This window comes from Herbiconiux sp. FW305-C-125 (genome assembly GCF_058783455.1).
Map to the genome: position 1 here is coordinate 567252 of NZ_JBYSYO010000002.1, position 44275 is coordinate 611526.

The 44275-nt window shown below is 70.0% G+C and carries 43 protein-coding genes (1 of these 43 running past the window's edge); 16 read left to right on the plus strand and 27 right to left on the minus strand.

Going from position 1 to position 44275, the window contains the following annotated elements:
* A protein-coding gene (locus AC3WLB_RS10110) for a dipeptide ABC transporter ATP-binding protein (protein ID WP_492505569.1) crosses the window boundary here: on the plus strand, window positions 1-779 show its end. It extends 895 nt beyond the left edge of the window; only the last 779 of its 1674 coding nucleotides appear in the window; the start codon falls outside the window, past its left edge; the stop codon is at window positions 777-779.
* Window positions 776-2068 carry an FAD-dependent oxidoreductase gene (locus AC3WLB_RS10115; protein WP_492505571.1) on the plus strand — a complete coding sequence of 431 codons (1293 nt, stop codon included), beginning with the start codon at window positions 776-778 and terminating at the stop codon, window positions 2066-2068. The genes AC3WLB_RS10110 and AC3WLB_RS10115 overlap by 4 nt, the downstream gene beginning before the upstream one ends.
* A 56-nt stretch (window positions 2069-2124) precedes the next feature.
* On the opposite strand, the gene AC3WLB_RS10120 is transcribed toward AC3WLB_RS10115, so the two are convergent.
* Genes AC3WLB_RS10120 through AC3WLB_RS10130 form a run of 3 tightly spaced genes read right to left on the minus strand, consistent with a single transcriptional unit; the run spans window position 2125 to window position 4074 of the window.
* Entirely contained in the window at window positions 2125-2892 is a 768-nt protein-coding gene (locus AC3WLB_RS10120) for a DNA adenine methylase (RefSeq protein WP_492505573.1), read from the minus strand.
* A 7-nt stretch (window positions 2893-2899) separates the two neighbouring features.
* A complete protein-coding gene (locus AC3WLB_RS10125; RefSeq protein WP_492505575.1) occupies window positions 2900-3301 on the minus strand; it encodes an iron chaperone in 402 nt (133 codons plus the stop codon).
* Entirely contained in the window at window positions 3301-4074 is a 774-nt protein-coding gene (locus tag AC3WLB_RS10130) for an SDR family oxidoreductase (protein WP_022897711.1), read from the minus strand. The genes AC3WLB_RS10125 and AC3WLB_RS10130 overlap by 1 nt, the downstream gene beginning before the upstream one ends.
* A gap of 137 nt (window positions 4075-4211) precedes the next feature.
* Between AC3WLB_RS10130 and AC3WLB_RS10135 the strand changes: the two genes are divergently transcribed.
* A complete protein-coding gene (locus AC3WLB_RS10135; RefSeq protein WP_492505577.1) occupies window positions 4212-4559 on the plus strand; it encodes a UBP-type zinc finger domain-containing protein in 348 nt (115 codons plus the stop codon).
* Between the two features lie 18 nt (window positions 4560-4577).
* On the opposite strand, the gene AC3WLB_RS10140 is transcribed toward AC3WLB_RS10135, so the two are convergent.
* The gene (locus AC3WLB_RS10140; protein ID WP_492505579.1) at window positions 4578-4901 is read right to left on the minus strand and encodes a hypothetical protein; all 324 of its coding nucleotides are present in this window, start codon (window positions 4899-4901) and stop codon (window positions 4578-4580) included.
* A gap of 163 nt (window positions 4902-5064) precedes the next feature.
* On the opposite strand from AC3WLB_RS10140, the gene AC3WLB_RS10145 reads away from it, so the two are divergent.
* Entirely contained in the window at window positions 5065-5508 is a 444-nt protein-coding gene (locus AC3WLB_RS10145) for a nitroreductase family deazaflavin-dependent oxidoreductase (protein ID WP_031283835.1), read from the plus strand.
* A 29-nt stretch (window positions 5509-5537) separates the two neighbouring features.
* On the opposite strand, the gene dhaM is transcribed toward AC3WLB_RS10145, so the two are convergent.
* Genes dhaM through dhaK form a run of 3 tightly spaced genes read right to left on the minus strand, consistent with a single transcriptional unit; the run spans window position 5538 to window position 7904 of the window.
* Window positions 5538-6272: a dihydroxyacetone kinase phosphoryl donor subunit DhaM gene (gene dhaM, locus AC3WLB_RS10150; protein WP_492505581.1), complete on the minus strand. Its 735-nt coding sequence runs from the start codon at window positions 6270-6272 to the stop codon at window positions 5538-5540.
* Window positions 6238-6891 carry a dihydroxyacetone kinase subunit DhaL gene (gene dhaL / locus AC3WLB_RS10155; RefSeq protein ID WP_492505583.1) on the minus strand — a complete coding sequence of 218 codons (654 nt, stop codon included), beginning with the start codon at window positions 6889-6891 and terminating at the stop codon, window positions 6238-6240. The genes dhaM and dhaL overlap by 35 nt, the downstream gene beginning before the upstream one ends.
* An 11-nt stretch (window positions 6892-6902) precedes the next feature.
* Window positions 6903-7904, minus strand: coding sequence for a dihydroxyacetone kinase subunit DhaK (dhaK, locus tag AC3WLB_RS10160; protein WP_492505585.1), 1002 nt, complete (start codon window positions 7902-7904; stop codon window positions 6903-6905).
* 222 nt (window positions 7905-8126) lie between these two features.
* On the opposite strand from dhaK, the gene AC3WLB_RS10165 reads away from it, so the two are divergent.
* Entirely contained in the window at window positions 8127-8894 is a 768-nt protein-coding gene (locus tag AC3WLB_RS10165; protein ID WP_022897718.1) for an aquaporin, read from the plus strand.
* A gap of 116 nt (window positions 8895-9010) precedes the next feature.
* Here AC3WLB_RS10165 and trpD read toward each other — a convergent pair whose 3' ends face one another.
* On the minus strand, window positions 9011-10066 hold the full coding sequence (gene trpD / locus AC3WLB_RS10170; RefSeq protein WP_492505588.1) for an anthranilate phosphoribosyltransferase: 1056 nt from the start codon (window positions 10064-10066) through the stop codon (window positions 9011-9013).
* A gap of 196 nt (window positions 10067-10262) precedes the next feature.
* Here trpD and ctaE point away from each other — a divergent pair, with 196 nt between their 5' ends.
* From ctaE to AC3WLB_RS10195, 5 genes are all read left to right on the plus strand, one after another.
* Window positions 10263-10853 (plus strand): aa3-type cytochrome oxidase subunit III, encoded by a 591-nt coding sequence (ctaE, locus tag AC3WLB_RS10175; RefSeq protein ID WP_492505590.1) that lies wholly within the window; start codon window positions 10263-10265, stop codon window positions 10851-10853.
* Between the two features lie 61 nt (window positions 10854-10914).
* Window positions 10915-11709, plus strand: a complete 795-nt coding sequence (gene qcrC, locus AC3WLB_RS10180; protein ID WP_022897721.1) for a cytochrome bc1 complex diheme cytochrome c subunit — start codon at window positions 10915-10917, stop codon at window positions 11707-11709.
* 63 nt (window positions 11710-11772) lie between these two features.
* On the plus strand, window positions 11773-12840 hold the full coding sequence (gene qcrA / locus AC3WLB_RS10185; RefSeq protein WP_022897722.1) for a cytochrome bc1 complex Rieske iron-sulfur subunit: 1068 nt from the start codon (window positions 11773-11775) through the stop codon (window positions 12838-12840).
* Complete coding sequence (qcrB, locus tag AC3WLB_RS10190; RefSeq protein ID WP_492505592.1) at window positions 12837-14504, plus strand: cytochrome bc1 complex cytochrome b subunit; 1668 nt, start codon at window positions 12837-12839, stop codon at window positions 14502-14504. The genes qcrA and qcrB overlap by 4 nt, the downstream gene beginning before the upstream one ends.
* Window positions 14505-14663: 159 nt before the next feature.
* Window positions 14664-15974, plus strand: coding sequence for a cell wall-binding repeat-containing protein (locus AC3WLB_RS10195; RefSeq protein WP_492505594.1), 1311 nt, complete (start codon window positions 14664-14666; stop codon window positions 15972-15974).
* Window positions 15975-16230: 256 nt separating this feature from the next.
* On the opposite strand, the gene AC3WLB_RS10200 is transcribed toward AC3WLB_RS10195, so the two are convergent.
* The 5 genes from AC3WLB_RS10200 to AC3WLB_RS10220 form a co-directional block, all read right to left on the minus strand.
* A complete protein-coding gene (locus AC3WLB_RS10200) occupies window positions 16231-16650 on the minus strand; it encodes a cytochrome c oxidase subunit 4 (RefSeq protein WP_022897727.1) in 420 nt (139 codons plus the stop codon).
* 4 nt (window positions 16651-16654) lie between these two features.
* On the minus strand, window positions 16655-18397 hold the full coding sequence (gene ctaD / locus AC3WLB_RS10205; protein WP_031283854.1) for an aa3-type cytochrome oxidase subunit I: 1743 nt from the start codon (window positions 18395-18397) through the stop codon (window positions 16655-16657).
* Between the two features lie 9 nt (window positions 18398-18406).
* Window positions 18407-19279: an aa3-type cytochrome oxidase subunit II gene (ctaC, locus tag AC3WLB_RS10210; protein ID WP_031283856.1), complete on the minus strand. Its 873-nt coding sequence runs from the start codon at window positions 19277-19279 to the stop codon at window positions 18407-18409.
* A gap of 160 nt (window positions 19280-19439) precedes the next feature.
* On the minus strand, window positions 19440-19805 hold the full coding sequence (locus tag AC3WLB_RS10215) for a HesB/IscA family protein (RefSeq protein ID WP_492505597.1): 366 nt from the start codon (window positions 19803-19805) through the stop codon (window positions 19440-19442).
* Window positions 19806-19889: 84 nt separating this feature from the next.
* Window positions 19890-21305, minus strand: a complete 1416-nt coding sequence (locus AC3WLB_RS10220) for a dipeptidase (RefSeq protein ID WP_492505599.1) — start codon at window positions 21303-21305, stop codon at window positions 19890-19892.
* Window positions 21306-21341: 36 nt separating this feature from the next.
* Between AC3WLB_RS10220 and AC3WLB_RS10225 the strand changes: the two genes are divergently transcribed.
* Entirely contained in the window at window positions 21342-21914 is a 573-nt protein-coding gene (locus AC3WLB_RS10225; protein ID WP_031283860.1) for a DUF3043 domain-containing protein, read from the plus strand.
* A 26-nt stretch (window positions 21915-21940) separates the two neighbouring features.
* Here AC3WLB_RS10225 and AC3WLB_RS10230 read toward each other — a convergent pair whose 3' ends face one another.
* Window positions 21941-22990, minus strand: a complete 1050-nt coding sequence (locus AC3WLB_RS10230; protein WP_492505601.1) for a quinone-dependent dihydroorotate dehydrogenase — start codon at window positions 22988-22990, stop codon at window positions 21941-21943.
* A gap of 6 nt (window positions 22991-22996) precedes the next feature.
* The gene (gene nrdR / locus AC3WLB_RS10235) at window positions 22997-23503 is read right to left on the minus strand and encodes a transcriptional regulator NrdR (protein ID WP_022896169.1); all 507 of its coding nucleotides are present in this window, start codon (window positions 23501-23503) and stop codon (window positions 22997-22999) included.
* 40 nt (window positions 23504-23543) lie between these two features.
* Between nrdR and AC3WLB_RS10240 the strand changes: the two genes are divergently transcribed.
* Window positions 23544-25175 carry an FAD-dependent oxidoreductase gene (locus tag AC3WLB_RS10240; RefSeq protein WP_492505603.1) on the plus strand — a complete coding sequence of 544 codons (1632 nt, stop codon included), beginning with the start codon at window positions 23544-23546 and terminating at the stop codon, window positions 25173-25175.
* On the opposite strand, the gene hisD is transcribed toward AC3WLB_RS10240, so the two are convergent.
* Both hisD and AC3WLB_RS10250 read right to left on the minus strand, forming a co-directional pair.
* Complete coding sequence (gene hisD / locus AC3WLB_RS10245) at window positions 25172-26479, minus strand: histidinol dehydrogenase (protein WP_492505605.1); 1308 nt, start codon at window positions 26477-26479, stop codon at window positions 25172-25174. The two genes, AC3WLB_RS10240 and hisD, sit on opposite strands and share 4 nt — an antisense overlap.
* Window positions 26480-26545: 66 nt before the next feature.
* A complete protein-coding gene (locus tag AC3WLB_RS10250) occupies window positions 26546-27625 on the minus strand; it encodes an NAD-dependent epimerase/dehydratase family protein (RefSeq protein ID WP_492505607.1) in 1080 nt (359 codons plus the stop codon).
* Between the two features lie 136 nt (window positions 27626-27761).
* Here AC3WLB_RS10250 and AC3WLB_RS10255 point away from each other — a divergent pair, with 136 nt between their 5' ends.
* Window positions 27762-28607, plus strand: a complete 846-nt coding sequence (locus AC3WLB_RS10255; protein WP_492505609.1) for a helix-turn-helix transcriptional regulator — start codon at window positions 27762-27764, stop codon at window positions 28605-28607.
* Window positions 28608-28646: 39 nt separating this feature from the next.
* Complete coding sequence (locus AC3WLB_RS10260) at window positions 28647-29513, plus strand: CPBP family intramembrane glutamic endopeptidase (protein WP_492505611.1); 867 nt, start codon at window positions 28647-28649, stop codon at window positions 29511-29513.
* Here AC3WLB_RS10260 and AC3WLB_RS10265 read toward each other — a convergent pair.
* From AC3WLB_RS10265 to AC3WLB_RS10285, 5 genes are all read right to left on the minus strand, one after another.
* Entirely contained in the window at window positions 29497-30084 is a 588-nt protein-coding gene (locus AC3WLB_RS10265) for a DUF998 domain-containing protein (protein WP_492505613.1), read from the minus strand. The two genes, AC3WLB_RS10260 and AC3WLB_RS10265, sit on opposite strands and share 17 nt — an antisense overlap.
* Window position 30085: 1 nt before the next feature.
* Window positions 30086-33547, minus strand: a complete 3462-nt coding sequence (gene dnaE, locus AC3WLB_RS10270; RefSeq protein WP_492505653.1) for a DNA polymerase III subunit alpha — start codon at window positions 33545-33547, stop codon at window positions 30086-30088.
* Between the two features lie 154 nt (window positions 33548-33701).
* Window positions 33702-35618: a hypothetical protein gene (locus AC3WLB_RS10275; RefSeq protein ID WP_492505615.1), complete on the minus strand. Its 1917-nt coding sequence runs from the start codon at window positions 35616-35618 to the stop codon at window positions 33702-33704.
* Between the two features lie 90 nt (window positions 35619-35708).
* Window positions 35709-36947 (minus strand): hypothetical protein, encoded by a 1239-nt coding sequence (locus AC3WLB_RS10280; protein ID WP_492505617.1) that lies wholly within the window; start codon window positions 36945-36947, stop codon window positions 35709-35711.
* Complete coding sequence (locus AC3WLB_RS10285; RefSeq protein ID WP_492505619.1) at window positions 36944-38245, minus strand: sensor histidine kinase; 1302 nt, start codon at window positions 38243-38245, stop codon at window positions 36944-36946. Before AC3WLB_RS10285 ends, AC3WLB_RS10280 begins: the two co-directional genes overlap by 4 nt.
* 103 nt (window positions 38246-38348) lie before the next feature.
* On the opposite strand from AC3WLB_RS10285, the gene AC3WLB_RS10290 reads away from it, so the two are divergent.
* The gene (locus AC3WLB_RS10290) at window positions 38349-39023 is read left to right on the plus strand and encodes a LuxR C-terminal-related transcriptional regulator (protein WP_492505621.1); all 675 of its coding nucleotides are present in this window, start codon (window positions 38349-38351) and stop codon (window positions 39021-39023) included.
* A 28-nt stretch (window positions 39024-39051) separates the two neighbouring features.
* On the opposite strand, the gene AC3WLB_RS10295 is transcribed toward AC3WLB_RS10290, so the two are convergent.
* Both AC3WLB_RS10295 and AC3WLB_RS10300 read right to left on the minus strand, forming a co-directional pair.
* On the minus strand, window positions 39052-39306 hold the full coding sequence (locus AC3WLB_RS10295; RefSeq protein ID WP_492505623.1) for a hypothetical protein: 255 nt from the start codon (window positions 39304-39306) through the stop codon (window positions 39052-39054).
* Window positions 39307-39368: 62 nt separating this feature from the next.
* Window positions 39369-40853: a cryptochrome/photolyase family protein gene (locus AC3WLB_RS10300; protein WP_492505625.1), complete on the minus strand. Its 1485-nt coding sequence runs from the start codon at window positions 40851-40853 to the stop codon at window positions 39369-39371.
* 58 nt (window positions 40854-40911) lie between these two features.
* On the opposite strand from AC3WLB_RS10300, the gene AC3WLB_RS10305 reads away from it, so the two are divergent.
* A complete protein-coding gene (locus tag AC3WLB_RS10305) occupies window positions 40912-41322 on the plus strand; it encodes a DUF2255 family protein (RefSeq protein ID WP_492505627.1) in 411 nt (136 codons plus the stop codon).
* A 14-nt stretch (window positions 41323-41336) separates the two neighbouring features.
* Here AC3WLB_RS10305 and AC3WLB_RS10310 read toward each other — a convergent pair whose 3' ends face one another.
* The 3 genes from AC3WLB_RS10310 to aroQ form a co-directional block, all read right to left on the minus strand.
* On the minus strand, window positions 41337-42374 hold the full coding sequence (locus AC3WLB_RS10310) for an LLM class flavin-dependent oxidoreductase (RefSeq protein WP_022896262.1): 1038 nt from the start codon (window positions 42372-42374) through the stop codon (window positions 41337-41339).
* A 21-nt stretch (window positions 42375-42395) separates the two neighbouring features.
* Entirely contained in the window at window positions 42396-43385 is a 990-nt protein-coding gene (locus tag AC3WLB_RS10315; protein WP_492505630.1) for a hypothetical protein, read from the minus strand.
* A gap of 94 nt (window positions 43386-43479) precedes the next feature.
* On the minus strand, window positions 43480-44275 hold a 796-nt coding region (gene aroQ / locus AC3WLB_RS10320; protein WP_492505632.1), incomplete at its 5' end, for a gamma subclass chorismate mutase AroQ.

Genomic DNA, 44275 nt, shown 5'->3' on the forward strand with positions numbered 1-44275 from the left:
TGAAGCGCTTCCGAAGGCCCGGCGGGTTGCTGAGCACCGCCGTGGACGGGGTGTCGTTCACGCTCGACCGGGGCACGACGCTCGGCATCGTGGGCGAGTCCGGCTCGGGCAAGAGCACCACGGCGCGGATCGCGCTCGCCCTCACCGGCGCCGACGAGGGCACGGTCACCCTGCTGGGGCAGCCGTGGTCGAGCGTGCGGGAGAGCAGGCGGCGCGCCCTGCGCAACCGCATCGCGGTGGTGTATCAAGACCCGCTGAGCTCGTTCGATCCGCGCTGGAGCGTGGAGCGCATCCTCGTCGATGCGGTCGGGCAGGCGGATCGGCCCGTGCCCGACACGGATGCCCGCGTGCGGCAGCTGCTCGACCAGGTCGGGCTCGCGCACGACGTGCTGCCGCGGCTGCCGCTGCGGCTCTCGGGTGGACAGCGGCAGCGCGTCGCGATCGCGCGCGCCCTCGCGACGGAGCCCTCGATCATCGTGCTCGACGAGGCGGTATCGGCGCTCGACGTCTCGGTGCAGGCGCAGATCCTCGACCTGCTGGTGGAGCTCCAGGACCGCATCGGTCTGAGCTACCTCTTCATCTCGCACGACCTGGGGGTGATCCACCACATGAGCGACACCGTGCTGGTGATGAAGGACGGGCGGGTGCTCGAGCGCGGAACGGCGGACGACGTGTTCCTGCGGCCGCAGCACCCGTACACCCGCGAGCTGGTGCGGTCGCTGCCCACGCTGGAGGCGGGAACGGGCGCGGAGACGGGCGCCGGGGCGGCCGCACGGTGATCCCCTTCGTCGACACGATCGTCGCCGGGGCGGGCAGCGCTGGCTCGGCAGCGGCCTGGCAGCTGGCCCGGCTCGGCTCTGAGGTGCTGCTGGTCGATGAAGGCGCGGGTGGCGCAGCGGCGCCGGGCGCCGAGGAGTCATCGGGAGCCGAGTATGCGGTGGGGGTCGAGGATGCGCCGGGTCGAGCGCTCAGCGTGCTCTGGCCCGACCCGGTGCGCCACCGGATGGCCATCGAGTCGGCCGACGGCTGGCGCGAGTTGGAGGCGGTGTCGGGTGTGCGGCTTCTCGACGGCACCGGGTCGGTGGTGCACGGCCACGCCGGTCTGCCGGGCGCCGAATCGTCGCTGCCCTGGTCGTGGGGCGGAACCGAGCTGCTGGGTGCCACCGAGGCGCAGACCCGTTGGCCTGCGCTGCGCTTCGGCGGCCCGGCGGTGTACGCGCCCGAGGGTGGCCGGCTTTCGGACGCAGCCGCCCTCGCCGCCCTGCGGGCGGCGGCCGTCGCGCATGGCGCACGTCTGCGGTCGGGCACGACGATCACGCGCATCCGCATCCTCGGCGACGACCGGGCACGCATCGAGGCTCGCACCGGCCCAGCAGGCCCGGACGCGGTCGTCGAGGAGATCGAGTGCCGACGACTGGTCGTGACCCTGGGGGCGAGCACGGTACGGCTCCTCCGGGGACTCGTGACGATGCCCCGGTTCAGCACGAGCCGGGACGAGACGGTCACGCTCGGCGGCGCCGGCCATCCGGTTCCGGCGGTGCTGCACCTGCCCGATCGCACCGCTCCCGGGCATCGGTACTGGCGGGGTGCAGCCACAGTATTGGGCGGGCCGGGCGCCGTCACGCTCGGCTGGCGCACACACGATCTCCCGGCGGAGGTGGGGGTACCGGTGTTTCCGGCGTCGGCACCGGCACCGGCATCCGCCCGTCAGCCCGCCGCTCCCGGCGTCAGCAGTGCGGTGTCGTCCCGCGAACTCGCCGCCCTCCTCCGCTACGCGCGGGAATGGCTGCCCGGCGCCGACCCGACCGCTCCCGCTCCGCGTTCGCTCCTCGTCACGACGGTGCACGATGGCGGGGCCGTGATCGACCGCATCGGCCCGGTCGTGGTCGGCACCGGCTTCGGCTCGACCGGCGCAGGCCTCGCTCCGGCGATCGGACACCTGCTCGCGGGCCTCGCCGAGGGCATCCCCGCCCCCGCGCGCTTCGCTCTGCGCAACGACCGACGTCGCGCAGCACCCATTGCGGCTGCCGCGGCCGGCGCGGCCGGCGCGGCCCATCGTGGCGCCTGACCCCGAGCACTACGTTCCCGACGCACACGGCGAGGTCGACCGGCGACGTCGGGACGTCACGCCGTGCGCTGGCTGAGCACGATGCGCTGGAGCACGGTATTGACCCAGACCGGCTCGTCGTCCGGAGCACTCGTCGGATCGGCTCGCAGCAGTCCGGGCCAACCGGCGTAGAAGCCGTCGCCGAGGTCGCTCGCCACGATCCCGGCGCCGCGGGCCGTCACCGCGCCGACGAAGCTGCGGAGCTCCCGCGCCACCACCGCGCCGGCCGGCGGGTCGAGCACGACGACATCGTCCTCACCCACCTCGGGAAGCACCTCGAACAACCCGCGCACCGAGAGCGCCACATCCCGCTCGCGGAGGAGGCGCCCGAGCGCCCGCACTGCGCCGGCATCGTAGGCGACCGTGTCTCTGCCGTACTCGGCGTCGCCGAACAGTGCGAGCGGCTCCCCCGTCGCTCCCGGCCGGGCGGTACCGCGCAGGTAGACGAAGCGGGCGGCCCGTTCGGCGGCGGGCATCCGCTGCAGCTCGTCGGCACGGATGTCGCGCACGGCGGCGAACGTCTGCGGATCATGCGCCGCCGCGAGCTCGCGTACCCCCGCCACCACCGCCTCGGCGTCGTCTCGCACGGCATCCCACACCGCGATGACGTCGGCGTTGGGGCTACTCAGCGCGAACCAGGCTTCGGGATGCCGTTGCAGCAGCGCGATGGCCGCCGCGCCGCCGTCGAGCAGCGGCACGAAGCAGCCCCGCAGTTCGTCGGGCACCGCATCGGCCAGGAAGCCTGCGGCGCGGCGGCGGCGCGGATCGTCGAGGTAGGGCGACACCTCTCCATCATGCCTCCTGGTGCACGCCCTCTCGCGCCGCCGGCAGTTCGTCGGCGCCGGCACGCAGCCGAGCGAGCTCGCGCACCACGCGGTCGACGAGTGAGTAGGGAACGGGCCGGCGCAGGGAGAACTTCACGGTGTCTTTCGCGGCCCGGAACGGCGCGAGTTCGGCTTCGAGCGGCCCCTCGAACCCGGGGACCGCATAGAGCGCCACGTGCGTCTGCCAGCCCGCGAAGAAGACGAGCGCGCGCTCGCTCGTGCTGTAGGTGGGCATGTGATAGCTGATGCTCTCGACCGCGGTCGGTGCCGCCGCCCGGATGGTGTTGCGCAGCTCAGCGAGCACCGGCTGCACGTCGTGGGGGAAGGAGTCGATGTAGTCGTCGACCGACGCGAACCGCTGCTCGGCCATCAGAGCCCCTGAACCAGTCCGCCGTCGATGGTGATGTTCGCGCCCGTGAGGTTCGCGGCCCGGTCGCTGGCGAGGAACACCACGAGATCGGCCACCTCCTCCGGATGGGTGAACCGCCGCGTCGCCGCACCCGCAACCGCGGCACTGGCCACGTCTTCCGGGGCGAGTCCGCTGGCTCGTGACACGGTCTCGGCCACGCCCCCGCCGCCCAACCACAGATCGGTCTCCACCGGCCCGGGACTCACGCAGTTCACCCGGATGCCCTGCGGGCCGTACTCCTTCGACAGCGACTTCATGACGTTGAGGAGGCCTGCCTTGCCGGCGCTGTAGTCGATGACCGCAGGATCCGGTAGCAGCGCGTTGACCGACGCCACCGTGACGACGTTGCCCCGGCCGGCGGACAGCATGCCGGGAAGCACCGCCCTCGTGGTCCGCACCGCGGCCAGAAGGTTGAGGGTCAGCGAGCGCAGCCAGTCGTCGTCGCTCACCGACAGGAATCCGTCGACCCTGGTGGTCGCTGCGCCGACATTGTTGACCAGCACATCGACACCGCCCGCGGCCGCCACGAGCGCTGCCGGCCCATCGGGGGCGGCGAGATCGGCGCTGACGAAGCGCACCGATCCGCTCCCGATGAGCGCGTCGAGCTCGGCCGACGACGATCGCGCACCCGCCACCACGAACGCACCCGCGTCGACCAGACCGCGGGTGATCGCCAAGCCGATGCCTTTGCTGGCTCCGGTGACCAGAGCCGTCTTGCCTTCGAGATCGCGCATCCCATCTCCCCTTTCGGCCCGCGACTTGCAGGTTGGCTCCGACGGTAGTGGAGCCGCCGCTGCCGGGCCAGACCCCCGAACAGAATGGGGACGGATCAGGAATTGCCGCCGGCTGTGCAGTAGTGGATGCTTGGGGCATGGCAAACGACACCGCGATCCGCCCCGAGGTCCCGCCGTCCGGCACCGGTTGCGTCGAGTGCACCGACACGGGCGGCTGGTGGTTCCACCTCCGCCGGTGCGCCGAGTGCGGGCACATCGGCTGCTGCGACTCCTCGGTGAGCCAGCACGCGCGGCGCCATGCCGAACAGACCGGCCACCCGATCATCCAGTCCTTCGAACCCGGCGAGGACTGGTACTGGGACTACGAATCCGCCGACTACGCGACGGGTCCCACGCTGGCGGCCCCGGATGCGCATCCGATCGACCAGCCGGCTCCCGGCCCCGCGGGTGCCGTGCCGGCCGATTGGCGCGAACGACTCAACTGAGCGCCGCGCCGCACCGGCTCAGGCGCCGGGCTCGTCGAAGTAGGACACGTGCACCTCGTTGCGTTCCCGAGCCGCGGCGGCCCGTTCCTGCCGCAGCCGCTCGGCGCGCTCCTGCCGTTCGCGCAGCGCCTCCGGGTCGACCTCCACGCGGCGCACGCTGAGCGCCCCCTTGGTGGCCGGGCTCGCCTTGGCCGCCGCCGGGCGGGACGGCCGGGACGACGCGCCGGCCGAGCGAGTGCGCGGACCTGCGGCCGCGCGCGGCGCCGGCACCACCGGCGCCTGCCCGCTGCCGGGGCAGCGCATACCCGTCTTGTCTTCGTGCTGGATCAGGGTCTGGGACACCAGCCCCACAGCGACCGATCTTCCGCAGACCGGGCATTTCGTTCCTGCACTGCTGGCCATGGTGGTGTTCGACCCTTCCGATCGGCTGATTGCGGCGTCCCCCGGGATTCGATTTTCGCACGGAAGCGCGGTGCTCAGAACCGCCCACGGTAAGGTCGGCAGCATGCCATTGCAGGGAGAGTACGAACCAGGGACGTCCGACTGGGCGCGAAAGCAGCTCGAGACCTACGAGAGCTCGGGTGGAACGGCAGGCACGACGCTCCGCGGAATGCCGGTCATCATCCTCACCTCGGTGGGGGCGAAGACGGGGAAGCTCCGCAAGACCCCGCTGATGCGCGTGGAGCACGACGGGCGATACGCCGTCGTCGCCTCCCTCGGCGGGGCCCCGAAGCATCCGGTCTGGTACTTCAACCTGGTCGCGAACCCCCACGTCGAGCTGCAGGACGGCCCGGTCAAGCGCGACTACGTCGCCCGCGAGGTGACGGGCGACGAGAAGGCCCTCTGGTGGGAGCGCGCCGTGGCCGCCTACCCCGATTACGCCGACTACCAGGCCAAGACCGACCGGGAGATCCCGGTCTTCGTGCTGGACCCCGTCGACGTGCTCTGAGGCCACCCGCCACCCGACCGCGAGTGGGCTCAGGCCTCGCCGAAACCGCTCTCGATGAGATCGGCCAGCGCGTTCACGGCCTCCTCGCCCGCCGGGTCGTCGCTCGCCACCTCCACGGTCGAGCCGCGCGTGAGGCCCATCGACATGATGCCGAGCAGACTCTTGGCGTCTTTGCCGTTCACGGTGACCTTCACCGGGAAGGTGCCCGCGAGCTTCACGAACTCCGCCGCGGGCCGCGCGTGCAGGCCGTCCTTGTTGACGATGGTCACCGTTCGCGTCAGGCCTCCGGATGCGCGGGGCTCCGCTTCGGGCCCGGCGCCGGCCGGGGCGGGCGCACCCGCCGCCGACTCCGCCGCGGCCACCACTCCCGCCAGGTCTCCCCCGGTCTCCGCTGCCACAGCCGCGGCGACGCCGCCTTCCACGAGGGGTGCATCGACGATCCGCACCCGCTCCCGGACCTCGTCGTCGAGGAAGTCGAGCGCGGTCTCGGCGGTCAGGATGGCCGAGCCCAGGTCGCACAACACCACGACTCCGGAGCCCGAGTCGGCCTCGGCGATCGCCGCGCTCACCTTCTCGAAGCTCGTGCCGATGCCGTCCTCGTCGGTTCCGCCGGCGGCGACGAGCGTGGCTCCGCTCGCCATCTGCCCGGCCAGCTCGACCAGGCCTTCGGCGATCTTGGCGCTGTGCGAGACGAAGACCAGCCCGACCTTGCCCGGCGTGCCCGCCACGCTAGGCGACCGTTCCGGCGCTGCCGCTCGCCGCATCCGCTGCTGCGCGCAGGATGAGCGCCGACGACTGCGCGCCGGGGTCGCGATGCCCGATGGCTCGCTCGCCCAGGTAGCTCGCCCGCCCCTTTCGTGCGACCAGCGGCTCGGTGGCGACCGCACCGGCCTCGGCCGCGGTGGCGGCGGCGTCGAGGATCTCGGCCTCGGACTTGCCCTCGGCCAGCGCCGCCCCGGCGGCGTCGACCGCCGGGGTCCAGGCGTCGATCATCGTCTTGTCACCGGGCTCCGCCTTGCCGCGCAGCACGATGCCGTCGCGCGCCGCCGTCAGCAGCGCCACGAGCGCGGCACCATCGAGCTCCTGCTCGGCCCCGACCGCACCGGCGGCCTTGAGGTAGGCGGTGCCGTAGAGCGGCCCGGAGGCTCCGCCGACCGTGGAGATCAACGTGGTCGCCACGAGCTTGAGGGCATCACCGGGAGCGGCGTCGGCCGGCAGGTCGTCGAGCTTGGCCAGCACGGCCGTGAACCCACGATCGAGGTTCTCGCCGTGGTCGCCGTCGCCGATCGCCCGGTCGAGAGTCACCAGCTCGACCCTGTGCTCCGACACGACCCGCGCACTCTCGCGAATCCAATCCGTCGCCCACGTGATGCCCACACTCATGCGTCTACCTTCTACCTTCCCCAGCGCAGCGCTGCGGTCTGAACGGGCGCGTCGTACAGTTCGGTGAGCTCGTCGTCGAGCCGCAGCACACTGATCGAGGTGCCCTGCATCTCGAGCGACGTCACGAAGTTGCCCACCAGCGAGCGGGTCACCTCGATGCCCTTGTCGGCGAGCACCTGCGCCGCGTGCCGGAAGACGATGTAGAGCTCCACCTGCGGTGTGCCGCCCATGCCGTTCACGAGCAACGCCACCTTGTCGCCGGATGCGAAGGGCAGGTCCTCCAGGATCGGGCCGAGCAGGCGGTCGACGATCGCATCGGCCGGCTCGAGCTTGATCCGCTCGCGGCCGGGCTCGCCGTGGATGCCGATGCCGATCTCGATCTCGTCGTCGGCCAGCTCGAAGCTCGGTTCGCCGGCGTGCGGCACGACACAGGGCGTGAGGGCCACACCCATCGTGCGCACGTTCGCGTTGACCTTCTCGGCCACCGCCGCGACGGCGGCGAGGTCGTCGCCCCGTTCGGCGGCGGCACCCGCGATCTTCTCGACGAAGACCGTGCCCGCCACCCCACGACGGCCGGCGGTGTAGAGGGAGTCCTTCACCGCGACGTCGTCGTCGATGATCACCGTGCGCACCTCGATGCCCTCGGCACCGGCCAGGTCGGCGGCGGTCTCGAAATTCAGCACGTCGCCGGTGTAGTTCTTCACGATGTGCAGCACGCCGGCGCCCCCGTCGACTGCTTTGGTGGCGGCGAGGATGGGGTCGGGGGTGGGCGAGGTGAAGACCGCTCCGGGAACGGCGGCATCGAGCATCCCGTACCCGACGAAACCGCCGTGCAGGGGTTCGTGGCCGCTGCCGCCGCCGCTGACGATGCCCACTTTGCCCGAGACGGGAGCGTCTTTGCGGGCGATGAAGATCGGATCGTGCGACACCCTCACCAGGTCGCCGTGCGCGGCCTCGAAGCCGGCGACAGCCTCCTCGACGACATTCTTCGGATCGTTGATGAGCTTCTTCATTGAAATATCCCTCCGATCGAGCGGTCGTCGCTCGCGACGGGAGCCCGAAGCGGGCCATCCGGTGCAAATCTACGCCGAACCTCCGACGCTCCGGTAGACCCCGCCGCGCCACGCCCGGAGCCCTAGGGGATGTACCTGGCAACTTCCTGGAGATATCGTTGGGCAAACCCGTTCACCCCGGGGGTCACAGCGGGTGGCCGAACAGTGCGAAGGAAGGTCATCGTGGACAATCTTGGTATCGATTTCGTTTCGGAGCTGGTGGGTACCGCCCTGCTGGTGCTCCTCGGCACCGGCGTGGTCGCCAACGTCGCCCTGATCAGGACGAAGGGCTTCAACGGCGGCTTCTTGATGGTCACCATCGGCTGGGGCCTCGCGGTCTTCTCCGGTGTCATCGTCGCCTACGCGTCGGGCGCGCACCTGAATCCCGCGGTGACCCTGGGTCTCGTCGCCAACGGCGCCACGACGTTCGGTGGCCCCAACACGCAGGTCGACGTGAATTTCCTCTCCGTCATCACCTACATCGGGGCCCAGATGCTCGGCGCCATCATCGGTGCCGTGCTGGTCTGGCTGGCCTACAAGCAGCACTTCGACGAGGAGCCGGAGCCCGCGGCCAAGCTCGGCGTGTTCTCGACCGGGCCGGCCATCCGCTCCTACGCGTGGAACCTCGTCACCGAGATCATCGGCACCTTCGTGCTGGTGTTCGTGGTGATCGCGTTCGGCCGGAACGGTGACGGTGGCGGTCTCGCCGCACTCGGCGCCCTGCCGGTGGCGCTGCTCGTGATCGCGATCGGTGCCTCGCTCGGTGGCCCCACGGGCTACGCGATCAACCCGGCCCGTGACCTCGGCCCGCGTATCGCCCATGCCTTGCTCCCCATCAAGGGCAAGGGCACCTCGGACTGGTCCTACTCCTGGGTCCCGGTCGTCGGTCCCATCATCGGCGGCCTCCTGGCCGGCTGGGCCGCCCTGGTCCTCCTGCCCATCCTCACCTGACAGGTCTCACCCCACCCGAAGGGCCGGCCCACGACGACGTGGCCGGCCCTTCGGCGTTCCCCGCGGGGGGCAGCCGCAGGCCGCCCTCGACTACCCATGGAGAGCGCCAAGCACCCTCACGCGCGGGTCGTCGCCGCCACCCACGCGTCGAGCTTCGCCGACGCCGCTCCCGAGTCGATCGCCGCCGCCGCGATGGCCATCTTCTCGGCGAGCCGCTCCACGATCCCCCGGTCGACCTCGGTGGGGTCGGAGACGAGTTCGAACGCGACGAGACCGGCCGCGGCGTTCAGCACGACCATGTCGCGCACGGGGCCCTGCTCGCCGTCCATGACCCGGCGCACGATCTCGGCGTTGTGCGCCGCATCCCCGCCCTTGAGGTCGTCGATGGACGCCCGCGCGATGCCGAGGTCGCGCGGATTGAGGTCGTGCTCCTTCACCGCACCCCGGGAGACCTCCCAGATGTGGCTGTGACCGGTCGTGGTGAGTTCGTCGAGCCCGTCATCGCCGCGGAACACCAGGGCGGTCGCACCGCGGGTCTGGAACACGCCCACGATGAGCGGCACCCGGTCGAGGTGGGCCACACCGACCGCGGAGGCCTCGGCGCGAGCCGGGTTGCACAGCGGGCCGAGGAAGTTGAACACGGTGGGCACCCCGAGCTGGGCGCGCACCGCACCGGCGTTCTTGAACCCCGGGTGGAACTTCGAGGCGAAGGCGAACGAGATGCCGGTCTCCAGGAACACCTCCGCCACGCGTTCGGGTTCGAGGTCGAGGTCGATGCCGAGCGCGCGCAGCACGTCGGAGGAGCCCGAGAGCGAACTCGCTGCCTTGTTGCCGTGCTTGATCACCGGCACGCCGCTCGCCGAGGCCACGATCGAGGCCATGGTCGAGACGTTCACCGTGCCGAAGCTGTCGCCGCCGGTGCCGACGATGTCGAGCGCGAACGGATCGATCGCGAGTGGCAGGGCGTGCTCGAGGATCGCGTCGCGGAAGCCGACGATCTCATCGACCGTCTCGCCCTTCGCCCGCAGTGCCACGAGGAATCCGGCCAGCTGGGCCTCGGACACCTCACCATCCATGACCTTGTTCATGGCCCACGTGGCATCCGAGATGGACAGGTCCTCTCCGGCCAGGAGCTGAGCGATCGTCGCGGGCCAGGATTGCGTGTGCGCCATGTCAGCGATCCTATTGGGCGCGGGCGAGCCGATCCCTGCACGGTGGCTCGGGCATCCGCCGCACACGGCCTTGTATCCCACCCGGGACACGCCGACGACCTCGCCGCCTAGCCCCCCAAATGCAAAATCGGCTGGGGATTTCGGACATAATGGATCTGTGACGAGCAGCTCATTGACCCAGACTCAGAGTGCCCCCATGGTCCAGCGCCCCAACATCGTGGCGGTGGGCACCATCGTGTGGCTCGGCAGCGAGGTCATGTTCTTCGCCGGACTCTTCGCCATCTACTTCACGCTGCGCTCGACGAACCCCGCCGCGTGGGCCGAGCAGGCCAACACGCTGAACGTCCCGTTCGCGCTCGTCAACACGATCATCCTCGTCATCTCGTCGTTCTGGTGCCAGTTCGCGGTGTTCGCCGCCGAGCGCGGGCAGACCAAGCGCACGAGCTGGAAGCCGGTCGACTGGGGCATCACGGAGTGGATGTTCCTGGCCTACGCCTTCGGTGCGATCTTCGTCTCGGGCCAGGTGCTCGAGTACGCCACGCTCGTCTCCGAGGGCATCACGATCGACGGCAGCGCCTACGGCTCGGCCTTCTACCTCACCACCGGCTTCCACGCCCTGCACGTGACGGGCGGCCTCATCGCCATGCTCCTCATGCTCGGCCGCGTGTTCGCGGTGAAGAACTTCGGCCACAAAGAGGCGACCTCGATCATCGTCGTCTCGTACTACTGGCACTTCGTCGACGTGGTCTGGATCGGCCTGTTCCTCGTGATCTACGTGCTGAAGTAGCGCATCCGTCATGGTCAAGAATCGTCGTCCCGAACAGCGTCCCAAGCAGAGAGTAGAGAGAATGCCCCGCACGAGCAGGAAAGCAGGCAGACGCCACCCGCTGGCGACCGTCGTGCTCATTGCTATCGGCCTGGTGGTCACGGGCGGCGGCTATGCCCTGCTGAGCAGCACCACCACCGCGACCGCCGACACGTCCGCCACCAGCCAGGAGACGATCGACGAGGGTCAGAAGCTCTTCGCGGCCAACTGCGCGACCTGCCACGGCATGAGCCTCGAGGGCACGCCCGACGGGCCGAGCCTCATCGGTGTGGGCGCCGCGGCCGTCAACTTCCAGGTCGGAACGGGCCGGATGCCCATGGCCATGCAGGGGCCGCAGGCCATGCAGAAGCCGCCGCAGTTCACCGACGAGCAGACCGCAGCCCTCGCGGCCTACGTCGCCTCCATCTCCCCCGGCCCCGCCATCCCCGACCCGAGCCTCCTGCAGGGCGACGGCGACGCCACGAACGGCGGCGAGCTGTTCCGCATCAACTGCGCCATGTGCCACAACGTGCACGGGGCCGGCGGTGCCCTCACCGAGGGCAAGTTCGCGCCCGAGCTCACCGGCGTGCTGCCGACGCACATCTACGAGGCCATGCTCACCGGCCCGCAGAACATGCCCGTCTTCAACGACGACAACCTGACGCCCGAAGACAAGCGCGACATCATCACCTACCTGAAGTACCTGGAGAACAACCCCTCGCCCGGTGGAGTGGAGCTCGGCTCGCTCGGCCCGGTGGCCGAGGGTCTGTTCGCCTGGATCTTCGGACTCGGCGCGATCATCGGCCTCATGGTCTGGCTCACCGCCAAGTCGAACTAGCCATCCGGTTCCCGTGGACACCGGCACACAGCAGCACACCAGCACAGCTCGAAAGGGACAACAATGGCACATGACGAGGTGAGCGGACCCGAGAGTCCCGCTTCCGATTCGTCGGCCGTCGAGACGAGTCGAGGCACGTCGACCACCACGGTCGTCGCCTCCGACGTCGAGAACCCGGGCGAGCCCGCCCACCGCCAGCGCGTCACCGACACCGACCCCAAGGCCGCGAAGACGGCGCAGCGCTCGGTGTACACGTTGTTCTACCTCTCGATCGCGGGCAGCGTCTTCGCGATCGCCGCGTACATGGCCTTCCCGATCGAGAACGACGACGTCGGCTCGGTGCGCCTGAACACGCTGTTCATCGGCATCGGCGTCGCCCTGGCCCTGTTCGGCATCGGCCTGGGCGCCGTGCACTGGGCCAAGGCCCTGATGTACGACAAGGAAGGCATCGACATCCGCCACCCCGTCGCCGGCACGCCGGAGACTCGGGCCCGCGCCGTCGAGATCTTCCACGAGGCCGACCAGGAGTCGGGCTTCGGCCGTCGTACGCTCATCCGCAACAGCCTCATCGGCGCGCTGATCGCCTTCCCGCTGCCCGGCATCGTGCTCTTCCGCGGTCTGGCACCGCAGAGCGAAGACCCGGCAGAGCTCCTCAGCCACACCATGTGGAAGAAGGGTGCGCGCCTCACGCTCGACCCCTCGGGCATCCCGGTCAAGGCCTCCGACGTCACCATCGGGTCGGTGTTCCACATCATCCCCGAGGGCCTCAACGAGATGCCCGACCGGCTCGAGCAGAAGGCCAAGGCGGCCGTGCTGCTCATGCGCCTGAACCCCGAAGACCTCAACATCAGCCCCGGCCGCGAGAGCTGGTCGTACGACGGCATCGTCGCGTACTCCAAGATCTGCACCCACGTCGGCTGCCCGGTGGCGCTCTACGAGCAGCAGACCCACCACCTCCTGTGCCCCTGCCACCAGTCGACCTTCGACGTGGTGAACGAGTGCCAGGTGATCTTCGGTCCGGCGAAGCGGCCCCTGCCGCAGCTGCCGATCGAGGTCGACTCCGAGGGCTACCTGGTGGCTCAGAGTGACTTCAACGAGCCCGTCGGCCCGAGTTTCTGGGAGCGTTCATGACCAGCACAATCGAAAGAGCGGATGCTCCGGCCGCGGTTGCGACCCCGGCACCCCCCAAGGGCGGCGGCTTCACGGCGGCAGCGGCGAACTACCTCGACGAGCGCACCAGCATCTCGGGTGTCGTCAAGGAGTTCGGCCGCAAGATCTTCCCCGACCACTGGTCGTTCATGCTCGGCGAGGTGGCGCTCTACAGCTTCGTCGTCATCATCCTCTCCGGCACCTTCCTGACCTTCTTCTTCCAGGCCTCGATGGCCGAGGTGACCTACAACGGCTCCTGGGCACCGCTGAAGGGCATGGAGATGTCGGCGGCCATGGATTCGGCGCTGAAGATCTCGTTCGACATCCGCGGCGGCCTGCTGGTGCGCCAGATCCACCACTGGGCGGCGCTGCTGTTCATCGCAGCCATCGGTCTGCACATGCTGCGCATCTACTTCACGGGTGCGTTCCGCAAGCCGCGTGAGCTCAACTGGGTGATCGGCTTCACGCTGTTCGTGCTGGCGATGGCCGAGGGCTTCACCGGCTACTCGCTCCCCGACGACCTGCTCTCGGGCAACGGTCTCCGCATCATCGACGGCCTGATCAAGGGCATCCCGTTCGTCGGCACCTGGATCTCGTTCTTGCTCTTCGGCGGCGAGTTCCCGGGCACCGCGATCGTGGGCCGCTTGTACACCCTGCACATCTTGCTGCTTCCGGCGCTCGTGGTGGCGTTCATCGCGTTGCACCTCGTGTTCGTGGTGGTGCACAAGCACACGCAGTTCGCCGGTGGCGGGCGCACGCAGCAGAACGTGATCGGTTACCCGATCCTCCCGGTGTACGCGGCGAAGGCCGGCGGGTTCTTCTTCCTGGTGTTCGGCGTCATCGCCCTGATGGCCTCGTTCTTCACGATCAACCCGATCTGGAACTACGGCCCGTACGACCCCTCGCCGGTGTCGGCGGGTACGCAGCCCGACTGGTACATCGGGTTCGCGGATGGTGCACTACGCCTGATCCCGCCGGGCTGGGAGTTCGTGTGGCTCGACCACACGTGGTCGTTCAACATCATCGTGCCCGTGCTGGCGCTGCTGGTGCTGCTCGGTCTGGTGGCGATCTACCCGTTCGTCGAGGGCTGGGTCACGGGCGACAAGCGCGAGCACCACATCCTCGACCGTCCGCGCAACGCGCCGACCCGCACGGCCATCGGTGCCGCCGGGGTCACGTTCTACGCCGGCCTGTGGGCGGCGGCGAGTTCGGACATCATCGCGACGCACTTCCAGACCTCGCTCGAGTCGGTGACGCATGTCATCCAGGCCTGGGTCATCCTCGGTCCGTTCCTGGCCTACTTCGTGGCGAAGCGGGTCTGCATCGGTCTGATGAAGAAGGACCGCGAGATCGTGCTGCACGGCTACGAGTCGGGCCGCATCGTGCGCCTGCCCGGTGGCGAGTACATCGAGGTTCACGAGCAGGTCGACGACTACGAGCGCTGGAAGCTCGTCGACTACGAGGTCTACCAGCCGCTCATGCTCCGGCCGAACAGCAAGGGCAAGATCACCGGCTCCATGCGCCTGCGCGCGCGGATGTCGAAGTGGTTCTTCGAGGACCGCATCGCTCCTGCTTCGCGCACCGAGCTCGAGGCCGGCCACGGCCACGGCGGGCACGACGAACTCGAGGCCGGCGGCCACCACTAACCGCCTCCCCTCCCCCACTCAGGGCCCGGCCCGCACCCCGTGCGGCCGGGCCTTCGTCGTCCCGCCCGGCGCGCCCTGAGTAGCAACTGCTCATAACGCTATCTCCCCGCCTGGGCCAAAGCTTTCGTAGGACTATTCCCTCTACAGAAAGCCAGGCCCATGACCCACGCCCGAACCACCTCACGCCGTCGCGCAACGACACTCGCGTCGACGACGCTCGCACTTGCAGCGCTTGGCGCGACCTTCGCAACACCGCTCGCTGCCTCCGCTGCCAGCGGGCCGGGGCTCATGATCTGTCCGCCCGCGATCTCGAAGGTCGGCATGCCGATCTCCTTCGACGTTCTCGATGGTGAGAGCGGAAGCGGTTTCGACGGCAGCATCGCATCGGGTGCACTTCCCGACGGCCTCACCCTGAGCCGCATGGCGCCCGCCACTCCGAAGATCTCGGGTACACCCACCAAGACCGGCAGTTTCACCTTCCAGATGCATCTCGCGAACAACGTGGGCGGTACCGGTGACAAGACCTGCGTGATGGACATCGTGCCGGCCACGTCGATCGTCGAGCGCATCGGCGGCGAAGACCGTTACGAGGTCGCTGCTCACGTCGCCGAACGGATCGCCCCGACGACCACGCCGCTGGTCTATGTCGCGAGTGGGGAGAACTACTCCGACGCGTTGAGTGCATCGGCCATCGCTGCGCAGCACAACGCGCCCTTGGTTCTCGCCAGCTCCACGGGCTTCACGAACTATGTGCACACCGTCGTCAACCTCTTCGGCGCACAAGACGTAGTGCTTGTCGGCGGTGAGAACTCACTGGGCCAGAAACTCGTGGACGAGCTGAAGGCGATGTCGAGCCATCCCAAGATCACGCGCATCGGCGGCGCGGACCGGTTCGAGGTGTCGCGGAACCTCATCAGCGATCCGAAGTTCGGTGCCGCCGCGTCGACTACGCTGTACGTCGCCAGCGGGCTGAAGTTCCCCGACGCCCTGAGCGCGAGCCCGGCCGCCGCGAAGGCCAAGACCGCCGTGCTGCTCGTGAACGGCGAGGCCACCAGCCTCACGACCGAGGAGAAGGCGTTGCTCGCAGCCCGTGGCGTCAAGACCGCCACCGTCTTCGGCGGCGAAGACACCCTCTCAGCAGGGATCGCAGCCGACCTCAAGGCAGCTGCCGGCGCGGTCAACCGCATCGAGGGCGACGACCGGTTCATCGTTTCGGCCAACGTCGTCGCGGCGAACTACACCGCCCCGGCCGACACCGTGTACTTCGCCACCGGCGCCACTTTCGCCGACGCTCTCGCCGGCGGCACACTCGCCGGCGTAGGCAATGCGCCGATCCTCCTCGTGCGCAAGTCGTGCGTCGCCGCCGAAGTCGCCGCGCAGGTGCGACGGCTGGCGCCGAAGCACATCGTGCTCCTCGGCGGCCCGAACAGCCTCGACGCCGCACTCGAGAACCTCCCGCTCTGCAGCTGACCAACCGCACCACGACCGCGAGGGCCGCTCACCGACGAGGTGGGCGGCCATCCGTCTGTCCGGGGCATCCGTCTCGACGCCGCGGGTGCGCACATCAGGACCAACCGGTCGCCGTGCGCATACGCAGGATGCGGGGGCCTGAATACGGGAGATTCTCCTGAATACGACAAGCGGCAGAGGACTGAGGCCGAGGGAGGGCGACGAAAAGGCCCGCACTCACGAGGAGTGCGGGCCTGATCGACGTCGGGCGGAGAACCTAGCGGGCGAAGTAGCCTCGGTAGTACTCGAAGACCCAGCCGATGATCGCCACGAGGAAGATGGCGGCTGCGATGAAGCAGATCCAGTAGCCCACCGCGAGGCCGAGCACCATCAGCGCGCCACCACCGGCGAGGATGATCGGCCACCAGCTCCACGGGCTGTAGAAGCCCATCTCGGGGTCGCCGTCGTCGATGTTGGAGTCGAGCAGATCCTCGGGCAGCTCGGCGCCCTGCGCCTTGTGCACCCGGCCGAGGTAGAAGGCGAGGAACGCCGCCAGGATGGCCGACAGACCGATCGCCACGGTGCCGACCCACTCCACCTGACCCTCGTACCAGATCAGCGACCAGATCGTGTAGGCCGCATCGGCCAGCAGCATGAACCCGAAGAGGATCCAGAAGAGATTGGTGTTGACTCTCATCGGGTCACTTCACCTTGCCTTGCGAGAGATCGTAGGTGGGAGCATCCGGTGCGTCCTTCGCCGGCCCGACACCGACCGGGATGCCGGCCTCGGGGTGGTTGAGGTCGAACGCCGGGGACTCCGAGCGGATGCGCGGGATCGACGTGAAGTTGTGCCGCGGCGGCGGGCACGAGGTGGCCCACTCGAGCGAACGGCCGTAACCCCACGGGTCGTTGACCGTGACCTTCGGCGCCTTGCGGGCTGTGATGTACACGTTCAAGAAGAACGGGATGAGCGAGGCAGCGAGGATGAAGGCACCGATGGTGGACAACTGGTTCATCCAGGTGAAGCCGTCCTCCGGCTGGTAGGTCGCGTAACGACGCGGCATGCCGATGACGCCCAGCCAGTGCTGGATGAGGAACGTGGTGTGGAAGCCGATGAACAGCAACCAGAAGTGCCAGTGACCGAGCCGCTCGTTGAGCATCTTGCCCGTCCACTTCGGCCACCAGAAGTAGAAGCCCGAGAACATCGCGAACACGACGGTGCCGAACACCACGTAGTGGAAGTGCGCCACCACGAAGTAGGTGTCGGAGACGTGGAAGTCGAGCGGCGGCGACGCCAGGATGACGCCCGTGAGGCCACCGAAGGTGAAGGTGATCAAGAAGCCGATCGCCCAGACCATCGGTGTCTCGAAGGTCACCGACCCGCGCCACATCGTGCCGATCCAGTTGAAGATCTTCACACCCGTCGGCACCGCGATGAGCATGGTCATGAGCGCGAAGAACGGCAGCAGCACCGAGCCGGTGACGTACATGTGGTGCGCCCACACCGTGACCGAGAGGGCCGCGATCGAGATCGTCGCGTAGATGAGGGTCTTGTAGCCGAAGATCGGCTTGCGGCTGAACACCGGGAACACCTCGGAGACGATGCCGAAGAACGGCAACGCGATGATGTAGACCTCCGGATGCCCGAAGAACCAGAACAGGTGCTGCCAGAGCAGCACACCGCCGTTCGCGGCGTCGTAGACGTGGGCTCCGAAGACGCGGTCGGCACCGAGCGCGAAGAGCGCGGCGGCCAGCACCGGGAACGCCATCAGCACGAGGATCGACGTGACCAGGATGTTCCAGGTGAAGATCGGCATGCGGAACATGGTCATGCCCGGCGCGCGCAGCGTGATGATCGTGGTGATGAAGTTCACCGCACCGAGGATGGTGCCGAAGCCCGAGAGGCCGAGGCCGAACACCCACATGTTCCCACCGTCGCCGGGTGTGAACGTCGTCGATGACAGGGGCGCGTAGGCGAACCAGCCGAACGAGGCGGCACCCTGCGGGGTGAGGAAGCCCGACACCGCGATGAGCGAGCCGAAGAGGAAGAGCCAGAAGGCGAACGCGTTCAGACGCGGGAACGCGACATCCGGAGCCCCGATCTGCAGCGGCATGATGACGTTGGCGAAGCCCGCGAACAGCGGCGTCGCGAACATGAGCAGCATGATCGTGCCGTGCATCGTGAACAGCTGGTTGTACTGGTCTTTGGTCTGCAGGAGCTCAAGGCCCGGCTCGAACAGCTGGGCGCGGATGACCAGCGCCATCACACCACCGAGGCAGAAGAACAGGAACGACGCGATCAGGTACATGTACCCGATGGTCTTGTGGTCGGTGGAGGTGATCCACTTGATGAAGATGTTGCCCTTGCGGCCAACGGTCTTCGACGGCGTGCCGATGGTCGCCGGGGCCGTGCTGCCGGGCGAAACCGCCACTGTCGCTGTCATGGCTCGCTCCTACTTCTCTTCGTGCGCGGGCGTGCCGATGCCCGGGAGGTTCTGGTTGCGGTTGTACTCCGGGCCCAGCTGGCCTTCCTGGCCGGCGTCTTTCAGAGACTGGATGTAGTCGTCGTACTCCTGCTGCGAGACGACCTTCACGTTGAAGAGCATCATCGAGTGGTACTCGCCGCAGAGCTCGGCGCACTTTCCGCTGAACGTGCCCTCACGCTCCGGCGTGACGTACATGTAGTTCGTCTTGCCCGGCAGCATGTCCTTCTTGTAGAGGAAGTCGATGACCCAGAACGAGTGGATGACGTCGCGCGACTGGAGCTCGATCTCGACCTTCTTGCCGACGGGCAGGTAGAGCACCGGGATCTCGGACTCGACGAGTGAGCCGTTCGCGTCGGCCGGGTTCTCCTGGCCCTGGACGCCGGCCGAGTAGACGTTGTCGTCGACGTAGTTGAAGTCCCACGCCCACTGCTTGCCGAAGACCTGGATCTTCACGTCGGGGTCGTCGTACTTGGCCTCGATGGCGCTCTGATCCCGAGCGGTGAAGGCGAAGAAGCCGAGCACCAGGATGAGCGGGACGATCGTGTAGAAGATCTCGATCGGCATGTTGTAGCGCAGCTGCGCCGGGAGACCGGTCTGCCCGCGGCGGCGCCGGTAGACCACGATCGCCCAGATGGTGAGGCCCCAGGTGAGCACACCGACCACGAGCAGCACGATCCACGACGTGACCCAGAGGCCGATGACGCGGTCGACGTTGTTCGTGGTGCCGGGCTCCGTGGGGAGCCAGCCTTGCAGCTGCTCCTGGGTGCACCCGGCCAAGACAACGGACAGTAGCGCCGCGACTGGAATCGCGACCCATCGGAGACGTCGGTTAGAGCGCACCACAGACCTTTCGGGAAGCTACACCACAGTGTATTTGACCTTTTCCTAGCCTACTGTGTCGATCTCCCCGTCGTTGCCACAGGCACACCGGATGCGCGTGTGCTACGGCACGAAAAAGGGCCGCTCCCGACGGAACGGCCCTGATCCGACGTGCCGACGATCAGTGGAACGAGTCTCCGCAGGCGCAGCTGCCGGAGGCGTTCGGGTTGTCGATCGTGAAGCCCTGCTTCTGGATGGTGTCTTCGAAGTCGATGGTCGCGCCGTCGAGGTAGGGCACGCTCATCTTGTCGACGATCACCTCGACGCCGTCGAAGTCGACCACGCCGTCGCCGTCGAGCATGCGCTCATCGAAGTAGAGCTGGTAGATCAGGCCGGAGCAGCCGCCGGGCTGCACGGCGACGCGCAGGCGCAGGTCGTCGCGGCCTTCCTGCTCGAGCAGGCTCCGCACCTTGTCGCCGGCAGCCGCCGTCAGGCCCACCTTGTGCGCGGGCGCGTCGACCTCGGTGGTCAGGGTTGTGTCGCTCATCTGCACTCCATTCGTTAGGAAGTAGGGAAAAAGTCTAACTCCGCCAACCCCGCCCGCGTCGTCAGCATTCCCAGCCTTTCGCTCTCACCCGTTCAATCGCGCCAGCAGCAGCGCCTCAGCCCCGATGGCGCGCTTGAACACGCCGAGGTGCAGCGACTCGTTCGGGCTGTGCGCCCGGGTGTGCGGGTCTTCCACCCCGGTGACGAGGATCTGCGCCGCCGGGAACACCCGCGCCAGGTCGGCGATGAACGGGATCGAGCCGCCGACGCCCGCCTCCACCGGCTCCGCGCCCCAGGCGTCACGCATGGCGTCCTTCGCCGCTGTCACCGCCCAACCCGACGTGTCGACGAGGAACGGCTCACCCGTGTCGACGTCGCTGATCTCGACGTGGGCGCCGAACGGCGTGTTCGCCCGCACGTGCGCCTCGAGCGCGGCCAGCGCCTCGCTCGCCTGCTGCCCCGGCGCCACCCGCGCGCTGACCCGCACCGAGACGCTCGGGATGAGGGTGTTGGACGCGTTGGCGACCGTGGGTGCGTCGATCCCGGTGACCGTGATCGACGGCCCCGCCCACAACCGCGACAGGATCGGCCCGTGGCCGATCGGCTGCACCCCGTCGAGCAGCCCGGCCTCGGCCCGGAGCGTCTCCTCCGGATAGTCGGGCGCCTCGATCGGCAGCGCCGTGAGCCCGTCGACCGCGACCGCGCCGTCAGCGTCGTGGAAGGTGCTGAGGAGCCGGATGGCGGCCAGCATCGCATCCGGCACCGCGCCGCCGAACATGCCCGAGTGGGAGGCGTGTGCGAGCGTGCTGACGGTGAGCTTGAAGGTGACGTTGCCGCGCAGACTGATGGTGAGCGACGGTGTCTCGGTGTCCCAGTTGTCGGAGTCGGCGACCACGATCACGTCGGCGGCGAGCTTGTCCCGATGGTTGTCGAGGAAGTTCGCGAACGAGCGCGAGCCGAACTCCTCCTCACCCTCGATGAAGACGACGAGGCCCAGCTCGAGGTCGTCGCCGGCCACGGCGGCCAGCGCCCGCACGGCCGCCACGTGCGACACCACGCCGGCCTTGTCGTCAGCAGCACCCCGGCCGTAGAGCCGGTCGCCGCGCACGGTCGGCTCGTAGGGGGGCGAATCCCAATCCGACTCCTGCCCGGGCGGTTGAACGTCGTGGTGCGCGTACAGCAGCACGGTCGGGCGCCCGTTGCGGGCGGCGCGGGTGGCGAGCACCGCGGGCTGGCCGAGCTCGCCCGTCTCGGTCGCGGCGCGGAGCACCTCGACCGACTCGAACACGCCGGTCGCCTCGAACAGTCCGGCGACGGCCTGGGCACTGGCCGCCACGTGCGCCGGATCGAAGGCCGCCCACGAGACCGAGGGGATGCGCACGAGCGCGCTCAGATCGGCGATGCTTCGCGGCAATCCGAGCTCCACGAGCTCGGCGACGGCCGAGTCGAGCCCCTCGGCTGGCGGATTCTGGGTGAACGGGGAGCCTGGTGCGTCGGTCATGCAGGTAATCTTAAGAGACGAACGAACGAGGAAACCGTGGCAAAGAAATCCAGCACCACCGAAGCGCCCGTCGAGGTTCCTGTGGAGGAGCAGACCTCCGGTAAGGGTCACGCGACCCCCACCCGCAAGGAGCGCGAGGCCGCGAACAAGCGCCCGCTGGTGCCCACCGACCGCAAAGAGGCCAGCCGCGACTACAAGCGCCGGCAGCAGGAACTGCGCGACAAGGCGCGGGTCGGCATGGCCAACGGCGACGAGAAGTACCTGCCCGCCCGCGACAAGGGTGTGCAGAAGCGCTACGTGCGCGACTACGTCGACGCCCGCTTCAACCTGGGCGAGTTCCTCATCCCGGTGATGTTCGTCGTCATCCTGCTCACCCTCGTGCCGATGCCCGAGATCCAGGCCGGCGTGATGCTCGGTCTCTACGCGTTCGTGGTCATCGTGGTCGCCGACAGCCTGTTCATGGGCATGCGCCTGATGAAGAAGATGCGCGAGAAGTTCGGCGCCGACAAGGTGGAGCGGGTGCGCTGGTACGCCACCATGCGGGCGCTGCAGTTCCGTCGCCTGCGCCTGCCGAAGCCGCAGGTCAAGCGCGGCCAGTACCCGAGCTGAGCCGGGCCGGAAGGCCCGGTCGGCCGCTATTGCTCCGGCTGCCGGGTGCGCCGCAGGCGCGCCAACCCGATGTTGATCGACCGCGCCCACAGCGGCCCGCGGTACAAGAACGCGGTGTACCCCTGCACGAGGGTCGCCCCCGCCGCGAGACGCTGATCGACGTCGTACGCCGTCTCCACTCCCCCGACCGAGATCACGCAGAGTGATTCGGGCACGACCGAGCGGATGATCTTCAGCACCTCGAGCGACCGCGCCACCAACGGCGCTCCCGAGAGCCCCCCGGCGCCGGCGGCCTCGACGACCGCCGCATCCGTCTTCAGTCCCTCGCGCGAGATCGTGGTGTTGGTGGCGATGATGCCGTCGAGGCCGAGCGAGGTCGCGAGCCGCGAGATCGCGACCACCTCCTCGTCGGTGAGGTCGGGGGCGATCTTCACCAGCAGCGGGGTCGCCCCCGCCTCCCCCTTCACCGCCTCGAGCAAGGGGGCCAGCTTCTCGAGCTCTTGCAGTCCGCGCAGCCCGGGGGTGTTCGGTGAGCTGACGTTCACCACGAGATAGTCGGCCATCGGGGCGAGGGCGCGAGCGCTCTGCCGGTAGTCGTCGATGGCGTCATCGACCTCGACCACCCGGCTCTTGCCGATGTTCACCCCGATGACCGGCCGCGGATGCGTGAGCGACCGCACCCGGGCGAGCCGCAGCGAGGCCGCCGCGGCGCCCGCGTTGTTGAAGCCCATGCGGTTGATGACCGCGCGGTCGGGAATGAGGCGGAACAGTCGCGGTCGTGGGTTACCGGGCTGCGGGCGCGCGGTGATCGTGCCCACCTCGACGTGCCCGAAGCCGAGTGCGCCGAGCCCGCGCACCGCCTTTCCGTCTTTGTCGAATCCGGCCGCGACACCGAACGGCGTCGGGAAGCGCAGCCCGAGCGCGTGCACCGAGAGATCGACGGGACTCTTCGTGAACCGGGCGAGCACGCCGTCGAGCCGCAGCGCCGGGATGGCCCGGATGACGTCGAAGGCCAGGTGGTGCGCCCGCTCCGGATCCATCTTCGACAACACGTGCCGGAAGAGCAGTTCGTACATCCGGTTCTACTCGGTTGAGCCGGCTGCGCCGGGCGACGCGGCCCTCGCCTGTCCGTCCGCGGCCTGGTCGTGCTCCACCCGCAGCAGCGTGATCGCCGCCTCGAAGTCGTCGAGCGAGTCGAAGCCCTGGTAGACGCTCGCGAACCGGAGGTACGCCACCTCGTCGAGTTCGCGCAGTGGCTGCAGGATGGCCAGACCGATGTCGTTCGCTTCGATCTGCGCCGCGCCGGAGAGCCGCACCGTCTCCTCCACCCGCTGGGCGAGCACCGCGAGGTCGCTGTCGGTGACCGGCCGGCCCTGACAGGCCTTCCGCACGCCCGACACGATCTTCTCGCGGCTGAACGGCTCGACCACACCGGAGCGCTTGATGACGCTGAGCGACGCCGTCTCGGTGGTGCTGAAGCGCCGGCCGCAATCGGGGCACTGACGGCGCCGGCGGATGGCGAGGCCGTCGTCGGTGGTGCGCGAGTCGACGACCCTCGAGTCGGGGTAGCGGCAGTAGGGGCAGAACATGGCCCTCCAATCGTACAGGCCGGGCGTTAGCATGAAGTCGATGGAACACGACGAGCTCGACGCCCAGCAGCAACCGGTGCTCACCGACGCCCAGTGGGAACGCATGTGCGCGTTCGGCACGGATGAGCGCTTCGGCGTGGGCGACTACCTCTTCCGCTCCGGCGATCGCGACTACGACCTCATCCTGGTCGAGTCGGGTCAGGTCGAGGTCGTGCGCGACTCGCTCGGCTGGGTCGATGAGACGGTCATCGCCCGGATGGGACCCAGATCGTTCGTGGGTGAGCTGGGCCTCCTCAACGGCCAGGGCGCCTTCCTCTCCGCCCGCGGGAGCGAGGCGGGGCGCATCCTCCGGGTGTCGCGCCCTGAGCTCCGGCGGCTGATGGCCGACGACGACGAGCTCGGCGACCTGGTGCTGCACGCCCTGTGGGCGCGGCGCGAGAGCCTGCGCGCCGGACCGGCCGCGCTCACGCTGAAGTTCGTGGGCGTCGGGTCGGACCGCGACTTCCGAGCGCTCCGGCGTTTCGCCGAGCGGCTCGACCTCGTGCACGTGGCCGCCGAGCTCCCGCCCGGCGAGCTCGGGGCGCTCACCGGCCACGACATCACCGCCGACCAGCTGCCGGTGGCCTTCATCCAGGGCGAGCCGATCGTGCGGGCGACGCCCGGCCTGGTGTCAGAGCGCCTTGGGCTCAGTTACCACGCACAGGACGACGAGGTCGCCGATCTGGTGGTGGTCGGCGGAGGGCCGGCGGGCCTTGCCGCGGCCATCTACGGCGCATCCGAGGGGCTGGACACGGTGCTCGTCGACGCGATCGCGCCGGGCGGCCAGGCGGCGGCGACCTCGCGCATCGAGAACTTCCTCGGCTTCCCCTTCGGAGTCAGCGGCCGCGACCTGATCGGGCAGGCCTGCCTCCAGGCCCTCAAGTTCGGCGTGCGCGTCTACGCTCCGTGCGAGGCGCAGAGCCTGTCAAGCGCGGGCGACCTCCTCGAGGTGACCCTGGTCGACGGCGCGGTCATCCACGCGCGCTCGGCGATCGTCACCGCCGGCGCCGCGTACCGCACACTCGATCTCGACCGTTGGGCCGAGTTCGAGCGCGCGGGCAGCATCTTCTACGCCGCGACGCAGCTCGAGCTCAAGCAGGTGAGCGGCTCCCCCGTCGTCGTGGTCGGCGGCGCCAACTCGGCCGGCCAGGCCGCGCTGTACCTGGCGGCGAACGGATGCCCGGTGCGGCTCGTCGTGCGCGGCTCCGACCTCGGCAGCCGCATGTCGGCCTACCTCGTCGACCGGTTGCTGGAGGATCCGCGCATCGAGGTGCACACGGGGTCCCGCGTGGTGGGCCTCGACGGCGGCGACACGCTCGAGCGGGTGCGCATCGACAGCGCGGGTGACGTCGACGCGCGCGGACTGTTCTGCTTCATCGGCGCCGACCCGGCGACCGGCTGGCTGACCGGGCTCGACTGCGACGCCGACGGCTTCGTGCGCACCGGAACCGACCTGGCCGCGCAGGCTCTCGCCTGGCAGAACCTCGGCCGCGAACCGCTGCCGTTCGAAACCTCGGTTCCGCGCGTCTTCGCCGCGGGCGACGTGCGCCGCGGCTCGATGAAGCGCGTGGCCGCCGCGGTCGGCGAGGGCTCGAGCGCGGTGGCGTCGGTGCACCGCGCGCTGGCCGGCTAGCTGACGAAGCGAGCCGTGACGGCCTCGCCGTGGGCCGGGAGGTTCTCGGCGGTGGAGAGGGCCACGATGCGGGAGGCCACTGCTTCGAGGGCCGCCCGGTCGTAGCGGATGACCTGCTGGGGCCGCAGGAAGGTGTACGCGCCGAGGCCGGAGGAGAACCGGGACTGGCCCCCCGTCGGGAGCACGTGGTTCGACCCGGCGAGGTAGTCGCCGAGGCTGACCGGCGAGTAGGCGCCGACGAAGATGGCGCCCGCGTTGTGGATGAGGGCCAGGGTCGCATCCGGATCGGCCGTCTGGATCTCGAGGTGCTCGGGGCCGTAGACATTGCTGACCGCCGCCGCATCGGCGAGGGAGTCGACCAGCACGATCGCCGACTGCGGGCCGTCGAGCGCCACCGCGACCCGCGTCGCGTGCTTCGTGTCGGCGGCGACGCGCTCGAGCACGGTGCGCACGGCTTCGGCCAGCTCCGGCGAGTCCGTGACCAGCACGGCGGCGGCCAGCTCGTCGTGCTCGGCCTGGCTCACCAGGTCGGCCGCCACGAACGCCGGGTCGGCGCTGCCGTCGGCGATGACGAGGATCTCGGTGGGGCCGGCCTCGGAGTCGATGCCCACGACGCCGCGCACCAGCCGCTTCGCCGCCGCGACGAACACGTTGCCCGGACCCGTGATGACCTCCACCGGGTCGAGGCCGATCTCTTCGACACCGTAGGCGAGCGCTCCGATCGCTCCCGCACCGCCGATGGCGTACACCTCGTCGACGCCGAGGAGTCCGGCGGCGCCGAGGATGGTGGGGTGGATGGAGCCGCCGAACTCCTGCTGCGGCGGCGAGACGATCGCGAGCGAGCCGACGCCGGCCAGCTGCGCGGGAACCACGTTCATCACGACGCTCGAGGGGTAGACGGCCTTGCCTCCCGGCACGTACAGTCCCACCCGCTCGACCGGGTGCCACCGCTGCTCCACGACGGCGCCGTCGGCCAGCTGCGTGGTGCGGGCATCCGGGATCTGGGCGGCCGTGGCCTGCCGGACCCGCACGATCGCCTCGTCGAGTGCCGCACGAACCTCCGGCTCGAGAGCGTCGACGGCTGCCGCAATGGCCGCCTGCGGCACACGGACGTGCTCGGGCACCACCCGGTCGAAGCGCTCGGCCTGCTCGCGCAAGGCGACGAGACCGTCTGCCCGGACGGCGGCGATGAGGGCACCGGCGGCCTCGGCGGCCACCGAGACGTCGGTGTCGGCGCGCGGCACGAGGGCGGCGAGTTCGGCGCGGGTGGGGGTCTGGCCGCGGAGGTCGATGGTCTGGATCATGGCGCCTCCAGCCTACCCAGTCGCAGCCTTCGGCTCGGCGAGACCGCGGCCGGCCACCTGAGCCGGTCAGGCGCCGGCCAAGCCGGCGGCGACGAGGGACTCGCCGGCCGCCGCGATCGCCTCGGCGGCGGGCCGGGCCGACCAGCCGAGCACCTGGCGGGCGTGCTCCCCCGAGACCCGGCGGGCGTAGCCGAGGTCGGGCAGCACGGCGGCGAACTCGGGCGAGGACGCGGCATTCGCTCGCACCACCTCGTTCGGCACCGTCTGCGTGGGCACACGGGCGGCGGCGCTCCCGAGCCGCTCACGCAACACCGCTCCGACCTCCGCCATCGGCAGCGCCGGGTCGCCCGCCAGAAGAAAGCGCTGCCCGGCCGCCGCGGGAGTGGCGAGGGCGAGCAGATGCCCACGGGCAACATCCCGCACGTCGACGATCGGGAACCAGAGGTCGAGGAACGCCGGCATACCGCCCGCGAGCATCCGTTGCACGATGCGGTTCGCACCCGAGACCTCGGTGCCCATCACCGGGCCCATCACCGCGACCGGGAGCACCGTGACGAGCTCGAATCCGTCGCCGGCCTCGGCGGCGAACTCCCACGCCGCCCGTTCGGCGAGGGTCTTGCTCTTCCCGTAGGCGTCGACGCCGGGGCCGTCGAGGACGGTCCAGTCCGACTCGGTGAACACGTGCTCGTCGTGCGGATGCCCCCACCCCACCGCGTGGAAGGCCGAGGTGAGCACGACCCGCCGCACCCCGGCGGCGCGCGCCGCCCCCAGCACCCGGAGCGCGCCGTCGCGCGCCGGCACGATCAGCTCCTGCTCGTCCTCGACGTGACCGGGTTGCACCGGCGAGGCCACGTGCAGCACGGCGTCGACGCCGTCGAGTGCAGCCGCCCAGCCCGCGTCGTCGAGCAGGTCGGCCGCGGTGAACTCGAGCTCGACGCGATCGTGCGCGGACGCGGCACCGGCGGCGGCCAGCACGTCGCGCACACCGTGCTCGCGGGCGAGGTTGCGCACGGTGGTGCGAACGCGGTGGCCCGCGGCCAGCAGCTGGACGATGGTGTGACCGGCGATGAAACCGGAGCCGCCGGTGACGAGCACGCGGGTCGAGGCGGGCGGGGTGGGAACGGACGAGAGGGTGGGGGTGGACATGGCGCTCTTCCTGGTTGTGACGGGGATGTCGTGACGCACTGACTCTGCGCCGGCCCACCGCGCCCTGCCAGCGGTCCCGTTGTCGTAGGACTGCCGGACCCAGGACAAACCCCTCCGACGCGAGCAGACTGGGACGATGGAGTCGTCGGAGTTCGGTCGCGCGGTACGCCGCTGGCGCGACCGGGTGCCACCGGGTGCGGTAGGTCTGCCGACCGGGGGCCGGCGTCGCGCATCCGGTCTCCGTCGCGAAGAGCTCGCGTCGCTGGCCGGCATCTCGGCCGACTACCTCACCCGCCTCGAGCAGGGGCGCGCCACCTCTCCGTCGGCGCAGGTGGTCGAGGCGCTCGCTCGCGCGCTCCGACTCGGCGACGCGGAGCGGGAACTGCTGTTCGAGCTCGCCGGGCACGCGGCGCCCGGGCGCGACGTGGTTCCACGGCGCATTCCGCCGAGCGTGCAACGGCTGCTCGACCGCTTCGCGAACACACCCGTCGCCGTGTTCGACGCGACCCTCACCCTGATCGACGCCAACCCGCCGTACGCCGCGCTCATGGGGGTGGACCGCGCGGCACAGGGGCTCGAGCGCAACGCCGTGTGGCGCAACCTCGTCGGCACGGGCACCCGGGTCGTGATGACGGATGCCGAACGCGACGACTTCCACGCCGCCCAGGTCGCGCAGCTGCGCCTCACGGCCGCGCGCTACCCGGCCGACCGTTCGCTCGCGCGATTGGTGCGGGAGCTGCGAGCGGCGAGCGCGCGCTTCGCCGCGCTGTGGGACGACCCGGGGCTCGACCCCGAGCGGGAGCCCGGTCGCGAGAAGGTGGTCGAGCATCCGGCGGTCGGGCGCATCCGGCTCGACTGCGACACGCTCGTGGTCGCGGGCGACGACCTGCGCATCCTGATCTACACCGCGGAGCCCGGCACGCCCGATGCCGACCGGCTCGCCCTCGCGATCGTGCTCGGCACGCAGTCGCTCGTGGAGTGACGGCAGCTCCCCCTAGACTCGTCGAGCGAAGGGGGACGGATGGACGAGCGCGCGCAACAATCGGGGTGGCACCGGTTCTGGAACCGGGGCGGCTGGTGGAAGGCGCTGCTGGTCGTCGCCGTCTACTGGGGGCTCTACCAGCTCGCCGGCCTGGCCATCAACGCGCTCTTCGGCCACCTCGTCGACAAGCAGAACCTGTTCGCGAACGCGCTGAGCGTGTTCGTGGGGTTGGCCGCGCCGATCCTGGTCGGCGGAATCCTCCTGGTGATCTTCGCCGTGTCGCTGGGCTGGTTGAAGGAGCTGTTCGGCCGGCAGCCGATCCGCGGGTCGTGGTGGATGTGGATCGGCGTGGCGGTCGTCATCGTCTTCAACGCCCTCCGGTTCGCGAGCGCGGACTACAGCGCGTGGGACGCCGGAGCCGTGATCGCGGTGCTGTTCACCGGGCTCTGCGTGGGCTTCGCCGAGGAGGTGCTGACCCGCGGGTTCGCGGTGAACCTGCTTCGCCGCGCCGGCTACGGTGAGCGGTCGGTGATGCTGTTGTCGTCGCTGTTGTTCGCGGCGCTGCACTCCGGCAACCTCGCCGCCGGAAGCAGCCCGCTCGTGGTGGCGTTCACCGTGGTCTACACCTTCGCCTTCGGCATCACGATGTACGTGGCGCTGCGGGTGACGGGCAACCTGATCTGGCCGATCCTGCTGCACGCCTCCACCGACCCGAGCCTGTTCCTGATGACCGGCGGGGTGGATGCGACGAGCGCCGCCATGCATCCCGGCCCGCTTGCACCGATCGCCGGGCTGGCGAACTACGCGGTGATGCTGTTCGCGATCGTGGCGATCATCGCCGTGCGCGGCCGCATCGACCGAACGGCCGCCTTCGCCGACCCGGGGCCGGCTACAGCCCTGCGCTGAGGGCGGTCACCCCGATCAGCACGAACCAGCCGATGAAGCCGAGGTAGATCACCCGCTCGAACAAGCCGAAAAGGCTGCGTCGTCGGCTGAGCGAGGCCACGAGCAGCCCGACCGCTCCGATCGCGCCGACGACGCCGAAGACGGTCGACCAGGTCGCTGCCGTCGCGTAGCCCGTGTCGTGCAGCAGGCCGCCGGCTACGAACGCAACGGCGACCGCGGACCCGAAGGCGCCGAAGGCGAGCACGGTGTGGATGCGCCCGACGGCCGTCACCCCCGTGCCCGGTGCGTCCATCCGCAGGAACGGGATGAGGATGCGGCAGACCGCGAACACCGCCAGCAGCACGATCACGACCGTAGCGGCCGAGCCGGCCAGTGCGGCGAACACGATGATCGCACCGATGCCGGCGACGCCCGCCGCGAGCGTCGACACCAGGATGACTGGACGGAATCGGGTCAGGTGGTATTGGCTCACCGGGTCGCGGAGCGGATTCAAGCCGGTGGGCAGCACGTGCACGGCTACGAGTCCCACGAGGCAGATGCCGATTCCCACCAGGGTCAGGAGCGCGCCCACGTCAGGCCAGGCAGTTCGGGCCGAGGAGCGACTTGAGCTCGCCGAACAGGTCGGCGGTGACCGAGACCTGGAACGGCACCTCGAACACCCTGACGTTGTCGTTCTTGATGAGCTTGAGCCGCACCTCCGTGTCGCCCGAGTGCCTGATCAGCACGTCGTTCAGCGCCTGCACCGTGTCGGTCGTGGCCCGCGTCTCGGCGAGCGAGATGTGGATGGGCCCGCTCGACCCGGCGGTGCCGAGGTTCGGCTGGAACATGCTGAACGCGTGCAGGTTCATGCCGTCGTCGCGCAGCGACACCCGCCCGCGCACCACCACGATGGCGTCGTTGGTGAGCGCCGGGCCGAACTCCTGGTAGGTCTTGCCCATGAACATGGCCGTGATCTCGCCGGCGAAGTCCTCGACCGTGATCATGCCGTACTGGTTGCCCGAGTTCTTCGCCGTGCGGTGCTGAACGCTCGTGATGAGGCCGGCGACGGTCACCTGATCGCCGTCGTTGACGTGATCCGATTCCAGCAGGTCCAGGATGCTCGTCGACGCGTGCTTGGCGAGCTCGATCTCGAGCCCCGCGAGCGGATGGTCGGAGACGTACAGCCCCAACATGTCGCGCTCGAAGGCGAGCTTGTCACGCTTGGCCCACTCCGGCCGCGGCGGGATCTCGTGCACCTCCTCGGGCGCATCCCACAGCGAGTCGAAGTCGAAGCCCACCTGGCCGTTGGCCTCGTTGCGCTTCTCCGACACCGCGTTGTCGATCATCGCCTCGTGCACCTCGATCAGCGCCCGCCGGGTCGAGCCGAGCGAGTCGAAGGCGCCCGCCTTGATCAGCGATTCGATGGTGCGCTTGTTCGTGGCCTGCAGCGGGATCTTCTTGAGGAAGTCGCCGAACGAGGTGAACGCGCCTTTCTCTTCACGGGCGGCGCGGATGAGCTCCACCACGTTCATACCCACGTTGCGCACGGCACCGAGACCGAAGCGGATGTCGGCGCCGACGGCGGTGAAGAACCCGATCGACTCGTTCACATCCGGCGGCAGAACCTTGATGCCCATGCGACGGCACTCGCTGAGGTACATCGCCATCTTGTCTTTCGAGTCGCCCACGCTCGTGAGCAGCGCCGCCATGTACTCGGCGGGGAAGTGCGCCTTGAGGTACGCGGTCCAGTACGAGACCACGCCGTAGGCCGCCGAGTGCGCCTTGTTGAAGGCGTAGTCGGAGAAGGGCAACAGGATGTCCCACAGGGTCTTCACCGCGGCCTCGGAGTAGCCGTTGTCGTGCATGCCCTTCGAGAAGCCCTCGTACTGCTTGTCGAGCTCGGACTTCTTCTTCTTGCCCATGGCGCGACGCAAGAGGTCGGCCTGGGCGAGCGTGAAGCCGGCGAGCTTCTGGGCGATCGACATCACCTGCTCCTGATACACGATCAGGCCGTAGGTGCCGCCGAGCACCTCCCGCAGCGGCTCTTCGAGTTCTGGGTGGATGGGCGTGATGGGCTGCAGGCCGTTCTTGCGCAGCGCGTAGTTGGTGTGCGAGTCGGCACCCATGGGGCCCGGCCGGTAGAGCGCGAGCACCGCCGAGATGTCCTCGAAGTTGTCGGGCTTCATCAGGCGCAGCAGCCCGCGCATCGGGCCGCCGTCGAGCTGGAAGACACCGAGGGTGTCGCCGCGGGCGAGCAGCTCGTACGCGGCCTTGTCGTCGAGCGCGAGGTCTTCGAGCACCGGCCGGTGACCGCGGTTGGCCTGGATGTTGTCGAGCGCGTCGTCGATGATGGTGAGGTTGCGGAGCCCCAGGAAGTCCATCTTGATGAGGCCGAGCGACTCGGCCGCCGGGTAGTCGAACTGGGTGACGATCTGGCCGTCCTGCTCCCGCTTCATGATCGGGATGATGTCGATCAACGGGTCGCTCGACATGATGACGCCGGCGGCGTGCACACCCCACTGCCGCTTCAGGTTCTCGATGCCGAGCGCGGTGTCGAAGACGGTGCGCGCCTCGGGGTCGGACTCGATGACGGTGCGGATGTCGACGGCCTCTTTGTAGCGCGGGTGCGCCTTGTCGAAGATGCCGGAGAGCGGGATGTCCTTCCCCATGATGGGCGGCGGCATCGCCTTCGTCAGCTTCTCGCCCATGCTGAACGGGAAGCCGAGCACACGGCCGGAGTCCTTCAGCGCCTGCTTGGCCTTGATGGTGCCGTAGGTGACGATCTGCGCCACGCGCTCGTCGCCGTACTTCTCGGTGACGTACTTGATCACCTCGCCGCGGCGCCGGTCGTCGAAGTCGACGTCGAAGTCGGGCATGGAGACACGGTCGGGGTTCAAGAACCGCTCGAAGATGAGGCCGTGCACGAGCGGATCGAGGTCGGTGATGCGCATGGCGTAGGCCGCCATGCTGCCCGCACCCGAACCACGACCCGGGCCGACACGGATGCCGTTGCGCTTGGACCAGTTGATGAAGTCGGCCACCACGAGGAAGTAGCCCGGGAAGCCCATGCTCTTGATGACGCCCACCTCGTAGTCGGCGCGCTCGCGCACCTCCTGGCTGATGCCGTTCGGGTAGCGCTGCTTGAGACCCTCCTCGACCTCCTTCTCGAACCAGGTGGCCTCGGTCTCCCCCTCCGGCACCGGGTACCGCGGCATGTAGTTGGCGCTGGTGTCGAAGGCGACCTCGCAGCGCTCGGCGATGAGGAGGGTGTTGTCGCAGGCCTCGGGGTGGTCGCGGAAGAGCTGCCGCATCTCGGCGGCCGACTTGAGGTAGAACTCGTCGGCGTCGAACTTGAAGCGGTTCGGGTCGCTCAGGGTCGAACCCGACTGCACGCACAGCAGCGCGGCGTGGCTCGTGGCGTCGTGCGCGTGCGTGTAGTGCAGGTCGTTGGTGGCGACGAGCTTGAGGTCGAGCTCCTTGGCGAGCCGGATCAGGTCGGTCATGATGCGCCGCTCGATCTCGAGACCGTGGTCCATGATCTCGCAGAAGAAGTTCTCCTTGCCGAAGATGTCACGGAAATCGGATGCGGCTTTCAGCGCTTCGTCGTACTGCCCGAGCCGGAGGCGGGTCTGGATCTCCCCGGACGGGCATCCGGTGGTGGCGATGAGGCCCTTGCTGTAGGTGCTGAGGAGCTCGCGGTCCATGCGCGGCTTGAAGTAGTACCCCTCGATGCTGGCCTTCGACGAGAGCCGGAAGAGGTTGTGCATGCCCTCGGTCGTCTCGGAGAGCAGCGTCATGTGCGTGTAGGCACCGGCGCCCGACACGTCGTCTCCCCCGCCGTTGCCCCAGCGCACGCGCGTCTTGTCGCCGCGATGGGTACCCGGGGTGAGGTAGGCCTCGGTGCCGATGATCGGCTTGATACCGGCCTCGGTGGCCGTCTTCCAGAAGTCGAACGCACCGAAGACGTTGCCGTGGTCGGTGATGGCGACGGCCGGCATGCCCTGTTCCTTCGCCGCGTCGATCAGGGGTTTCACGCGGGCCGCACCGTCGAGCATCGAGTATTCGCTGTGGACGTGCAGGTGCACGAAGGAGTCGTTCGAGGGCACTGAGTCTCCGGCTGTCTCGGCTTGGGTACCAAGTCTAAACGCCGCCGCCGACGCCGCGCCGGCGTGTCGCGACGGTGTCGTCAGGATGACCGGCGCGACGCACTCAGTGCTGCGTGAAGCGGGTGACGGTGTAGTCGATCGGGTCGACGACGGGGTTCTTCGTGGCGGTCACGATCGTGTCGACGAGGCTCTCGGACTCCTCCTCCACACCCGCACCGAACTTGGTGCCGACGACGTGCACGCCGCCACTGCCGCGCCGCGGTTTCCAGCCGAAGTCGGCGGGCGCCGGGATGAGACGCACCAGGCATTGCGCCTCGGCGCGGATGTCTTCGATGCGCAGGCCCGAGTACGTGCCCGCCACGTCGAAGGCGTCGGTGGCCGTGATCGCCGAGCCGTCGGCATCCGTCACCGTCGCCTCGACGCTCGCGCGGTAGGTCTCGCCGGACTCGGAGGCGAGCTCCAGAGCGCGCCCGCCGGGCATGATGCGGCACCCGACGCGGTAGCTCGCGCCGTCGGAGCTGATCTCGACCGAAGTCGCATCGGCTGCGACGGCGACGCCACCCACCGTCCATGTGACGGCCGGCCGCGCGAATCCGGTCGCCTGCACCACGAACGACGCGGTCGTGCGGCTCATCCAGACGCCGGTTCGCTTGGGCTCGCCGCAGTCGTTCGTCGTCTCGCTCTGGGTGTCGCCCCCGGTGGTGAACGACTCGGCGCTCACGGTGATGGTCGCCGTCTTCGGCGTCGCGGGCGGCGGGATCGGGGTGCCGCCCGGCGGGATCTTCGGCACGTACGCATCCATCACCAGGATCGCGAAGATCTTCTTCTGCGCATCCTGTTCCCGCCCGTTGTGCCGCAGCACCGTGATGCCGTGCGACGTGTCGGTGGTGTCGAACTCGTAGAAGAGGTCGTCGGCCACCGCCGGCGCCGCCGCCTGCTTGGGCACGTTCGGGTCGTAGACCCACAGGCGTACGGTCTGCCCGCTCTGCTCGTAGGCGTAGGCGAGCACCTGGTGGTTGGCGCCGATGTCGAAATCGTCGCTCTGCACCAGGCCGAGCGGCACCAGCCGGCCGGCGTCGAGGTCGCGACGGATGCGCGGCCACTCCTCGCGGTAGGTGACCCACGACTTGCCCTTCGCGACCCCGAGGGTCTGCAGCGCGCCCTCGTCGTCGTCGGGATACAGCGGCGACGAGTAGGACAGCCAGCGGATGCCCCGCCCGTTCACGTCGAAACTCTCGAGCAGGCGGTCGCGGACGTAACGGAACAGCGGGTCGTCCGGCGAGTCGGGCGAGACGAAGGAGCCGTCTTCCACCGCGGGGACGTCGGGGAGCCGGCCGGCCAGGAAATAGTCCATGACCGTGTAGGTCATGCCGCCGCAGAGTCCGCTGTCGGCGTGGGTGATGGGCAACCACTCCTCGGGCACGGTGCCGATGCCGAGGGTGTCGACGATGTCACCGCCGATGCCGAGATCGAGCAAGCCGGAGTCGTTGCGGAGCAGTGCCTCGCGCATCCGGTTCCACACCCAGCCGAGGGTGACGACGGGGAGGTCGCCGCTCCAGGTGTTGGAGAAGCCGAAGCCGTTCACCGACGGGGTGAAGCCCGGCACCGACACCCGGGCGGTGTCGCGGAACACGATCTCGAGCTGGGCGCGGTTGCCCCGCTTCTGGCCGTCGGCGTCGACGTAGGCGGCGTAGTAGCCGCCGGGGGCGTGCACGTGGAAGGTGTTGCCGTACTGCGACTCGACCCAGGGGCTGTCCGCGAAGATGTAGAGCTCGCCCGCCACGGTGCCGTCGGGCGCCACGACGTCGTACCAGGCGCGGGCCTCCACGCCGCTCAGGGCGACACCGAGCGCGGAGTCGCCCTCGGCCTGCCACTGCAGGTCGTTGCCCGGCGGGGTGTCGATGAAGCTCGCCGGGGTCCAGCCGCCCGGGGTCCAGTCGCCGGAGGTGGCGGCGTGTTTGAGATGGAGGGTGGCACCGGATTCGTTCCGCACGACGACCCTCATGTAGTTGCGCGCCATGGCACCCTCGTTCCGCTCGCCCCGTTGCGCCGACGGGCAACATCATCCTCGCTCGGTGCCCCCGGCGGAAGAGGTGATTCGCAGGCAGCGTCAGGGGAGCTCGACCATGACCAGGGCGCGGTCGGCCGCCAGGTCGACGGTGTGACGCCCGAGGCGGGCGAACAGCGGCCAGACCGCGGGGTCGATACCGCGACGATGGGTGCCCACCAGGGAGAACACGACGGTCGGCGCCGTGTGCTCCCCTGCCGGAAGGAAGGTGAGGTCGAGCGCGGGGGCGGCGGCGTGCGCCACGCACAGCCAGGTGAGGGCGAGCAGGTTCCCCCGCTGCTCGGGCTCCAGCCGGGCGGCGAGCAGTGCCGGATCGATCACGCGCACGGTGCGTCGCAGATGCTCCGACTCGGTCAGCGCGATCTGCAGCCAGGTCTGCTCGTGATCGGTCACGAGCGCCTGCCGCAGCTCGTCGCTCAGCTGCTCCGCCCGAGCGGCCGTGGCGGCGTCGATGTGCTGCCCGGGCTGCAAGGCCGCGACCTCCGCCAGGAGGCGCTCGGCGTCGCCGTCCAGCCGCCGCAGCTCCGAGGCCGCCGTCACTCCGAGCCCCACCGCGGGTGCCGTGATGAGGCTCTCGGTGACCGCCTGTTCGATCCGGCGGCCGAGGTACCGGTCGGCGGCATGGATCATCGTGATCCCGGCCACCACCGGCGTCAGTCCGAGCAGCAGGCCGGTGATCCCGGCCGAGAGGCTCGCGGGGTCGGCGATCCAGCCGATCGCCACGGTCGCGCATCCGCTCGCCGTCAGCACCACCGCGCCGATGACGCTGCGCCGCAGCGACTGCAGCGGCAGGCAGGCCAGCAGGCACGCGCCGAAGCCGATGACGGCGGTCGGGTAGAACGGCGCTCCCGATCCGCCGGCCAGGAAGGCCAACAGGTCGGCGATCACGGCGAACAGCCCGGCCACCTCGAGCAGGGCCGCCACCCGGGCGGGCAGCACGCCACCGCGTCGCCGCCCGGTCAGCACCACTCCGGCGAACGCCACGGCCAGCACGGCCCAGGCGACGAGCGAGAGCCAGCGCGCGGGCCCGTCCGACCACGACCAGCCGAGCGACGCGAGACCGCGCACGAACACCAGAGCACCCAGCAGCGCGAAGCCGAGGCCGAGGTACCCGGCGCTCAGGTTGCGGTCCTGCCGGATGCGCGTGCGCAGCCGGCCGATGGCGACCGGTCCGTCGTGGTAGGCCGCAATCAGCTGCGCCAGCGTGCCGGTGCCCGGCGAACTCGTCGCGACACCTCGAGCCGCCGGGTCGTCGCCCGCGCCCCGGCGCACCGCGCTCATCGCGGCACCTCGAGCAGCACCGTCGTTCCGCGACCGACCGACGAGAACACGCGAGCCGTGCCCCCGACCGCCTGGATGCGCGCCTCCACCGACTCCGCCACGCCCAGCCGCCCGCGCGGTACGGCCTCCCGATCGAAGCCGACCCCGGTGTCGGTGACGACGGCGCGCACCATCCGCTCGTCGTGCGTGACCGTCACCTCGGCGCGGGACTCGCCGGAGTGCCGACGCGCGTTCTCGAGACACTCGGCCACCGCGCGAACGAGCGCGTCGAGCTGCGTCGCGGCTGCATCGACCCGCTCGACACCGTGCCAGACCACCGTGAAACCGGGCGCGGCGAACCGGCTCTCGACCTGCGCCCGCACACTTTGCGTGGGCACGAGGGGCGACGGGGCCGCGGCGCGCGCGGAGACCGCGTCGACCGCCGAGCCCGGCGCGCGCCCGGGCGACGGCGAAGACGCGGGCGCGGGCGCGGGCGCGAACAACGTGCCCTCCGTGCGCAGCCGCGCCAGCACCGCGCTGTCGGTGGCGGCCTGGGCGCGCAGGCGGTCGGGCGGCACCCCGTCGCCGGAGTGCGCGATGAGCGACAGCGTTGCCAGCACCGTGTCGTGCAGCACCCGGGCGCCGTAACGCAGCTCCGCCTCGGCCTCGGTCGACCGGCGCTCTGCGGCATAGCCCTGCCGCAATCGCTCGAGGCCGGTCTCGACGCGGAGGGCGCTCCGGGTCAGCCACCAGCCCGCGAGCGCGAGCCCCAGCCACCCGCCGACGACCGCGATCCCCACGAACGCCGTGCGCCCGAACGGCACGCTCACCACGACCGCGAGCACGAGCACGGGCACCCCTGCCGCCGCGGCGACGAGCGGATGCACTCCCCCACGCCTTCCCGAACCGCCACGTCTCCCGGCCGCGCCGCCGCCCGCGACCGCGACAAGGAGCGACGGGATGGCGAGCGAGGACAGCATCGTCACCGCCGCGACCGTCGACCCGTCGGTCACCTCCGCCCCCGGCAGCAGGAAGGCGGCGAGAGTGGCCAACCCCGCGACGTAGGTCGCGCCCACCCAGCGAGCCCCGCCCCGGCGCGTTCCGAGCATCACGAATCCGGCTGCCACCGCGACGAGGCCCACCAGCACCGGTGCCAGCGCGGGGAGCCGGCCGGCAGCAGGCACCGCGAGGTTGATCAGCGCGGACACCGTGAACACGATGCCGAAGCCCCGGGCGCCCACCAGCGCGAGCCGCTGCGCGTCTGCGGAGCCGCTCACCGCGGCCGGAGCGTCGCGGCCGGCGGCCGGCTGTATGGTCACGACTGAAAGATAGCGCGACCCCGTCGGCGGATCCCTCGCTTCACCCGGTTGGGGGGCACCCGCCGGCACCCGCCCACGCCCGGCTGGTGCCAGGCTTGCCTTCATGGCAGGCACACGCATCCGGCTCGCGCTCGTCGACGACCACCGGATGCTCCTGACCGCCCTCAGTGAGTGGATCCGTGGCGCGGCCGACGACATCGAGCTGGTCGCGGCGGTGTCCACCTGGCCCGAGTTGCTCGCGCATCCGCAGTTCCCGGTCGATGCGGTGCTGCTCGATCTCGATCTGCGCGACGACCTCCCCGTCTCGGTGAAGCTGCGCGCACTCGACACCGTCGGGGTGAGGACGGTGCTGATGAGCACCTACTCAGAGCCCGCGGTCGTGCGCGACGCCCTGGCCGCGGGGGCGGCCGGGTACATCGTGAAGAGCGAGCAGGCCGAGACGATCGTGCTCGCCATCCGCGCCGCGATCGCCGGTGAGACCTTCGTGTCGCCGCGGCTGCGGGCGCAGCTCGACACCGTGCCGGAGCTGCCCCAGCTCACCACGCAGGAGCGCCAGGTGATGGCGCTCTACAGCACGGGCGAGTCGGCGAAACGCATCGCGACGGTGCTGAGCATCAGCGAGCAGACCGCGAAGTCGCACCTCAAGCGCATCCGGGCCCGGTATCTCGCGGCCGGCATCGACATCGGCACGAAGGTGGCGTTGCGGGAGCAGGCGATCCGCGGCGGGCTGATTGTGGCGCCGCAGCGCGGCAGCGACGTCGTGCGGGACTCGCGCTGAGCCATCCGCCCGCCGGTCTGCCGAGCGGTCAGGCGACGGCGCCGCCCATCATGCCGATCAGCTGCAGTTGGTGCTCGCGCTCGACGCCCTGGGCGTGGAACTTCCCGTCGGGGGTGAAGTACGCGACCAGACCGTCGGGGTTGGGGTGCTCCCACGCCTTGAGGTGCTTCTCGAGGTCTTTCACGTAGTACCGCACCTCCCCGCTCTCGGTGCGCTTCTCGGTGTGCTCGGATGCCTCGAGTTGCGCCTGCGTCAAACGGGGCGGTTCAGGTGTCTGCTCCATACGACGACTCTATTCGCGACACCGATCGCCGCCACCCCGCAGTGCGCGCGGCACCCGACGGCTCACCAGCGCTGGCGGTGCCGCTCCTGATCGACGACAGCCGCTCGGTCGGCCAAGCGCCGCAGCCCGGCGAGCGGCTGCGCCATTCTGGGGTTGTCTCGGATGCGTGGCTCGACCCGTTCGAGAAAGGCCCAGTACCCGGCGGTGAACGGGCACGCCTGCTCGCCCAGCCGCACCTTCGGGTCGAAGGCGCAGCCGGCACAGTAGTCCGACATCCGGTCGATGTAGGCGCCGCCGGAGACGTACGGCTTGGTCGCGACGACCCCGCCGTCGGCGTGCTGCGACATTCCGATCACGTTGGCGGGCATCACCCACGGCGTGCCGTCGACGAACATGTCGACGAACCACTGGTTGAGGGCGACCGGATCGTAGCCGTGCTGGAGGGCCCAGTTGCCGAGCACCATCAGACGCTGGATGTGATGCGCCCAGCCGTGCCGGCGCATCCCGTCGATCGTCTCGCGGAGGCACGCCGACTCGATGGCCGTGGGGTCGAGCTCGCGGAAGGCACGCGGCAACGGGGTGTGTGCGCCGAGCGCATTGCGGGCGGTCGGGTACCCCTCGCCGAGGTACCAGTAGAGGTGCCAGACGTAGTCGCGCCAGCCGAGGATCTGCCGCGCGAACCCCTCCACACTCGACAACGGTGCGCGCCCGGCGTGGTACTCGGCCACGACGGTCTCGACCACGTCGAGCGGATCGAGGAGGCCGAGATTGAGCGGGGCGCTCAGCTGGGAGTGCGCCATGGTCCAGTCGCCGCTCAGCATGGCGTCTTCGAAGGGCCCGAAGTCGTTCAGGCGCGTCTGGATGAAGTCGGCGAGCGCGTGCTGCGCTTCCTCCGGGGTGGCCGCGAACCGCCGCGGCCCGTCGTCGCCGACGAGGGTCACCCGTCCCTCGCGTTCCCAGCGGTCGAGGTCGGTCCGCACCTCGGCGTCGATGTCGTCCTCCTCGGGCCACCACGGGTCCGGCAGCCCGAGGCGCGCCGCATGCTTCGGGGGTGGGTTGCGGTTGTCGTGGTCGTAGTTCCAGCGGCCGCCCTCGGGCTGGTCGCCGCGCATCAGGATGCCCGTGCGCCGGCGCACCGTGCGGTAGAAGTCCTCGAGCAGCATCCGCTGCCCGGTGCGGCTGTCGGCCCAGCGCCGGAAGTCGTCCTCGGCGGTGACGAAGCCGCGACTGGGCAGGATGGCGATCGGTTGGCGTCGCACGAACCGGCGGGCGGCCCAGCTCGTGGGGTCGATGACCTCGAGGTCGTCGCGGCCGTCGACGACGTCGGCGTAGCGCTCGACCCGGTGGTACTCCACGCGGTCACCGAGTGCTGCCGCCCGGTGGCGGAGGGCGGAGAGCAGGAGGTGCGCCTTGGCGCGGTGCATCGGCCGGCGCCCGAACACCGACCGCGCCTCCACGATGAGCATCCGGCCGCCGTCGTCGAACAGCGGGCCGAGCTGCCCGGCGAACACCCACCGGGTGCGGGGTGCTGCACGGTTCGTGCTCATGCTCCCCAGCGTGGCACGATCACGCCGCGTCGGCCGTGCGCGGGCGTAGCCTGACGGCATGGACCCCGCGAACTCCTCGGCTGAGCCCGCCGGCCGGATGCGCGGCTCCTGGCCCGCCGAGGAGCTGCGTCACCTCGCCGGTCTGCACGAGGTCGAGGTCGCCCGCGTGCTGGGCGACGGCCGGCCCGGCCGCTGGCTGCCCATCTGGGTGGTCGTGGTGGGCGACGACGTGCTCGTGCGCACCTGGCAGCGGCGCGACACCGGCTGGTACGGCGCCGCAGTCGCATCCGGGCGGCTGTGGGTGCGCTCCCCCGCCGAGCGGCTCGTCGCCGTCGCGCCCACGGGCGCGGAGCACGCCGCCCGCGTGGATGCCGCCTACCGCGCGAAGTACGGCGCAGCCGGTGCCGTCTCGATGGTCACCGCGGAGGCCGCCGCTTCCACCCTCCGCCTCAGGCCGATCGACGCCTAGCGACCGAACAGAGCTCAGCGCCAGCCGAGCGCCGGGGCGACCTCCGTGAGGATGGACTCGAGTACGTGCGCGTTGTAGTCGACGCCGAGCTGATTGGGCACGGTGAGCAACAGGGTGTCGGCCTCGGCGATCGCCTCGTCCTCGGCGAGCTGCTGCACGAGCCGGTCGGGCTCGGCGGCGTAGCTCCGGCCGAAGATGGCGCGGAGGTTGGCGTCGATGTTGCCGATCTGGTCGCGGCTGTCGTCGTCGCCGCCGAAGTAGGCGCGGTCGAGGTCGTTCGTGATCGCGAAGATGCTGCGGCTCACCGAGACCCGCGGGGTGAAGTCGTGACCCGCATCCGCCCACGCCTCCCGGAACTCACGGATCTGCGCGGCCTGCTGCACGTGGAAGGGCTCGCCCGTCTCGTCCATCTTGAGCGTCGAGGACTGCAGGTTCATGCCGAGCTCGGCCGCCCAGCGAGCCGTGGCGTTGGAGGCAGCGCCCCACCAGATGCGTTCGCGCAACCCCTCGGAGTACGGTTCGATGCGGAGGAGACCCGGCGGGTTGGGGAACATCGGGCGCGGGTTGGGCTGAGCGAACCCCTCCCCCTTCAGCACCTGCAAGAAAACCTTCGTGTGCTCGCGGGCCATGTCGGCGTCATCCTGCCCCTCGGCTGGCTGGTAGCCGAAGTAGCGCCAGCCCTCGACGACCTGTTCGGGTGATCCGCGGCTGATGCCGAGCTGCAGTCTGCCGCCGGAGATGAGGTCGGCGGCGCCCGCATCCTCGGCCATGTAGAGCGGATTCTCGTACCGCATGTCGATCACGCCGGTGCCGATCTCGATGCGCTGCGTGCGCGCACCCACCGCGGCCAGCAGCGGGAACGGCGAGCCGAGCTGCCGGGCGAAGTGGTGCACGCGGAAGTACGCGCCATCGGCGCCGAGCTCTTCGGCCGCGACCGCGAGGTCGATCGACTGCAGCAGCGTGTCGGCGGCGGTGCGGGTCTGCGACTGCGGCGACGGAGTCCAGTGCCCGAAGGACAGGAAGCCGATGTTCTTGCGGTTCGAGGTGCTCACGGTGATGTCAACACGGGGTCGTCAGCGAGAATTCCAGATCGTCGGGCCGCCACGGGCGACGGATGCGGTGAGCCCGGCCTGCTGGAGCGCCTCCTCCACTCGGCGCGGCAGGGCCGGGAGCCGTGCTGTGGTGCCGGCGGAGCCGCGCGCGAGCCCACACAGGAGGGTCAGCTCGAGCCGCCCGGCACGCACCTCGAGCCGCGCGTAGTCGCTCTCGCGCCGCCAGCACAGCCGGTCGATGTCGCGCAGCGCCACTTCGAGCGTGGCCGCACCGGCCGTCACCTGAAGGCGCGCCCGGGCGAGATCAACGCGCACAAGGCAGTCGACGCTGCGGCGGTTGAGGATGCCGCGGAACAGCAGAACGGCGGGCAGCGCGATGACCACCCCGACGACCACCACCACGGCGGTCGGGCCGAGACGCGCGGCGAGATCCCCCGTGGCGGCGATGAGGGCGCCACCGCAGCCGCCGACGACCACCATCAAGGCGGCGATGAGCAACCGCAGCGTGCGCATCCGCAGCGGGACGGCCGTGAATCGGAGTTCGGAGACGTCATGTGCGGTGACCCAGGCCGGCGCGAGCTCGGCTGAGGGCGAGGTCGCAGCCGGCGCGGTGCGCCGCCCGCCGGGAATCAGGTCGACGAAGCGGGCGAGGGCTGCGAGCCAGATCCACCCGGCGCCCGGCGGGGCCGCGAACTGCAGAACCGTCAGTGCCGCCCGCGGCAGGGGCGGCAGTGCCCGGGCGATGGCGGGGCCCATGGCGACCAATCCCCACAGCAGGAGCCCGGCCGCCACCGCCGCCACCGCTAGTGTCACCAGTGCGCTACCCGGCCGGCGTCCGCGCGATGCGGCGCCCACGACCCCGATGCCGCACAGCCACCCACCCCCGAGCGCGAGCAGGAATGCGACGAAGCCCACGGCCGGGTCGCTCACCACCAGCGCGGTCGACCCGCCGAGGAGGACGAGCGCCCACGGCCACGGGCTCCACAGCAGCCGTCGCGCCGTCCCCGTCACGGGTAGCTGCCGGGTTCGGCCTGCTCCCCCAGTTCGCGCACCCGCGGCTCCGGTCGACCGGCCGGCGACCCCGGGGGCGCCGGCGTGCGGGCGTTCAGTCACAGAGGTGGGCGGTGGCCGTGGGGAGGGCCGCCAGGGCGGTGGCGCTCGCCGTGCTCGACGCGGCCTGCGCGGCGGCGGATGCGGATTCGGCGACGGCGGCGGCGCATCCGGAATCCGTGCGGTACTGCTCCACCGCGGCCAGCGCCGGCACGAGACTCTGGGTGATGCGGTCGAGTACCGGCCGCACCTCGGTGGCGAGGTCGGGGGCGCTGACGGGCGGCGTGGCGGTGCCGGCGGCCCAGGCGTCGAGGAGCGCCTGCTGCACCTCCTTGCTGGCGGAGATCTGGTCGGTGAACACCACGCGGATGTAGTCCTGGTCGGCGTCCACCTCGGTCGCGCGCGCGGCCGCAGCGTCGAGCACGGCCTTCTCGCGGGCCTCGTCGGTGACCGGCTGCCCACTGAAGAACTTCGAGGCGGCGACCTCGTCGCCCGTGGCGAGCCGCTCGGTGACGAGGGTGAGCACCTCGTCGAAGGCACCGGCCGGGATGGCGCTTGTCGGAGTCGGTGTGCTCGTCGCCGTCGGCGGCGTCGTTGTCGCGCATCCGGTGAGCACGGTGACGGATGCAGCGAGAAGCAGGAGACGGATCACGACGGTTTGACGCACGGCATGAGCGTATCGGGGCTGGGTGTCCTGCGCCGTGAGCTGCCGCGCGAGCTGCGCTCGCTTGCCGAAGATGGATGCGAGCCAGACACACAAATAGTCGCTCCAGACCCAGCCATCCGCGGCTGGTCCGCGGTGGTGACGGATGCACGGGACACGACCCGAACCGGACCACCAGTCCGACCCG

Bases quoted from the DNA above. Each gene is read 5' to 3' on its own strand.
- AC3WLB_RS10280 (WP_492505617.1), bottom strand. From the start codon at position 36,947: ATGAGCGCGGTGCGCCGGGGCGCGGGCGACGACCCGGCGGCTCGAGGT.
- AC3WLB_RS10130 (WP_022897711.1), bottom strand. From the start codon at position 4,074: ATGCGCGATCTCGAAGGCAAGACGGCTCTGGTCACCGGAGCCAGCAAA.
- AC3WLB_RS10275 (WP_492505615.1), bottom strand. From the start codon at position 35,618: ATGGCGCGCAACTACATGAGGGTCGTCGTGCGGAACGAATCCGGTGCC.
- AC3WLB_RS10240 (WP_492505603.1), top strand. From the start codon at position 23,544: ATGGAACACGACGAGCTCGACGCCCAGCAGCAACCGGTGCTCACCGAC.
- AC3WLB_RS10290 (WP_492505621.1), top strand. From the start codon at position 38,349: ATGGCAGGCACACGCATCCGGCTCGCGCTCGTCGACGACCACCGGATG.
- trpD (WP_492505588.1), bottom strand. From the start codon at position 10,066: ATGGCGCACACGCAATCCTGGCCCGCGACGATCGCTCAGCTCCTGGCC.
- hisD (WP_492505605.1), bottom strand. From the start codon at position 26,479: ATGATCCAGACCATCGACCTCCGCGGCCAGACCCCCACCCGCGCCGAA.
- AC3WLB_RS10250 (WP_492505607.1), bottom strand. From the start codon at position 27,625: ATGTCCACCCCCACCCTCTCGTCCGTTCCCACCCCGCCCGCCTCGACC.
- dhaL (WP_492505583.1), bottom strand. From the start codon at position 6,891: ATGAGTGTGGGCATCACGTGGGCGACGGATTGGATTCGCGAGAGTGCG.
- ctaE (WP_492505590.1), top strand. From the start codon at position 10,263: ATGGTCCAGCGCCCCAACATCGTGGCGGTGGGCACCATCGTGTGGCTC.
- AC3WLB_RS10200 (WP_022897727.1), bottom strand. From the start codon at position 16,650: ATGAGAGTCAACACCAATCTCTTCTGGATCCTCTTCGGGTTCATGCTG.
- AC3WLB_RS10125 (WP_492505575.1), bottom strand. From the start codon at position 3,301: ATGGCCGAGCAGCGGTTCGCGTCGGTCGACGACTACATCGACTCCTTC.
- AC3WLB_RS10305 (WP_492505627.1), top strand. From the start codon at position 40,912: ATGGACCCCGCGAACTCCTCGGCTGAGCCCGCCGGCCGGATGCGCGGC.
- AC3WLB_RS10300 (WP_492505625.1), bottom strand. From the start codon at position 40,853: ATGAGCACGAACCGTGCAGCACCCCGCACCCGGTGGGTGTTCGCCGGG.
- qcrA (WP_022897722.1), top strand. From the start codon at position 11,773: ATGGCACATGACGAGGTGAGCGGACCCGAGAGTCCCGCTTCCGATTCG.
- dhaK (WP_492505585.1), bottom strand. From the start codon at position 7,904: ATGAAGAAGCTCATCAACGATCCGAAGAATGTCGTCGAGGAGGCTGTC.
- dhaM (WP_492505581.1), bottom strand. From the start codon at position 6,272: ATGCGGCGAGCGGCAGCGCCGGAACGGTCGCCTAGCGTGGCGGGCACG.
- qcrC (WP_022897721.1), top strand. From the start codon at position 10,915: ATGCCCCGCACGAGCAGGAAAGCAGGCAGACGCCACCCGCTGGCGACC.
- AC3WLB_RS10220 (WP_492505599.1), bottom strand. From the start codon at position 21,305: ATGACCGACGCACCAGGCTCCCCGTTCACCCAGAATCCGCCAGCCGAG.
- qcrB (WP_492505592.1), top strand. From the start codon at position 12,837: ATGACCAGCACAATCGAAAGAGCGGATGCTCCGGCCGCGGTTGCGACC.
- AC3WLB_RS10145 (WP_031283835.1), top strand. From the start codon at position 5,065: ATGCCATTGCAGGGAGAGTACGAACCAGGGACGTCCGACTGGGCGCGA.
- nrdR (WP_022896169.1), bottom strand. From the start codon at position 23,503: ATGTTCTGCCCCTACTGCCGCTACCCCGACTCGAGGGTCGTCGACTCG.
- dnaE (WP_492505653.1), bottom strand. From the start codon at position 33,547: ATGCTCGACGGTGCGGCCCGCGTGAAACCCCTGATCGACGCGGCGAAG.
- AC3WLB_RS10255 (WP_492505609.1), top strand. From the start codon at position 27,762: ATGGAGTCGTCGGAGTTCGGTCGCGCGGTACGCCGCTGGCGCGACCGG.
- AC3WLB_RS10215 (WP_492505597.1), bottom strand. From the start codon at position 19,805: ATGAGCGACACAACCCTGACCACCGAGGTCGACGCGCCCGCGCACAAG.
- AC3WLB_RS10260 (WP_492505611.1), top strand. From the start codon at position 28,647: ATGGACGAGCGCGCGCAACAATCGGGGTGGCACCGGTTCTGGAACCGG.
- AC3WLB_RS10195 (WP_492505594.1), top strand. From the start codon at position 14,664: ATGACCCACGCCCGAACCACCTCACGCCGTCGCGCAACGACACTCGCG.
- AC3WLB_RS10135 (WP_492505577.1), top strand. From the start codon at position 4,212: ATGGCAAACGACACCGCGATCCGCCCCGAGGTCCCGCCGTCCGGCACC.
- ctaD (WP_031283854.1), bottom strand. From the start codon at position 18,397: ATGACAGCGACAGTGGCGGTTTCGCCCGGCAGCACGGCCCCGGCGACC.
- AC3WLB_RS10230 (WP_492505601.1), bottom strand. From the start codon at position 22,990: ATGTACGAACTGCTCTTCCGGCACGTGTTGTCGAAGATGGATCCGGAG.
- AC3WLB_RS10295 (WP_492505623.1), bottom strand. From the start codon at position 39,306: ATGGAGCAGACACCTGAACCGCCCCGTTTGACGCAGGCGCAACTCGAG.